Source organism: Zobellella endophytica, from assembly GCF_003012775.1.
GTDB classification, from domain to species: domain Bacteria; phylum Pseudomonadota; class Gammaproteobacteria; order Enterobacterales; family Aeromonadaceae; genus Oceanimonas; species Oceanimonas endophytica.
In genome coordinates, this window is the sequence record NZ_PXYG01000001.1 from 971,579 (window position 1) to 1,029,249 (window position 57,671).

47 protein-coding genes and 1 tRNA gene (2 of these 48 running past the window's edge) are annotated in these 57,671 nt (G+C 62.3%); 27 read left to right on the plus strand and 21 right to left on the minus strand.

What is annotated here, in order from left to right; translation table 11 throughout:
* The 5 genes from C7H85_RS19510 to C7H85_RS04440 all read left to right on the plus strand — a co-directional run.
* Positions 1-4,196 carry the 3' portion of a Calx-beta domain-containing protein gene (locus tag C7H85_RS19510; RefSeq protein ID WP_146140422.1) on the plus strand. Its footprint begins 1,609 nt before the window's first position, so 4,196 of the gene's 5,805 nt are visible here — the last part of the coding sequence; the start codon falls outside the window, past its left edge; the stop codon is at positions 4,194-4,196.
* Positions 4,197-4,420: 224 nt separating this feature from the next.
* Positions 4,421-6,586 carry a peptidase domain-containing ABC transporter gene (locus C7H85_RS04425; RefSeq protein ID WP_210433555.1) on the plus strand — a complete coding sequence of 722 codons (2,166 nt, stop codon included), beginning with the start codon at positions 4,421-4,423 and terminating at the stop codon, positions 6,584-6,586.
* Entirely contained in the window at positions 6,586-7,920 is a 1,335-nt protein-coding gene (locus C7H85_RS04430; RefSeq protein WP_106728454.1) for an HlyD family type I secretion periplasmic adaptor subunit, read from the plus strand. The genes C7H85_RS04425 and C7H85_RS04430 overlap by 1 nt, the downstream gene beginning before the upstream one ends.
* Before the next feature lie 197 nt (positions 7,921-8,117).
* The gene (locus C7H85_RS20040; RefSeq protein WP_158260063.1) at positions 8,118-10,790 is read left to right on the plus strand and encodes a nidogen-like domain-containing protein; all 2,673 of its coding nucleotides are present in this window, start codon (positions 8,118-8,120) and stop codon (positions 10,788-10,790) included.
* A 155-nt stretch (positions 10,791-10,945) separates the two neighbouring features.
* A complete protein-coding gene (locus C7H85_RS04440) occupies positions 10,946-12,958 on the plus strand; it encodes a capsular polysaccharide biosynthesis protein (protein ID WP_106728456.1) in 2,013 nt (670 codons plus the stop codon).
* A 24-nt stretch (positions 12,959-12,982) separates the two neighbouring features.
* Here the strand turns inward: C7H85_RS04440 and C7H85_RS04445 are convergent, their stop codons facing one another.
* Positions 12,983-14,710: an SLC13 family permease gene (locus tag C7H85_RS04445; RefSeq protein ID WP_106728457.1), complete on the minus strand. Its 1,728-nt coding sequence runs from the start codon at positions 14,708-14,710 to the stop codon at positions 12,983-12,985.
* Positions 14,711-15,717: 1,007 nt separating this feature from the next.
* Here C7H85_RS04445 and cysD point away from each other — a divergent pair.
* Together cysD and cysN are read left to right on the plus strand one after the other, a co-directional pair.
* The gene (gene cysD / locus C7H85_RS04450; protein ID WP_106728642.1) at positions 15,718-16,617 is read left to right on the plus strand and encodes a sulfate adenylyltransferase subunit CysD; all 900 of its coding nucleotides are present in this window, start codon (positions 15,718-15,720) and stop codon (positions 16,615-16,617) included.
* Complete coding sequence (cysN, locus tag C7H85_RS04455) at positions 16,617-18,524, plus strand: sulfate adenylyltransferase subunit CysN (protein WP_106728458.1); 1,908 nt, start codon at positions 16,617-16,619, stop codon at positions 18,522-18,524. The genes cysD and cysN overlap by 1 nt, the downstream gene beginning before the upstream one ends.
* Before the next feature lie 302 nt (positions 18,525-18,826).
* Here cysN and C7H85_RS04460 read toward each other — a convergent pair whose 3' ends face one another.
* The 5 genes from C7H85_RS04460 to prmB form a co-directional block, all read right to left on the minus strand.
* On the minus strand, positions 18,827-19,120 hold the full coding sequence (locus tag C7H85_RS04460; RefSeq protein ID WP_106728459.1) for a YfcL family protein: 294 nt from the start codon (positions 19,118-19,120) through the stop codon (positions 18,827-18,829).
* Positions 19,121-20,245 (minus strand): ATP-NAD kinase family protein, encoded by a 1,125-nt coding sequence (locus C7H85_RS04465; RefSeq protein WP_106728460.1) that lies wholly within the window; start codon positions 20,243-20,245, stop codon positions 19,121-19,123. It lies immediately after the preceding gene.
* Between the two features lie 9 nt (positions 20,246-20,254).
* Positions 20,255-20,785 carry an elongation factor P hydroxylase gene (locus C7H85_RS04470; RefSeq protein WP_106728461.1) on the minus strand — a complete coding sequence of 177 codons (531 nt, stop codon included), beginning with the start codon at positions 20,783-20,785 and terminating at the stop codon, positions 20,255-20,257.
* 168 nt (positions 20,786-20,953) lie between these two features.
* A complete protein-coding gene (gene aroC / locus C7H85_RS04475; RefSeq protein ID WP_106728462.1) occupies positions 20,954-22,036 on the minus strand; it encodes a chorismate synthase in 1,083 nt (360 codons plus the stop codon).
* 23 nt (positions 22,037-22,059) lie between these two features.
* The gene (gene prmB, locus C7H85_RS04480; RefSeq protein ID WP_106728463.1) at positions 22,060-22,980 is read right to left on the minus strand and encodes a 50S ribosomal protein L3 N(5)-glutamine methyltransferase; all 921 of its coding nucleotides are present in this window, start codon (positions 22,978-22,980) and stop codon (positions 22,060-22,062) included.
* A gap of 50 nt (positions 22,981-23,030) precedes the next feature.
* Between prmB and smrB the strand changes: the two genes are divergently transcribed.
* On the plus strand, positions 23,031-23,555 hold the full coding sequence (gene smrB, locus C7H85_RS04485; RefSeq protein WP_106728464.1) for an endonuclease SmrB: 525 nt from the start codon (positions 23,031-23,033) through the stop codon (positions 23,553-23,555).
* 80 nt (positions 23,556-23,635) lie between these two features.
* Here smrB and C7H85_RS04490 read toward each other — a convergent pair whose 3' ends face one another.
* The 4 genes from C7H85_RS04490 to C7H85_RS04505 all read right to left on the minus strand — a co-directional run bounded on the left by C7H85_RS04490 (position 23,636) and on the right by C7H85_RS04505 (position 25,241).
* A complete protein-coding gene (locus C7H85_RS04490; RefSeq protein ID WP_106728643.1) occupies positions 23,636-23,848 on the minus strand; it encodes a DUF1107 domain-containing protein in 213 nt (70 codons plus the stop codon).
* Positions 23,849-23,889: 41 nt separating this feature from the next.
* Positions 23,890-24,402 (minus strand): phosphohistidine phosphatase SixA, encoded by a 513-nt coding sequence (gene sixA / locus C7H85_RS04495; protein ID WP_106728465.1) that lies wholly within the window; start codon positions 24,400-24,402, stop codon positions 23,890-23,892.
* 430 nt (positions 24,403-24,832) lie between these two features.
* A complete protein-coding gene (locus tag C7H85_RS04500; protein ID WP_106728466.1) occupies positions 24,833-24,967 on the minus strand; it encodes a TIGR02808 family protein in 135 nt (44 codons plus the stop codon).
* A 73-nt stretch (positions 24,968-25,040) separates the two neighbouring features.
* Complete coding sequence (locus tag C7H85_RS04505; protein ID WP_106728467.1) at positions 25,041-25,241, minus strand: hypothetical protein; 201 nt, start codon at positions 25,239-25,241, stop codon at positions 25,041-25,043.
* Between the two features lie 182 nt (positions 25,242-25,423).
* Between C7H85_RS04505 and C7H85_RS04510 the strand changes: the two genes are divergently transcribed.
* Both C7H85_RS04510 and C7H85_RS04515 read left to right on the plus strand, forming a co-directional pair.
* Positions 25,424-26,410, plus strand: coding sequence for a YeiH family protein (locus tag C7H85_RS04510; protein ID WP_106728468.1), 987 nt, complete (start codon positions 25,424-25,426; stop codon positions 26,408-26,410).
* A gap of 40 nt (positions 26,411-26,450) precedes the next feature.
* Positions 26,451-26,876, plus strand: a complete 426-nt coding sequence (locus C7H85_RS04515; RefSeq protein WP_106728469.1) for a universal stress protein — start codon at positions 26,451-26,453, stop codon at positions 26,874-26,876.
* A gap of 9 nt (positions 26,877-26,885) precedes the next feature.
* Here C7H85_RS04515 and nfsA read toward each other — a convergent pair whose 3' ends face one another.
* Positions 26,886-27,611, minus strand: coding sequence for an oxygen-insensitive NADPH nitroreductase (gene nfsA / locus C7H85_RS04520; RefSeq protein WP_106728470.1), 726 nt, complete (start codon positions 27,609-27,611; stop codon positions 26,886-26,888).
* Positions 27,612-27,668: 57 nt separating this feature from the next.
* Here nfsA and C7H85_RS04525 point away from each other — a divergent pair, with 57 nt between their 5' ends.
* Positions 27,669-28,346: a DUF2982 domain-containing protein gene (locus C7H85_RS04525; protein ID WP_106728471.1), complete on the plus strand. Its 678-nt coding sequence runs from the start codon at positions 27,669-27,671 to the stop codon at positions 28,344-28,346.
* Positions 28,347-28,596: 250 nt separating this feature from the next.
* Entirely contained in the window at positions 28,597-29,529 is a 933-nt protein-coding gene (locus C7H85_RS04530; protein WP_106728472.1) for a LysR family transcriptional regulator, read from the plus strand.
* Between the two features lie 145 nt (positions 29,530-29,674).
* On the opposite strand, the gene C7H85_RS04535 is transcribed toward C7H85_RS04530, so the two are convergent.
* Positions 29,675-31,345 (minus strand): AMP-binding protein, encoded by a 1,671-nt coding sequence (locus C7H85_RS04535; protein WP_245879561.1) that lies wholly within the window; start codon positions 31,343-31,345, stop codon positions 29,675-29,677.
* A gap of 271 nt (positions 31,346-31,616) precedes the next feature.
* Between C7H85_RS04535 and C7H85_RS04540 the strand changes: the two genes are divergently transcribed.
* From C7H85_RS04540 to C7H85_RS04550, 3 genes are read left to right on the plus strand one after another with little or no spacing between them, the layout of a single operon-like run.
* Complete coding sequence (locus C7H85_RS04540; protein ID WP_106728473.1) at positions 31,617-32,774, plus strand: hypothetical protein; 1,158 nt, start codon at positions 31,617-31,619, stop codon at positions 32,772-32,774.
* On the plus strand, positions 32,771-34,189 hold the full coding sequence (locus tag C7H85_RS04545; RefSeq protein ID WP_106728474.1) for a cytochrome P450: 1,419 nt from the start codon (positions 32,771-32,773) through the stop codon (positions 34,187-34,189). The genes C7H85_RS04540 and C7H85_RS04545 overlap by 4 nt, the downstream gene beginning before the upstream one ends.
* Entirely contained in the window at positions 34,186-34,533 is a 348-nt protein-coding gene (locus C7H85_RS04550) for a hypothetical protein (protein WP_106728475.1), read from the plus strand. Before C7H85_RS04545 ends, C7H85_RS04550 begins: the two co-directional genes overlap by 4 nt.
* A 182-nt stretch (positions 34,534-34,715) precedes the next feature.
* Here C7H85_RS04550 and C7H85_RS04555 read toward each other — a convergent pair.
* Positions 34,716-34,803: transfer RNA gene (locus C7H85_RS04555), tRNA-Ser, on the minus strand.
* Positions 34,804-35,305: 502 nt separating this feature from the next.
* Between C7H85_RS04555 and rnt the strand changes: the two genes are divergently transcribed.
* On the plus strand, positions 35,306-35,980 hold the full coding sequence (gene rnt, locus C7H85_RS04560; RefSeq protein ID WP_106728476.1) for a ribonuclease T: 675 nt from the start codon (positions 35,306-35,308) through the stop codon (positions 35,978-35,980).
* A 167-nt stretch (positions 35,981-36,147) separates the two neighbouring features.
* On the opposite strand, the gene C7H85_RS04565 is transcribed toward rnt, so the two are convergent.
* The 3 genes from C7H85_RS04565 to modF form a co-directional block, all read right to left on the minus strand.
* Positions 36,148-38,244: a methyl-accepting chemotaxis protein gene (locus C7H85_RS04565; RefSeq protein WP_106728477.1), complete on the minus strand. Its 2,097-nt coding sequence runs from the start codon at positions 38,242-38,244 to the stop codon at positions 36,148-36,150.
* 173 nt (positions 38,245-38,417) lie between these two features.
* Positions 38,418-39,083: a cupin domain-containing protein gene (locus tag C7H85_RS04570; RefSeq protein WP_106728478.1), complete on the minus strand. Its 666-nt coding sequence runs from the start codon at positions 39,081-39,083 to the stop codon at positions 38,418-38,420.
* A gap of 57 nt (positions 39,084-39,140) precedes the next feature.
* The gene (modF, locus tag C7H85_RS04575; RefSeq protein ID WP_106728479.1) at positions 39,141-40,616 is read right to left on the minus strand and encodes a molybdate ABC transporter ATP-binding protein ModF; all 1,476 of its coding nucleotides are present in this window, start codon (positions 40,614-40,616) and stop codon (positions 39,141-39,143) included.
* A 178-nt stretch (positions 40,617-40,794) separates the two neighbouring features.
* Here modF and C7H85_RS04580 point away from each other — a divergent pair, with 178 nt between their 5' ends.
* Both C7H85_RS04580 and C7H85_RS04585 read left to right on the plus strand, forming a co-directional pair.
* Entirely contained in the window at positions 40,795-41,040 is a 246-nt protein-coding gene (locus C7H85_RS04580) for a TIGR02647 family protein (RefSeq protein ID WP_106728480.1), read from the plus strand.
* Positions 41,041-41,212: 172 nt separating this feature from the next.
* Positions 41,213-41,473, plus strand: a complete 261-nt coding sequence (locus C7H85_RS04585; RefSeq protein WP_106728481.1) for a hypothetical protein — start codon at positions 41,213-41,215, stop codon at positions 41,471-41,473.
* 50 nt (positions 41,474-41,523) lie between these two features.
* Here the strand turns inward: C7H85_RS04585 and C7H85_RS04590 are convergent, their stop codons facing one another.
* Entirely contained in the window at positions 41,524-42,129 is a 606-nt protein-coding gene (locus C7H85_RS04590) for a peroxiredoxin C (protein WP_106728482.1), read from the minus strand.
* Between the two features lie 238 nt (positions 42,130-42,367).
* Here C7H85_RS04590 and C7H85_RS04595 point away from each other — a divergent pair, with 238 nt between their 5' ends.
* Complete coding sequence (locus C7H85_RS04595) at positions 42,368-43,690, plus strand: Na+/H+ antiporter family protein (RefSeq protein ID WP_106728483.1); 1,323 nt, start codon at positions 42,368-42,370, stop codon at positions 43,688-43,690.
* A gap of 123 nt (positions 43,691-43,813) precedes the next feature.
* Complete coding sequence (gene focA / locus C7H85_RS04600; RefSeq protein ID WP_106728484.1) at positions 43,814-44,674, plus strand: formate transporter FocA; 861 nt, start codon at positions 43,814-43,816, stop codon at positions 44,672-44,674.
* Here focA and C7H85_RS04605 read toward each other — a convergent pair.
* The gene (locus C7H85_RS04605) at positions 44,671-45,573 is read right to left on the minus strand and encodes a LysR family transcriptional regulator (RefSeq protein WP_106728485.1); all 903 of its coding nucleotides are present in this window, start codon (positions 45,571-45,573) and stop codon (positions 44,671-44,673) included. The genes focA and C7H85_RS04605 overlap by 4 nt on opposite strands.
* Positions 45,574-45,751: 178 nt before the next feature.
* Between C7H85_RS04605 and aguB the strand changes: the two genes are divergently transcribed.
* Positions 45,752-46,642 carry an N-carbamoylputrescine amidase gene (gene aguB, locus C7H85_RS04610; protein WP_106728486.1) on the plus strand — a complete coding sequence of 297 codons (891 nt, stop codon included), beginning with the start codon at positions 45,752-45,754 and terminating at the stop codon, positions 46,640-46,642.
* Positions 46,642-47,712, plus strand: coding sequence for an agmatine deiminase (gene aguA / locus C7H85_RS04615; protein ID WP_106728487.1), 1,071 nt, complete (start codon positions 46,642-46,644; stop codon positions 47,710-47,712). The genes aguB and aguA overlap by 1 nt, the downstream gene beginning before the upstream one ends.
* Before the next feature lie 646 nt (positions 47,713-48,358).
* On the opposite strand, the gene solA is transcribed toward aguA, so the two are convergent.
* Positions 48,359-49,489, minus strand: coding sequence for an N-methyl-L-tryptophan oxidase (solA, locus tag C7H85_RS04620; RefSeq protein ID WP_106728488.1), 1,131 nt, complete (start codon positions 49,487-49,489; stop codon positions 48,359-48,361).
* Between the two features lie 88 nt (positions 49,490-49,577).
* Between solA and C7H85_RS04625 the strand changes: the two genes are divergently transcribed.
* Entirely contained in the window at positions 49,578-51,278 is a 1,701-nt protein-coding gene (locus C7H85_RS04625; RefSeq protein WP_106728489.1) for a histidine kinase, read from the plus strand.
* A 67-nt stretch (positions 51,279-51,345) separates the two neighbouring features.
* Here C7H85_RS04625 and C7H85_RS04630 read toward each other — a convergent pair whose 3' ends face one another.
* A complete protein-coding gene (locus tag C7H85_RS04630; protein WP_106728490.1) occupies positions 51,346-51,684 on the minus strand; it encodes a Grx4 family monothiol glutaredoxin in 339 nt (112 codons plus the stop codon).
* 303 nt (positions 51,685-51,987) lie between these two features.
* Between C7H85_RS04630 and sodB the strand changes: the two genes are divergently transcribed.
* The 4 genes from sodB to pyk all read left to right on the plus strand — a co-directional run bounded on the left by sodB (position 51,988) and on the right by pyk (position 56,849).
* Positions 51,988-52,569, plus strand: coding sequence for a superoxide dismutase [Fe] (gene sodB, locus C7H85_RS04635; RefSeq protein WP_106728491.1), 582 nt, complete (start codon positions 51,988-51,990; stop codon positions 52,567-52,569).
* 133 nt (positions 52,570-52,702) lie between these two features.
* Positions 52,703-54,016, plus strand: a complete 1,314-nt coding sequence (rimO, locus tag C7H85_RS04640; protein WP_106728492.1) for a 30S ribosomal protein S12 methylthiotransferase RimO — start codon at positions 52,703-52,705, stop codon at positions 54,014-54,016.
* Positions 54,017-54,272: 256 nt separating this feature from the next.
* Positions 54,273-55,124 carry a MurR/RpiR family transcriptional regulator gene (locus C7H85_RS04645; protein WP_106728493.1) on the plus strand — a complete coding sequence of 284 codons (852 nt, stop codon included), beginning with the start codon at positions 54,273-54,275 and terminating at the stop codon, positions 55,122-55,124.
* Between the two features lie 285 nt (positions 55,125-55,409).
* Entirely contained in the window at positions 55,410-56,849 is a 1,440-nt protein-coding gene (gene pyk, locus C7H85_RS04650) for a pyruvate kinase (RefSeq protein ID WP_106728494.1), read from the plus strand.
* A 73-nt stretch (positions 56,850-56,922) separates the two neighbouring features.
* Here pyk and C7H85_RS04655 read toward each other — a convergent pair whose 3' ends face one another.
* Positions 56,923-57,671: the end of an acyl-CoA dehydrogenase gene (locus tag C7H85_RS04655; RefSeq protein ID WP_106728495.1), read on the minus strand. 1,516 nt of this gene lie beyond the right edge of the window; 749 of the gene's 2,265 nt are visible here — the last part of the coding sequence; the start codon falls outside the window, past its right edge — the gene reads right to left on this strand; it ends in the stop codon at positions 56,923-56,925.

The following is a 57,671-nucleotide window of genomic DNA, read 5'->3' on the forward strand; positions in this document are numbered from 1 at the left end:
CCGGCCGCGCCAGCGCCACCCTGGTTTTCGGGCCGGGAGAGACCACCCAGACGTTCCGCATTCCCGTCACCAACGACACCGCCATTGAAGGTACGCTCGGCAACGAGCACTTTTTCCTGCGGCTGAGCAATCCCAGTGCCGGGGCCAGCCTGGCTCAGAACGTGTATGTCGCGACCCTGGTCGACAATGATTTCACGGTGTCGGACGTGAACGGCAATGGCCTGTTCGACCTGCCGGAAAGGGCCAGCCTGTCGGTGCGCGACGCGGTGGTGGATGAAAAGGCCGGCACCGCTACCTTCAATCTGGTGCTGGACAAGGCCACCAACGCTCCCTTTTCGGTGGCCTATACCCTGGGCGGCGGCAACGCCACCGCCGGCGCCGACTACATCACCGATGGCGACACCAGCCTGACCTTTGCGGCAGGGCAAATGGCCCAGCAGGTTACCGTGTCCATCGTGGATGACGGCCTCGCCGAAGGAGAGGAGCTGTTTTACCTGCGGCTTGGTAATCTCACCGGCCCCGCCGCCAACCAGGTCAGTATCGTCAATGGCGGTATCGGCACCGGCCTGATCGGCAAGAACGACGGGGTTTCGGTGCTCGATCCCATTATTTCCGCCCACGATATCGTGGTCAGCGAGCATGGCGGTTACGCGGAGTTTACCGTGCGGTTGAGCGCCCCGTCCCAGAATCTGGTCTCGACCTCGTTCAGTACCGCCTCCCTCACCGCCGGCAGTGCCGATGTGGGCGGCCGCAGCTCCGCCAACTTCTTGAGCTTTGCTCCCGGGGAAACCGTCAAGACCATCCATATCCCCGTTTTCGACGACACCACGGTGGAGCCGATAGAAAGCTTCCTGTTGCGCTTCCACAACCCGACCGGTGGCGCCCGCCTGGCGCAAACCAGCTATGTGGCCACCATCGCCAACGATGACTCCTTTGCCACCGACAGCAACGGTGACGGCCTGTTCAGCCCCCAGGAGCGGGCCCGGTTGTCGGTGATGGATACCGTGGTGGACGAAGGGGCCGGTACCGCCACCTTTACCCTGATGCTGGACAAGGCGACCACGGAGCCGTTTTCCGTCACCTACACCATCGGTGGCGGAACCGCCACCGCCGGCGCCGATTACAGGGCCGACGGCAACAATCGCCTGACCTTTGCGGCCGGTGACACCGTGCAACGGGTCACCGTGGCCATCGAAGACGACAACCTGGCCGAACCGGAGGAATACTTTAACCTGACCCTCGGAGCCCTGTCCGGCCCGGGGGCGGCCCAGGTGAATGTACGCGACCGGGTGGGCACCGTGGTTATCGGCCACAGCGATCGGCCAACCAACACCCTGCCGACCCTGACGGTGTCGGACGCCATCGCGGCGGAGCAGACCGGTTATATGGACTTCGTGGTGCAGCTGTCGGCCCCCTCCCCCAACCCGGTCAGTTTTTCTTACAGCACCCGCAGCGCCACCGCCCTGACCAGCGATTTTTCTTCCACTTCCGGCAGCCTTCTGCTCGCCCCCGGCGAGACCAGCCGCACCATCCGGATAGCGGTCACCGACGATATCGCCATAGAGAGCCTGACCGAAACCTTTACCCTGAGCCTCAGCTCGGTGGTGGGGGCCAACCTCGGCACCCTCGCCGCCAACGGCACCATAGTGGACAACGACGATCCGCAAAACTTCAATCTGCTGCTCTTCGGCCGGGGCGACGATGTCTACACCGTGACCAGTCCGCTGGATTTGGTGTTCGAACTGCCGGGCGGCGGCATCGATACCGTTAACAGCAGCATCGGCTATACCCTGCCGGACAACGTGGAGAACCTGAACCTGACCGGCTCCGCCCCGCTCAATGGCACGGGCAACATCCTGGCCAACCGGATCGGCGGCAACAACGCCGCCAACATACTAAATGGCGAGGCCGGCAACGATACCCTGCTGGGTAACGGCGGCAACGACCAGCTCAATGGCGGCCTGGGGGACGACCTGCTCAACGGTGGCCCGGGGGCCGATACCCTGCGCGGCGGCGTCGGCAACGACGCCTATGTCATCGATAACGTCAACGACAGTGTCGTTGAACTGCCCGGTGAGGGGACGGATGAAGTACGCAGCACGGTCAGCCACGCGCTGGCGGCGAATGTGGAAAACCTGGTGCTGCTCGGCAACGGCGCCCTCAACGGTACCGGGAACGGCCTGGCCAACCGCCTGACCGGCAACAACGCCGCCAACCGGCTCAACGGCAACGGTGGCAACGACCTGTTAATCGGCAATGGCGGCAACGATGTCCTCAATGGCGGGGCCGGTATCGATACCCTGCGCGGCGGAGCCGGCAACGATAGCTATGTGGTCGACCATACCAACGACAGCGTCATTGAACTGGCCGGCCAGGGCATCGATACCGTGCAGGCCAGGGCCAGCTATACCCTGGGGGCCAACGTCGAACGCCTGATCCTGACCGGGGCCGGCGCCTTCAACGGCACCGGCAACACCCTGCACAACCAACTGACCGGCAACAGTGCCGGCAACCGGCTCAATGGCGGTGCTGGCAATGACCTTCTGGTGGGCCTGGCCGGCAACGACACCCTCGATGGTGGCGCCGGTGCCGACACCCTGCGGGGTGGCCTCGGCAACGATAGCTATGTTGTCGACAACCAGAATGATCGCGTCATCGAACTCGGCGGTCAGGGGCTGGATGTGGTTCGCAGTACCATCAGCCACACCCTGGCCGCCAACGTGGAAAACCTGGTGTTGCTGGGCAATCAGGCCCTTAATGGCTCCGGCAATGGCCTGGCCAACCGCCTGACCGGCAACAGTGCCGCCAACCGGCTGGTGGGTGGGGCGGGCAACGACGTGCTGCTGGGCAACGGCGGCGACGACATCCTCGAAGGCGGACTGGGCAACGATCAGCTGAATGGCGGCCCCGGCGCCGACACCCTGCGCGGCGGAGGTGGCAACGACACTTATTTCATCAACCACATTAACGACAGGGCCATTGAACTGACCGGAGCAGGCAACGACACCGTACGCGCTACCCTGTCCCATGGCCTGGCGGCCAACATCGAGAACCTGGTCCTGATGGGCAACCAGGCCATCAATGGCACCGGCAATGCCCTGGGCAATCGCCTCACCGGCAATGGAGCCGCCAACCAGCTCAATGGCGGTAATGGCAACGACGTGCTGCTGGGCAACGGCGGCAACGACATCCTCAATGGGCAAGGCGGTGATGATACCCTCAATGGCGGCGCCGGTGCCGACACCATGCGGGGCGGGGCCGGCAACGACAGCTATTTTGTCAACCATCTCAACGACCGCGTGGTGGAGCTGGCCGGCCAGGGCAACGATACCGTGAATGCCGCTTTCAGCTATACCCTGGGTGCCAATGTCGAGCATCTGCGGCTCTCCGGTAATCGGGCAATCAACGGTACCGGTAACGTACAGAACAACCGCCTGACCGGCAATAACGCCGCCAACCGCCTCAACGGCGGCGGCGGCAACGACGAACTCTTCGGCATGGGGGGCAACGATGTGCTCAACGGCGGTGCCGGCGCCGATCTGATGCACGGTGGCGCCGGTAATGACAGCTACCAGGTGGACAATATCAATGATCGCGTCGTCGAACTGACCGGAGCCGGGCTGGATACGGTGCGTGCCACCGTCAATCATGTGCTGGCGGCCAATGTGGAGCACCTGGTGCAGCTTGGCGGACGGGCGATCAACGGCACCGGTAATGCCCTCAACAATCGCCTGACCGGCAACGACGCCGCCAACCAGCTCAACGGCGGCGGCGGTCACGATATTCTGCTCGGCAATGGCGGCAACGACCTGCTTATCGGCAACGTCGGCAACGATACCCTGATCGGCGGCGGCGGCCTCGATACCCTCACCGGGGGCACCGGCGCCGACAACTTCAAGTTTTTGACCGCCACCCAGGGCGCCGACAATATTACCGACTTCACCTCCGGCGTCGACAGAGTGCAGGTCGTCAGCCGTAACTTCGCCAACCTGGCGCCGGGCAGCCTGGCCGCCAATCGCCTGGTGGCGGATGGCTCCGCCCTGAGCAGTGGCGTTGCCGCCTTTATCTACAATACCCAAAGCGGCGTGCTCTCTTTCGACCGGGATGGCCTGGGTGGAGCCGCCGCCAGCCATGTGGCGACCCTGACGGGTCCCAAAACATTACTGGCCAGCGATATCCAGGTGGTTTCCGCATAACCGCCCATGCAAACCGGTGGAATAAAACGCCTTCTCCGCCGGTTCGCCTGGCCCCGACAATAAGCGACCTGCCTCACGGCTCCGTATGTGATAGGCAAGAGGCTATATTTTCTATTATTCTGTCATTCCAAATAAGTCGCCTGTTTGCATTACACGATCGTGGACGAGGCATGATGCCCTTCCTGATCGGCTGATAATAAAACTCTCACTAAAGTGGCAGCTACGTGACAACAAATAACCAAGAAGAAGCGCTGAACACCGGCCTGTTCTGCCTTGCAGCCCTGGCCCGGCACCATGGCATTCATGCCTCCGAAGAGCAGATCCGGCGCAGTCATCTGCCGACGTCGCCCTCGCCCCACGGCCTGGTGGATGACGTGCTGGCGGCGGCACGTTCCTTAACCTTGAAGGCCAAACGCATTTCTTCCGACATGGCGCAGTTGCTCACGCTGAGCGGGGTATTGCCGGCCATCGCCCGCCTTAAAAACGGCAATTTCGTGGTGATTGTCGGCACGAAGTCCACCGAGACGGTGCCCGCCCTGGCGGTGCTGGATCCCCTCGCCCAGCCGGCCAACACCGTATTCTGGCTTGAACAGCACGACTTCGAACAGTCCTGGTCCGGAGAGCTGTTATTGCTGAAACGAGAGTTCGGCCTGCTGGATGAGCGACAGCCCTTCGGCATCAAGTGGTTTTTGCCCGAGCTGTTTCGTCAGCGCACCTTTTTACGGGACGTGGCCATCGCCGCCCTGGTATTGCACATACTGGCGTTGTCCCTGCCCATTTTTACCCAGCTGGTGATCGACAAGGTGATTGTGCATCAGGCCTATTCCACCCTGTATGTCCTGACCGGGGGGGTGGTGCTGGCGCTGGTTTTTGAGGCGGTGTTTTCTTATTTGCGCCAATATTTTCTGCTGCATGCCACCAATAAAATAGACATTCGCCTGGCGCAAAAGACCTTTTCTCACCTGTTGCGTCTGCCCATCAGTTTCTTTGAGACCGGCACCGCCGGGGTCATTACCCGCCATATGCAGCAGACGGAGAAGATCCGACAGTTCCTCACCGGAAGGCTGTTTTTCACTATTCTTGACGCTTCCATCCTGCTTATTCTGCTGCCGTTGCTGTTTTTCTATTCAACCAAACTGGCGGTCGTGGTGCTTTGTTTTGCCCTGGCCATCGGGCTGGTGGTGTTTTCCCTGATCCCGGCCTTTCGCGCCCGGCTGCAGGCGCTGTATAACGCGGAAGCCGAACGCCAGGCCATGCTGGTCGAATCCATCCAGGGGATGCGCACGCTCAAGGCGCTGGCGGTAGAGCCGAAACGCCGACGTGAATGGGAAGACAAATCCGCCCAGGCCGTACAGATGCATTTTCGGGTGGGCAAGATTTCGATGACCGCCCATACCGCCATGTCCTTTCTCGAAAAACTGATGAGCGTCAGCATTATCGCCCTTGGCGCGCAGGCGGTGTTCGATCAGACGCTCACCGTGGGCGCCCTGATCGCCTTTCAGATGCTGGCCGGGCGCGTCGTGACGCCGCTGGTGCAGATTGTGTCACTGGTGCACGAATACCAGGAAACCGCGTTGTCGGTACGGATGCTGGGCGAGATCATGAACCGGCCCGAGGAAGGGATGCGCGAGTCGGGCGGGCTCGAGCCGGAGCTCAAAGGCCGCATCGACTTTGAAGACGTGACTTTCCGATATGTTCCCAATACACCGCCGGCAATAAACCGGATGAGTTTTACCCTGCCCGCAGGCAAGGTGGTGGGGATGGTCGGCCGCAGCGGCTCCGGCAAGTCTACCCTCACCCGGCTGCTGCAGGGTCTGTACCAGGCGCAGGAAGGGGTGGTACGGTTCGACGGCATCGATATCCGCGAGATAGATCTGGGCCACCTGCGCCGCAGCATCGGTGTGGTGCTGCAGGACAACTTCCTGTTCCGTGGCACGGTACGCGAGAATATTTCAATCACCAAGCCTTCCGCCACCTTTGAAGAAATCGTGGATGCCGCTAATGTCGCCGGGGCGGCGGAGTTTATTGAGCGACTGCCCCAGGGCTACGACACCCTGCTGGAAGAGAATGCCGCCAACCTGTCCGGCGGGCAGAGACAGCGGCTGGCCATCGCCCGGGCATTGCTGCCGCAACCCAGGATCATGATCTTCGATGAAGCCGCCAGCGCCCTGGATCCCGAGTCGGAAGCCATATTCCTGAACAACCTGAGCCGGATCACCGCCGGACGTACCGTTATTATCGTCTCTCACCGGCTGTCTACCCTGGTGGCGTCGGACGCCATCGTGGTGTTGAACCGGGGGCAGATTGTGGACGCGGGCCGGCATGACGAATTGCTGCACCGCTGTGATATTTATAACCGCCTGTGGCAACAACAGAATCGGCATTTGTGATGAAACAAGAAACTGACGAGACCAAAGCGTTACTGCGAGAGTTTTTGCCCAGGGCCCAGGCCATGGATCTGTTTGATCCCCCCAAGGGCAGCAAGGTGACCCTGTACGTGCTGCTGGCCATGTTGGTGACCGCCGTGTTGTGGGCCACCTTTGCCAACATCGACAAGCTGGTCACGGCACGGGGGCGGCTGATCACCCCCCAGTCCAACATGGTCGTGCAGCCAATGGAACCCGGCATTCTTAAAAGCATAGAGGTGCGCGTCGGTCAGGTCGTCAAGGCCGGGACCGTGCTGGCGACCCTGGATCCGACCTTTGCGGTGGCCGATGCGGCCCAGCTGGGGTTACGGGAACAAGGGCTGCTTTTCCAGCTGGAGCGGCTGGACGCCGAACTGGCCGGCCGGGAGCCGGAACTGTCGATGGAGGACGGCATCATGGCCGGGGTGCAGGCGGCGTTATATGAAGAGCGCAAGGCGGCATTCGCGGCCAGGCTGAACCAACTGGAGCAGACCATAGTACAGCTGACGGCATCGCTGACGACCAATGAACAGGATCAGCAAGTGCTCTCCAGCCGAATGGAATCGTTACGCCAGCTGGAGACGATGCATAGCGATCTGGCCACCCGGCAATTCGGCTCCCGCGCCTTGATCCTGGAAACGCGCGAGCGCCGCCTCGAAGTGGAGCGGGATTATCTGCTGGCCAAAAACCAGCGGGCCGAAATAGAGAGCCAGATTGCCGCCGCCGGGGCCGAACGGGAAGCCTTTATCAAATCATGGCGCCAGGACACCATGCAGATGATGTCCGATGCGCTGCAACAGCGCAGTGAAATCAGTGAACAGATAAGCAAGGCAAAACGACGTACCGATCTGGTCACGCTCACCACCCAGCAGGATGCGATTGTGCTGGACATTGGCGATATCTCTCCCGGCTCCGTGGTGCGTGAAGCCGAACCCTTGTTTGTGCTGGTGCCGCTGGATGCCGAGCTGGAAGCCGAAGTGGAAGTCGCCACCTCGGATATTGGCGACATTCTGGTGGGTGACAAGGTGCGGCTGAAGATCGATGCCTATCCGTTCCAGAAACACGGCACCCTGAATGGCGAGGTGACTCATGTCAGTGCGGACACCTTTACCCGCGAGAGCGGCATGGGCCCCAGTTATCATTATTTGACCCGCATCCGGTTGACGGACATCCGGCTGAGCGGCGCCGATGCCAGGGATGCCCATTTGCTGCCGGGCATGACCCTGTCCGGTGAAATCATTACCGGCAAGCGTTCCGTCCTGTCTTATTTCACTTATCCATTTATACGGGTATTGGACGAGTCACTGCGGGAACGATGAGAATATGACAATGGATAACAACAGCAAAAGATAAAACATGGCAACACGGCAGAAATCTGGGTATAAAAGATCCGAGTAAATACCTCACTCAACTCCTGAGAACGTAAAGCCTATGCTGAACAAACAGTTACGCACAGCCTTTGTTGTCGTTTTCTGGGCGTATATGGATATCTAAAGCACTCTCGGAGAGCATGACTATGCAGCTTATCAGTAACTTGGGTGGCGCATCCGGATTTGGTGAAAATTTCATCAATCGTAATGATGACGGCTCGGCCTCTAATATCGATATTACCCCGACATTCGGTGACGGCGGGCTGAATTTTTTTGGTACCAGTTACACCACTATTTCCATCAACAACAATGGCAACGTCACTTTCGGCAATTTCGGGCTTTCGTCCTTCACTCCCTGGGGGATGCAGGATGTAACCAGTTACCCGATGATAGCCGCTTTCTTTGCCGATGTTGATACCCGAGGGTTCAACACAAATGTCTTGGGGCCGGACGCCGTCGAAGCGACCCCTGGAGGTACGTCAACCGGATCCAACCTGGTCTGGTACCACCTGGATAACACTGACAACGGTTCTTTGACCATTACCTGGGATGACGTGGGCTACTACAGTCAGGCCACCGACAAGCTGAATGCCTTTCAGATGAGACTCACGGGTACTGGCAACGGCAATTTCAGCATCGAGTTTCGCTATGAGGACATCAACTGGACCACTGGAAGCGCTTCCGGGGGAACGGACGGGCTGGGAGGAACCATTGCCCGCGCCGGCTTTACCGCCGGTGACGGCGTCAACTATTTCGAACTGCCCCAGTCCGGCAATCAGGGTGCCATGCTGGATCTCGAAGACAGCCTCGGAAATACCGGCCAGAGTGGACGCTATGTGTTTTCCTCCGTGGGAGGCGGTGATACCGACGATATCGTGCGTGGCACCGCCGGTAACGATATCCTGAATGGCGGACTGGGCAACGACGTTCTTCGCGGACTCGCCGGCAATGATTTTCTGGACGGTGGTGCCGGCAACAACACCCTGTATGGCGGACTGGGCAACGATATCTTCTTTGTTCGTTCTACAGGAGATAGCGTTATCGAAAACCTGGGTGAAGGGACAGATACGGTCCAGACATCGGCCAGCTATACCTTGCCTAATCATGTAGAAAATTTGATCCTGACTGGCAACGACCATATTGATGCAACTGGTAACGGCCTGAACAACATGCTGGTGAGCAACCAGGGCGATAATGTGCTGGATGGAAGAGGTGGCAACGATACGGTATCGTATGAGAATTCCCGTTCCGCCGTATCCGTGTCACTGGCCGACAGTTTTCCCCAGTTCACCGGTGATGGTTTTGACACCCTGATTGCCATGGAAAACCTGCGGGGCTCCGTTTTCAACGATACCTTGACCGGCGACGCCGGCAATAACACCCTCAATGGATTGAGCGGAGCCGATACCATGGCCGGTGGCGCTGGTCACGATCTCTACATGCTCGATCATATCGACGATACGGTAATCGAACAGGTAGGTGAAGGTATCGATACCGTTCATGCGTTGCTCGGTTATTCTCTGGCCGAACATGTTGAAAACCTGGTACTGACCGGACAGGATGCCGTCGATGGCACGGGTAACGGACTCAACAATCGGCTTACCGGCAATGGCGCCGCCAACCGCCTCAATGGCGGTGCCGGCCGGGACACCCTGACCGGCAACGGTGGCAACGATGTGTTGCTGGGTGGCACGGGCAACGATACCCTCGTGGGAGGAGCCGGTAATGATACCCTCAACGGCGGAATGGGTGCCGATACCCTGCGTGGTGGCATCGGCAGAGACACCTATTGGGTCGATAACCCCAACGACAGGGTGGCTGAACTGGCCGGCCAGGGCATAGACCTGGTCCGTGCCACCATCACCCATACCCTTGCCAGCAACGTGGAAAATCTGGTACTGGCCGGCAACCGCGCCATCAACGGCAACGGCAACGCCCTGGCCAACCGCCTCACCGGCAATGGTGCCGCCAACCGTCTGGCGGGCGGTGCCGGCAATGATACCCTGGTTGGCAACAGCGGCAACGATGTGCTGCTGGGCGGTGCGGGCAACGATACCCTCGTGGGAGGAGCCGGCCAGGATACCCTCAACGGCGGAATGGGTGCCGATACCCTGCGTGGTGGTACCGGCAACGATGTCTATCAGGCCGATAATGTCAACGACCGGGTAGTCGAGTTGGCCGGCCAGGGCATAGACCTGGTCCGTGCCACCATCACCCACACCCTTGCCGGCAACGTGGAAAACCTGGTACTGGCCGGCAACCGCGCCATCAACGGCAACGGCAACGCCCTGGCCAACCGCCTCACCGGCAATGGCGCCGCCAACCGCCTTAATGGCGGCGCTGGAAACGACAACCTGACCGGCCTCGCCGGTAATGATGTGCTGCTGGGAGGAGCCGGTAGTGATGCCCTATCGGGAGGCCTAGGCCATGATTCGCTCAACGGCGGTGCGGGTAGCGATATGCTGGTCGGTGGTCTCGGCCGCGATATCCTCGCCGGCGGCCTGGGGGCGGACAGGTTCCGCTTTAGCCGGCCTGCCGAAGGTGATGATACCATCAGCGATTTCACCTCGGGGGTCGATACCATTCAGGTCGTGAGCCGCAACTTTGCCGGTATGGCGACGGGAAGGCTCGCTCCCTCCCGCCTGATAGCCGACGGAACCACAGCCGCCAGCGGGAACGCCGTCTTCCTGTATAACCAGGATTCAGGTGTATTGTCTTTCGACAGTGACGGCAACAGTGGTGCGGCCGCCGTGCACATTGCGACCCTCACCGGCCGGAAACAGCTGCTGGCTTCGGATATTCAGGTGATCAGCGGCTAGGTCACCTGGCATGGAGGGAGCCCAGACCGGACGTTCTGCCGGCTGGCGACCTCCTTCTCGGTCGATGGGAGCGCATCGCGCTCCCATCTCGAGGTGAGCTTGGTTTATGATTCAGGCATAATAGGCACCATTGCTCATTTTGTATTTAGCACCCTATGCTTTTAACCACATCCCGTGGTATCTGGCGGCAACGCCGGGCACTCGACCGCTTCCTTGCTCCCCTGACTCTCACCAGGCATGACAATGCCACACTCCACGCCGTGGTCGGCTGGGGCATGAAGCCCAATACCGAACAGGCTCGCCAACTCGCCGCAGCGAAAGGGCTCCCTTTCTGGCAGCTGGAAGACGGCTTTATCGGCTATATCGGACATCCGGCCCGGGGCGCAACCCGGCTTTCGTTGATCGTGGATGACGTCGGCATCTACTACGACGCCACCAAACCGAGCCAACTGGAACACTGGCTGTCGGACATCAGTTGGTGGAGCGAGGACTGGCACCACAGAGCCGCTGCGGTACGGGCAACACTGATCACCCAGGGCATCACGAAATACAACTGCTATGACGACACCCGGCTCCCTCCCGAGGTGGCCGCCAAGTTGGATATGAGCCGTTCCAGAGTACTGCTTGTCGATCAAACGAAGGGAGATCAGTCCGTCCGTCTCGGGCTGGCCGACGAGCGGAGCTTTACCGACATGATATCGGCCGCCAGGTCGGAAAACCCCGGCGCTCAGCTGCTGATACGAACCCACCCCGATGTCATGCTGGGCAAAAAACAGGGATATCTGACCGCGATGGCCGGAGATGATGTCGTCCTCCTCGCCGAATCCATGAATCCTTTCGCGATCATGCCGGCGGTAGACAAGGTATACACAGTCACCTCCCAGCTGGGATTCGAAGCCCTGCTCTGCGGTAAGCCGGTGGTCTGCTTCGGCGCTCCTTTTTATGCCGGTTGGGGGCTGACGGATGACAGGGTGAGGATAGCAAGGCGCGGCGAGCAAAGGACGCTCGAACAGCTCCTGGCGGCAGCCTACCTTCGTTATTGCCGCTATATCGACCCCGTCACGGAGCAACCCTGCACCCTGGAAGAGCTCATCGACCTGATACTGGTGCAACGCCCTCCCCAGCCGAAACTGGACAGCATCACCGCCGTTGGCTTCTCATTATGGAAACGGAGTTTTGTGCAGATTTTTGCACTGAGATATGCCGGAAACGTGACGTTCTCAAGCAGGCTCCCACCCTCATCCGCAGCGCTTGTCTGGGGAAGAAAGGGTAACGGAGCAACATGCGACGACCATGCGCTGTGGCGCATGGAAGACGGTTTTTTACGCTCGGTGGGGCTGGGCTCGGATCTGCGCCGGCCCGGCTCCCTGGTGATCGACAACAAGGGCATCTATTACGATCCCCGCACCCCCAGCGCCCTGGAAGACTACCTGGCCGGCCATGACTTCAGCGCACACGAGCTGGCGCTCGGTGAACGGCTGGTGACCCATTTCCGGGAGCAGGCGCTGACCAAATACAACGTGGGCCGCCAGGTGCCGCTTGCCTGGCGCCGGCAGGCCGGCCAACGCCCTGTCATCCTGGTGCCCGGCCAGGTGGACGACGACGCCTCCATTCTGCTGGGCAGCCCGTTCGTGAAAGGCAATGCCGCCCTGCTGCAGGCGGTGCGCGAAGCGCATCCCGATGCCTTTATCGTGTTCAAGCCCCATCCCGACGTGGTGAGCGGCAATCGCCAGGGCCAGGTGCCCGCCGACATCCTGGCCCGCTGTACGGACGCGGTGGAAACCGGCGCCGGCATCGTGGCCTGCCTGGACGAGTGCGATGCGGTACATACCCTCACCTCCCTCACCGGGCTGGAAGCGCTGATCCGCTGCAAGCCGGTCACGGTGTGGGGACAGCCCTTTTACGCCGGCTGGGGGCTGACCGAAGACCAGTACCCGGTCGCGCGCCGGGGCCGCGCCCTGCCCCTCGCCGCCCTGGTGTATGCCACCTACGCCTGGTATCCCACCTATGTGGATTACCCCACCGGGCTGTACAGCACCCCCCTGCGCATGGCCTGGCGACTGGCCCGGGAGCGGGAGTCCGCGCGGGAGCCGGCCGGTCCGGTACTGGGCTGGCTGCACCGGCGCGGACGCAAGCTGCGGTTCTTGTGGGAGGCCTTGAAGGGGTAAAACGGGCCGCGGTGCGGCCCGCCGTCAAAACGGAAATACCACGGGCACCAGTAGGATGACCCCGGCGGAGTACAGCAGGCTGACCGGCAGGCCGGTCTTCAGGTAGTCCACCATGCGGTAACGGCCGGGTGAGTACACCATCAGGTGGGTCTGGTAGCCGAAGGGCACCATGAAGCAGGCGCTGGCGCCGAAGGCCACCGCCATGATGAACGGCAGCGGCTCGGCGCCGAACGCCTGGGCGGTGGACAGGCCGATGGGAAACGCCAGGGCGGCGGCGGCATTGTTGGTCACCGTTTCGGTCAGGATCAGGGTGATCAGGTAGACCCCCACGAAGGCGCCGAACACGCCGTAACCGTCGAACAGCTGGCGCATGAAGTCGGCCACCAGCTGTGCCGCACCGGAGCCTTCCAGCGCCTTGGCCACGGTCAGGGCCGAGCCGATGATCAGCATCAGCTCGAACGGAAACCGCCGGCGCAGCTCGCTCACGGTCAGGATCCGGGTCAGCAGCAGCGCGGCCAGCAGCATCAGCAGCCCGTTCAGCAGGGGCACCAGCCCGAATGCCGCCAGGCCGATCACGGCGCCGAACCCGCTGAAGGCGAGCAGGCTCTGGCGGTTGCTGAGCTTGGGCCTGAGCAGGGTGCCGTTCAGCACATGGAAGTTGCGATCGATGTTGCGGTGCTGGGTAAAGTCGGCGCCCACCGCCAGCAGCAGGCTGTCGCCCACCTTCAGCGGTATCTGTCCCAGCTGGCCGGTGAGCCTTCTTTCCCCCCGGCGGATCCCCACCACCCCGGCGTTGAACATGGTGCGAAAGTCCACCTCCTGCAGGGTGCGCTTGGCCAGCTCCGACTCGTTGGAGATCACCACCTCCACCAGGTTGGAGGCCAGCAGGTTGTCCGCCTGGGCGCCGAATACCTGCACCCCGGCAAAACGCTGCAGTGCCTGTACCTTCTCCACTTCCCCGGTAAACACCAGCACGTCATCCTGCTGCAGCACCTCGTCCGGCGACACCGGGGTGATCAGCCGGCCCTGGCGCACAATTTCCAGCAGGAAGAGTCCGTCCAGGCTGCGCATGTTGTTGTCTTCGATGCTCTTGCCGATCAGCGGCGAGCCGACCATCACCTGGGCCTCGAGGAAGTAGGCCTGGGACACTTCCTTGTCCTGCACGTTGTTCTTCGGCAGCAGCCGGGCGCTCAGCAACAGCCCGAACAGGCACAGCAGCGCCACCGGCACCCCCACCAGTGCAAACTGGAACATGCCGAGCGGCGGCAGCCCCGCATCCACCACGAAGGAGTTCACCACCAGGTTGGTGGAGGTACCCACCAGGGTGGTGATGCCGCCAAGAATGGACGCATAGGACAGCGGGATCAGCAGGCGCGACGCAGGAATATAGCGCTGACGCGAAATCACCCCGAGCAGGGAGCCGACCACCGCCGTGTTGTTCAGAAACGCCGACAGGGTGGCGGTCACCCCCATCAGCCGCAGGCTGGCCAGGGTCTCCTTGCCCTTGAGCAAGACATCGGAAAAGCGGTCGAGCAGTGGCGAGCGCTCCAGCGCCAGCGACACCAGCATCAGCACCAGCAGGGTGATCAGGGCCGGGTTGGAATAGCTGGACAGCATGGCCTTTTCATCCACGATACCGCACAGCAGGTAACCCACCGACCAGCTGCTGAACAACACCGCCGGAGAAAAACGGCCGTGGATCAGCAACGCCAGCAATGCCCCTACAGAGAGTAATACCCACCAGGCTGTCATATATAACTACTCGCTATTTAAACAGTGCTGTTATTCTACTTATATATTTAATAAACTGACATCCATTGAGCGATGATTTTTCGATGAGCGGTCTGAGAGCCGCGTGGTAACTGGGTTTGGCAAAGAAAGAGAGTATTAAACATTTATCGCCACAAGCACTGAACGAACGCCGCCGCAAGGCGGTGCAGATGCGCCTGGACGGTGCCACCCTGGCCGAAACCGCGGCGACGACCGGGCTCAGCAACCCGACCATCATCGCCGCCTACAAGGCGTTCGTGGCCGGCGGCTGGCAGGCGATAGACGTGAAGCCCCGCGGCCGCCCCAAGGGCGAAGGCCGGGTGCTGACGGCCGCCCAGGAGCAACAGCTTTGCGCCGTGCTGTACCGGCGGTTGCCGGAGCAGGTGGCGCCGGCGTCCGCCCTGTGGCAGGGGGCCGTGGTCAATGACTGGGCCCGGCACCATACCGGGGTTTCCCTCACCGAGCGAACCCTGAGCCGTTATCTGGAACGCTGGCAACTGGATGCCGAGCCCGCCCGGGCCGGTTTCGAGCGCCACGCGACCCGCCTGCAGCAGCAGTGGCTCAGGCACGCCCTGCCGGACATCGAAGCGCAGGCGGAGCGGGACGGCGGCCTGGTGCTGTGGGCGGGGTTGCGCACCCTGCCCGCCCTCGACGACGCGCCGGAACGCTGCCAGTTGTTCGTGCACTCGCCCCGAGGCCGGCTACTGTGGTGGCTGAGTGCCAGGCCGGCCAAGGCCGACGACTTCATCGCGTTTTTCAGTCGTCTTACCCGAGAGTTTGACCGTAAAATCTACCTGATTTTACGGGGTTGCGATATCAGTTCGGTTGCTCCCATCACCCATTGGCTGGCCGGGCAGCAGAACAAACTGGTGGTGTTTCACCCGACGTCCAGGTTGCTGGCGGCGGGCACCCCCTTTACCAGCAAGACGGATCAGCGCACGCAGGTGCCGCGTCCGGCTCCTGTTTTACCTGAAACAACGAGGAACTCCATGAACCTTACTCACCTGCAACGGCTCGAAGCCGAGAGTATCCATATTATGCGGGAAGTAGTGGCCGAGGCCGAAAACCCGGTCATGCTCTACTCCATCGGTAAAGACAGCGCCGTGATGCTGCACCTGGCAATGAAGGCCTTCTATCCTTCTGTGCCGCCGTTCCCGCTGCTGCACGTGGATACCCGCTGGAAATTCCGCGAGATGTACAGCTTCCGCGACCAGATGGCGGAAAAACTGGGCATGGACCTGCTGGTGCATGTCAATCCCGAAGCCATCGAGAAGGACATCAACCCCTTCACCCACGGCTCCGCCATCCACACCGACATCACCAAGACCGAGGGCCTGAAGCAGGCGCTGGACAAGTACGGTTTCGATGCCGCCTTCGGCGGTGCCCGCCGCGACGAGGAAAAATCCCGGGCCAAGGAGCGTATCTTCTCCTTCCGCACCGCCCAGCATCGTTGGGATCCCAAGAGCCAGCGTCCCGAGCTGTGGAAACTGTACAACGCCCGCAAGCACAAGGGCGAGTCGATCCGGGTGTTCCCGCTGTCCAACTGGACCGAGCTCGACATCTGGCAATATATCCACCTCGAGAACATTCCCATCGTGCCGCTGTATTATTCCGCCGAGCGTCCGGTGGTGGAGCGCGACGGTACCCTGATCATGGTGGACGACGAGCGCATGCCGCTGAAAGAAGGCGAAGTGCCGATGATGAAGAAGGTGCGCTTCCGCACCCTGGGCTGCTACCCGCTCACCGGTGCCGTGGAGTCCGAGGCCGACACCCTGCCCGCCATCATCCAGGAAATGCTGCTCACCAAGACCTCCGAGCGTCAGGGCCGGATGATCGACCACGATTCCGCCGCTTCCATGGAAAAGAAAAAACAAGAGGGTTACTTCTAATGGCGCACCAATCCGACCTGATTGCCACCGATATCGAGCAATACCTGAAGCAGCATGAGCACAAGAGCCTGCTGCGCTTCATCACCTGCGGCAGCGTGGACGACGGCAAAAGCACCCTGATCGGCCGCCTGCTGTTCGAATCCAAGATGCTGTTCGAAGACCAGCTCGCCGCCATGGAAGCGGATTCCAAGAAATGGGGCACCCAGGGTGACGACATCGACTTCGCCCTGCTGGTGGACGGCCTGGCCGCCGAGCGCGAGCAGGGCATCACCATCGACGTGGCCTATCGCTTCTTCTCCACCGACAAGCGCAAGTTTATCGTGGCCGACACCCCCGGACACGAGCAGTACACCCGCAACATGGTGACCGGCGCCTCCACCGCCGACGCCGCCATCCTGATGGTCGACGCGCGCAAGGGTATCCTCACCCAGACCCGCCGCCACAGCTACCTGATGTCGCTGCTCGGTATCCGCCACATCGTCGTCGCCATCAACAAGATGGATCTGGTGGGCTATTCCGAGAAGACCTTCCGCTCCATCGTCGAGGACTACAGCAAGTTCGCCGAGCAACTGGGACTGAAACAGATCACCTATATCCCCATGTCGGCGTTCAAGGGTGACAACATCATCACCCACAGCGACAACATGCCCTGGTACCACGGCACCACCCTGATGGGCTACCTGGAAACCGTGGAAATCGACGACACCCGCATGCAGAAGCAGGCCTTCCGCCTGCCGGTGCAGTGGGTCAACCGCCCCAACCTGGACTTCCGTGGTTTCTCCGGCACCATCGCCAGCGGCGTGGTCAAGCCCGGCGACCGCATCCGGGTGCAGCCTTCCGGCAAGGAAAGCCACGTGGCCCGTATCGTGGTGCACGGCGGCGACCTGCCCCAGGGCGTGGCCGGCCAGTCGGTGACCCTGACCCTGACCGACGAAATCGATATCTCCCGCGGCGACGTCATCTCCACCGCCGAAGAGCCGGCGCAGACCGCCGACCAGTTCGAGACCACCCTGGTGTGGATGCACGAAGACGCCATGCTGCCGGGCCGGCCCTACCTGCTGAAGATCGGCACCAAGACGGTGACCGCCACCGTGACCGACATCAAGTACCAGGTCAACGTCAATACCCTGGAGCACACCGCCGCCAAGAAGCTGGAGCTGAATGCCATCGGCATCTGCAACATCAGCCTGGACCGGGGCATCGCCTTCGACGACTACCAGCACAACAAGGACACCGGCGGTTTCATCCTGATCGACCGGCTGACCAACAACACCGTCGCCGCCGGCATGCTGCACTTCTCCCTGCGTCGCAGCCAGAACATCCACATGCAGCACGTGGACGTGAACAAGGATGCCCGCGCCCTGACCAAGGGGCAGAAGCCGGCGGTACTGTGGTTCACCGGCCTGTCCGGTGCCGGCAAGTCGACCATCGCCAACCTGGTGGAGAAAAAGCTGCACGCCCAGGGCCGCCACACCTACCTGCTGGACGGCGACAACGTGCGCCACGGCCTGAACAAGGATCTGGGCTTTACCGATACCGACCGGGTGGAGAACATCCGCCGGGTAGCGGAAGTGTCCAGGCTGATGGTGGACGCGGGCCTTATCGTGCTCACCGCCTTTATCTCGCCGTTCCGCTCCGAGCGCCGCCTGGCGCGGGATCTGCTGGAAGACGGCGAGTTCATCGAGGTGTTCGTGGACACCCCGCTGGCGGTGGCCGAGGATCGTGACGTGAAGGGCCTGTACAAAAAGGCGCGCCGCGGCGAGCTGAAGAACTTCACCGGCATCGACTCCGCCTACGAGCAGCCGGAAGAGCCTGAAATTCGCCTGGATACCACCAGCCTCAGCGCCGAAGCCGCCGCCGACGAGGTGATCGAGATCCTCAAGCGCCGGGGCGTGATCCTGGACTAAGCCCCCAGGGGATCCGGTGCAACCGCTGCAGGGGGTCGAATTTATTCGACCCTCCTATCCCAAACCCGGTGCCGGGTGCGGGATTGGTCCATTGAAATGGACCCTACAAAGGACCCGACGGCAGACACGCCGCCTGCTGTAGGGGCGAATTTATTCGCCCTCCTATCCCAAACCCGGTGCCGGGTGCGGGATTGGTCCATTGAAATGGACCCTATGGCAGACCCGGCGTAAGCCGGCAAATAAATGCAAAAGGCCGGCGCCTTCACAGGCGCCGGCCTTTCTTTTTTTGTGCCTTGTCCCGCTTATTCGGCGGCAGCGGCCTGCTCCACCTTGTCCACCAGCTTGTGCCAGAATCCCAGCACCAGTTTTTGATCGTCGTCGTTCAGCTCACCGCTCAGGATGGCCTGGTTGAGGCTGGTTTTCACCCGGGCTTTCACGTCCCGGAGGTGGTTGCGCCCGGCGATTTCGCTCTGGGCCACCGCCAGGGTGATATGTCCGCGCAGGTAACCGCCGGCAAACAGCTGATCGTCACTGGCCTCGGCCACCTGACCGTCGATCTCCGCCAGCAGCAGCCGTTCAAATTCAAAAATATTCATTTATTCCGCCTCGTCTTCCGGGTTTGCCACCCGGACCAGAACTTCATCATGATAGCCAGTGATCACCCGCATCAGGCCGCCGAGTTCACGGTCCAGTCCAGGATCATTGGTGTCCACTCGCAGCGGGCGCCCATGGAGCGAATTCAGCTTTGCCTTGGTCGCCAGCAGCCAGATATTGTCGCGCCCCACGGCCTTGATCACCTCGGGGCTGAGCTGCTGATTGCCACGGCCAAAAATATGGCCCTGGCCCCCGATCAGGGTGATCACCAGCTTGCATTGCTTGTCCCTGATTTGGTCATACAGGCTCCTGGCGTCCAGATCCGAGACGACCAGCCGTTTCCGGTACACCAGATCCACGCCCAGCAGGGTGTTCTCCAGCCCGAGCCGCTCCATCACCGCCGCCACCGTGGTGCCCGAGCCCATGATATACCAGGTATCGTCGTCCATCCGCTCGATAATGTCGTCGGCGATGTCGGTGAGCACCAGCTCGGCGGACTCCTTGCCGGCCACCTTCACCGCCTGTACGTAGCTGAGCTCGCCGGGGATCAGCATTTCGCCGTAACGGCGGGCACGCACCCGGCCTTCGCGGAAGGCGGCCTCGTCGATGTCCATCACCTCGGCCGCCATCAGGCTGACCGGCTCGCCGCGCACCAGCCTGGCCAGCAGCCGGCCGGTGCCGGCGGGGGTGACCCCGTACACCCCGGAGTGGATCTTCACCCCGGCGGGGATGCCGAGCACGCAAAGGTGTTCCGGCACTTCGGCGCAGATGTCCCGGGCGGTACCGTCGCCGCCGGCAAACAGCAGCAGATCGATGCCCCGCTGCACCAGCAGCGGCACCGCCTGGTGGGTGTCCCCGGCGGTGGTCGGGTTGCCCGGCCGGTAGCAGATCTCGAACGGCAGCCCGAGGGTGCGGCATACCGTTTCACCCATGTCGCCGGCCACGGTATAGATGCGGACATGGTCCTTCAGCGCCACCAGCTCCGCCAGCGCCAGGCTGCTTCGCTGCAGGGCGCGCGGCTCGGCACCCAGGGCCCGGGCCTGCTCGGCCATGCCGTCGCTGCCTTTCAGCGCCACTGTGCCGCCCAGTCCCGCCAGCGGGTTGATAATCAGACCTATCTTGAACATTGCTGCCTCTCAGTTAACGCTGAAGTCCGCCGCCGTCAGCGGCACTCGCCGGTAATGTCGCTGCAAGGCCGCCATGAACACCCGGGCCCGGGGCGGGAATCCGTCCGCCAGGTAATGCAGCGCCTGCTCCCGCACCCGGGCCCTGAAGGCATGACGATCCGGCTCCGCGCTGCCATTCAGGTTGTCGCAACTGACATTGAAGGGAAAACCGCAGCTGAGCGACAACGCCCATTCGATGGCCTGGGGCTTGACCTCCACCGCCTCGAAGGCGCCCTGGGCCTCGGCGTCCCGGCCGTCCGGATGGTACCAGTAGCCATAGTCCAGCTGCCGGCGGCGCGCCTCCCCCGCCAGCAGCCAGTGGGCCACCTCATGCAGGGCGCTGGCGAAAAAACCATGAGCGAAAATAATGCGATGATACGCCACCTGGCCGTCGGCCGGCAGGTAGATGGGTTCATCGTCGCCCAGCTCGAGGCGGGTATTGTACGTGTCGGCGAAGCTCTGGTTAAACAGGGAAATCAGATCCCGGTAGCAAAATGACATAATAAAAGCGGCCCTCGATTCAGGGCCGCCATTTTACCCGGCTGAAGGGGGTACACAAGAGGCGTTCGTTGTAGGGGTTTAATGGAACCGTTCCGGCCTTTAGCATAGCCGTAAAGTCCATTTCAATGGACCGTTCCGACACCACGGCTTGGTCGACTGAAGTCGGCCCTACAGTTTGGGCGTGCTGGTGACGACCTCGGCGTTTTGCGCCCGGTTCAGCAGCAGGTGATCGAGCAGCACTATGGCCAGCATGGCTTCGGCGATGGGCACGGCACGGATGCCGACGCAGGGGTCGTGGCGGCCGCGGGTCACCATTTCGGTGGGGTTGCCGTGCACGTCGATGGTCTTGCCCGGCACCATGATGCTGGAGGTCGGCTTGAGCGCGATGCTGGCGACAATATCCTGGCCGCTGGAAATGCCACCCAATACCCCACCCGCATGATTGCTGGTAAAGCCCTCGGGGGTCAGCTCGTCCCGGTGCTCGGAGCCTTTCTGCTCCACCACCGCGAAACCGTCGCCGATCTCCACCCCCTTGACCGCGTTGATGCTCATCAGGGCATGGGCGATGTCGGCGTCCAGCCGATCGAACACCGGCTCGCCCAGGCCCACGGGCACGCCCCTGGCCACCACCTGGATCTTGGCGCCGATGGAGTTGCCCTCTTTTTTCAGCTCGCGCATGTAGTCGTCGAGTTGCTCCAGCTTGTCCGCATCGGCGAAGAAGAAGGGATTGGTCTCGATGATGCCCTGATCGAAGGCTTCCGCCTTGATCGGCCCGAGCTGGGTCAGGTGGGCGAAGATGGACACCCCGAAGCGGGCCAGCACCTTCTTGGCGATGGCCCCGGCCGCCACCCGCATGGCGGTTTCCCGCGCCGAGGACCGGCCGCCGCCGCGATAATCGCGAACACCGTATTTCTGGTGATAGGTATAATCCGCATGACCCGGCCGGAACAGGTCCTTGATGGCGGAGTAATCCTGGGAGCGCTGATCGGTGTTTTCGATCAGCAGGCCGATGGAGGTGCCGGTGGTCTTGCCTTCGAACACCCCGCTCAGGATTTTCACCTGGTCCGCTTCCCGCCGCTGGGTGGTAAAACGGGAGGTGCCGGGCTTGCGCCGGTCCAGATCCTGCTGCAAATCCTCCTCGCCGAGCTCCAGCCCGGGCGGCACGCCGTCCACCACCGCGCCCAATGCCGGGCCGTGGCTTTCACCGAAGGTAGATACACGAAAGAGGGTTCCGATACTGTTCCCTGCCATTGATTCGTTTCCTTTATGTGAGATTAAAACTGTTCCCGGAAGGGCAGCAGATCGCGCCGGCTGATCACGAAGACACCGTGGCCGCCATGTTCGAACTCGACCCAGGACAGGGGCAATTCGGGATAGGCGAACTCCAGGTGGATCTGGCTGTTGCCCACTTCCACCACCAGCACACCGTCGTCGGTGAGGAAGTCGCAGGCCTGGGCCAGCAGGCGGCGGGTGAAGTCCAGGCCGTCGCTGCCGGACGCCAGCGCCAGCTCCGGTTCGTGGCGGAACTCGTCGGGCAGATCGCTCATGTCCTCGTCGTCCACGTAGGGCGGATTGGCCACGATCAAATCATACCTGTCGCCCGCCGGCAGGGCCGAAAACAGGTCGGACTCGATGGGAATGACCTGCTGCTCCAGGCCGTGGTTCTGGATATTGATCTCCGCCACGTCCAGCGCTTCGCGGGAAATGTCGAGGGCATCCACCTCCGCCTCGGGGAAGGCGTGGGCCAGGGCGATGGCGATGCAGGCGGAGCCGGTGCACAGGTCCATGATGCGCCGGGGCTCGTGGGCCAGCCAGGGGGCGAAACGCTGCTCGATCAGCTCGGCGATGGGTGAACGGGGGATCAGCACCCGCTCGTCCACATAGAACTCGTAGCCGGCGAACCAGGCGGTTTGGGTGATATAGGGGGTGGGCACGCGCTGCTCGACCCGCAGCTTGAGCGCCTCCAGCAATTGCCGGCGCTCGGCCGGCAGCAGGCGGGCATCGCGCACCTGGGGCGGGCTGTCCTGCGGCAGGTGTAACAGAGGCAGGATCAGCTGTACCGCTTCATCCCAGGCATTGTCGGTGCCGTGGCCGTAAAACAGCCCGGCCTGCTGAAAACGGCTGACGGAAAACCGCAGCCAGTCGCCTATGGTGTGCAGCTCGGTGAGCGCCTCATCATGAAAAAGCGTGTCCAAAACCCCTCCGCCTCGATAAAATGGCTGTTTTTGAATAATCGGACGCAGACATGACCGCCACATCCCCCGCCAAGGACGATGAAAAAACGCTCTTTAAGGAGGCAGTGCGCGGTGTCCGCAAATTGAAGCAGGATACCATAAGTCCGCACCGGGCGCCGGTCAAGGTGAAAGCGCAACAACGCACGGAGCGCAAGGACAAGGCCGAAGCCCATCCATTTTCCGATATTTACGAGCCCTGGCTGGATCAGGTGGGGCCCACCCGCTACCGGCAGGAAGAGACCTCGGCCTATGAGCTGAAGAAGCTGCGCCGGGGAGACTATGTTCCCGACCTGTTCCTCGATCTGCATGGCCTGACCCAGGAGCAGGCCAAGGAAGAGTTGTCGGCGCTGCTGCTCGCGGCAAAACGCCAGCAGGTGAAGTGCGTGTCCATCATGCACGGGCACGGCAAGCATGTGCTGAAGCAGCGGTTGCCCATGTGGCTGGCCCAGCATCCCCAGGTGCTGGCCTTTCACCAGGCCACCCGCGCCTGGGGCGGCAATGCCGCCCTGCTGGTGCTGCTGAAGACTGCGTCCTGAAGCGAAGCCGCCGCCCTGAAACGCAAAAGGCCGGATGGGTATCCGGCCTCGACACTCCCGATTAACGGGTCAAGCGCACATCAGGCCACCGTTTGCGGTGCCTGCAACTGGCCGATCAGACGGTTGACTTCCTGTACCGTGCTGCGGTGGCGTTTATCGGCATGATCCGGCATGACCAGCATGCCTCTGGCGTACATAAAGGCCCCCCGGCCACGAATGTACAAGCGGCCGCTGAAAAAGGTTTTTACATACTTGGCGATCAACACAGGCTGATATTGCTTAAAAATACGCATGATACACCTCTGCTTCTTTTCTTTCTCTATGAGCATCCTGCTCATCCTAAAGACCTGCACAACTGGAAATGTTGTTCATAGTGGGGCCGGATATTGTGCGGCCCCTCAAGCCAATCGAACACGGCCCCCTGCGCCGCGTTCAAGGTTATCTTGGCAATACCCGAGGTTACAAAAATCGGTGCCATGGTGGCCGGGCAAAGGCTTTCGACCAGAAAGCCCACCAGCGGCATGTGGCTGACCACCAGCAGGTTGTCCTGCCGGTTCAGCTCGCCATAGGCCAACAGTAAACTGGCGGCGAGATCGGCATCGGCATTAGGTGTCAGCTCCTCACTGCACTCCACCTGCTCGCCGGCAATATGCCGGGAAACCTGTTGCCAGGTCTGCCTGGTTCGCAAATAGGGACTCACCAAAACCCTGTCAAACACCGCGACTTGATGAGCAAGCCATTGCGCCATTAAACAGGCTTCATCCCTTCCCTGTTCGGTCAAAGGCCGGAGCGCATCGCTGGATGCTTCCGGCGCCGCCTGGCCGTGGCGCATGATAAAGATATTCATCTCCACCTCACTTTCAGGCGAACCCCGCCCAGATAAACGGCGGGCATCATACCCCTGCTATTAGTTATGCTCAAGGATCCAGCTCACCCTTTGACCAGGTGGCGGACACTCTTTCTTATGTTCTTCTCTTAGCTATAACATATAGAACACAAGTCCACCGAAAATCATTCGGTTTTGCGAGCAGAACAGCACCAGGCTCCCTCCGGCGACAGACGGTGCAGAGTCTGCCCGGCGCAGATGACAGTTTGTTGACGGCGAGGCAAAAAAACTGGCCGGAAGGCCAGTCGAAAAGAGTACATACTAACGAGTGAACAGAAACCAGAATCTGAGATCACCCCGGTGATCATCAGGTTGTTGACGTGGCGCCAACGTGGTCAAGCTTACTGGCACCGCCTCCCGGCCGGCTTGATCTTAATCAACAAAGCCGCACTCAGCCCTTGTTCTTGTCCATCCACATCAACACCAGGCAAGTAAATACCGACACCCCGATGAAACCGATCAGAAAGATCAGCGGCATGGCGGTATAGCCCAACACGTTCCAGATTAATTTTTCCAGTGCACTCATGACATGCTCCAAACAGATCCCGATGGGGACAGCATAACAGACGCCTCGACGACAAGGCTTGCGCGAGATCAATTCAGGCCCTGAGCAGGCCGTATCTCACGCCCCGGGCGCATACCAGGGACCAGCGGCGGCGTGCCAGGAACAGCGGCAAGGCCACGGGGCCGAACAGACAACCGAGCATGGCCCAGCGGCGGGGCGGCAAGGCGCTCTGCAAGGCGGCGACATAAAACAGGGCACCGAACAGCGGCGCCATCAGCATCACGGTAAGGATCATCAACAGCCCTCCTCAATGGCGAAAGACTAGCACAGCGGGCATTCGCTGTCAGGAGGGTGCCCCGGTTCAGGGCTTCACCACCAATAATCAATAAAATTGATATTAAAACTAAATAACTTCAATTTTAATTATTCAATGTAACTCCCTACACTGCCTCCATATCACTCGGGGGAGGAATCTCAATGTCCGGTATCTTACGGGGCGTCGTCCTGGCGGCGCTGCTGGCAAGCGCCAGCATCGCCTTGTCACAACAACTGAGCTCGGGTGTCAGCCCGCTAATCTTCGCCATCCTGCTGGGACTGGTGCTGGGCAACGCCCTGCCCTTTCTCGCCGCCGGTCCGTGGCAGGCCGGCCTGGCGTTCTGCAAGCAGCGCCTGCTGCGCGTCGGGGTGGCCTGCTACGGCATCAACATCACCCTACAGCAGGTTGCCGAGGTCGGCAGCGGCGCCCTGTTGGTGGACGCGGTGATGCTGGTTTCCACCCTCTTCCTCGCCTACTGGCTGGGCCGCCGCTGGCTGGGGCTGGATGCCGCCACCAGCCTGCTGGTGGGCTCGGGTTCGGCCATCTGCGGCGCCGCCGCCGTCCTGGCCGCCGAGCCGGTGGTGCGGGCCCGGCCCCAGCAAACCACGGTGGCGGTGGGCACAGTGGTGCTGTTCGGCACCATCGCCATGTTCAGTTATCCATTGCTCTATCCGCTGCTCGGGCTGTCGCCCCAGGCCATGGGCATTTATACCGGCGCCACCGTGCATGAAGTGGCGCAGGTGGTTGCCGCCGGCTCCGCCATGGGTGATGATGTGGCCCAGACGGCGGTGATCACCAAGTTGACCCGGGTGATGATGCTGGCGCCGGTGTTGCTGGTGCTGGGCAGTTGGCTCAGCCGCCGGCATGGCGGCAGCGCGGTCCGAGCGCCCCTGCCCTGGTTTGCCTTCGGTTTTATCGCGGTGGTGGTGGCCAACTCCTTGTTGAGCCTGCCCTCGGGCTGGGTGGCGGACATACGGCAGTTCGATACCTGGGCCCTGACCATGGCCATGGCGGCCCTGGGGCTCGGTACCCAGTTCGGCAGTCTGAAGTCGGTGGGCTGGAAGCCGCTGGTGCTGGCGGCCATCCTGTTCTTGCATTTGTCGATCACCGGGTTGATAGTGACTCATATGGCAACAAATTGGTGGTGACCGGGCGGACAGCCGTCTCGCCGGTGCCAAGGAGCGAACCATGCCCTATAAAAACATTCTGGTTGCCCTGGAGCTGAATCAGCAGGAAAAATCCTTGCTCAAGCGCGCGGTCGAGCTGGCGGAGTGCTACCAGGCCGGCCTGCACATCGTGCACGTGGAGCCGGATCTGAGTGGCGTTTACGTGGGCAGCCTGAACATGGACCTGCGCAAACTCAAGATGAAACTACGGTTGGAGAGCGGCCATGAGATCATGCAGCTGCTCCGGGAAGAGCAGCACCAGATTGCCAGTATCTCGCTGCCAAGCGGCGACATCCGCCAGGCGGTGCGCCTGGCGGTGCAGGAAAAGCAAGCCGATCTGCTGATCTGCGGCCATCAGCTCGAGCATCATTTCCTCGGCCACTTTTTTTCCAACGCGGTAGGCTTTCTCGACATCAGCGATTGCGACCTGCTGGTGGTCAAGCTGTAGCCTGCCGGCTCAGCGCAGGCAGAATCCCTGCTCGTGCAGGAACGCCAGCATAAAGGGGCGCGCCTCCCTGGCCAGGGTATCGCCGATCTGTCCGGTCCAGCTCATGTCCTTGGTGCCGCCGGTCCGGGTCTGGTAATAGTGACGAACCCGGGCGTCATAGTCCGCCATCAGCGTTTCGTCCTGCCGCGCCGGGTAGCGATTTTCCCAGAACATCAGCGCGGCCGGCAGGCGTGGCTTGGGCTCGGGATCCTGCGCCGGATAGCCGAGGCACAGGCCAAACAGCGGTATCACTCCCCTGGGCAGCCCGAGCAAGGCTGCCAGTTCATGGGGGTGGTTGCGCACCGCGCCGATAAAGACCCCACCCAACCCCAGCGACTCCGCCGCCGTCAACGCATTCTGCCCCATCAGGGCGGTGTCGATGGCGCCGATCAGCAACTGCTCGGCGAAGCCGGTTTTTGCCTCGGGCACCCACTGCAGATGACGATGAAAATCGGCGCAAAACACCCAGAACTCGGCGGCCGCGGCCACGTAGGCCTGGTTACCGCACAGGGCCATAAGCGACTGGCGCAGCTCGGGGTCGGTCACCCGGATCACCGACGACGCCTGCAGGAAACTGGAGCTGGGCGCGGCCTGGGCCGACGCCATGATCGCCTCCAGCTGGGCACCGGTCAGCGGTTGTTCGGTAAATTTACGGATCGAGCGGTGGCCCCGCATCACCTCGATGGCGGTTGTCATTTTTACCCCTTGTAGTCGGTCTCTGTGTATCATCACCTTAATGGAATCGCACGCCGAATGGGAGCCCCGGTGCGGGAAACGCAACACATAGAGCCGATGTCGCGCCGCCATGGCCCGGCCCTGACCCTGGCGGGCGCGGTGGTGATGCTGGTGTTGCTGTTGGCGCAGTACCTGCTGGACGGGCGCGGTCAACTGGTGCTGGTGTTCCTGTTTCTGGCCGGGCTGGTGATGACGGTGCTCGGCATCCTCAAGCTGCGGGAGCCGCCCTACAGTTTTTCCCTCAGCGCCGACAACCTGCACTTTCACCACAAGATTGGGGGCTGGAGCCTGCACTGGAGCAATATAGTACGCATCGACCAGCCCCGGCTGCACTCGGGCCTGGATCTGGTGGAACTGCCCTACGTGGGCATCAAGATCCGCGATTACGACGAATTCCTGCCGCTGATGACCGCCCGGCTGGCGGTCCATCTGCTGACCGAACAGCGCCCGCTGCTGGCCATGGCCCTGCGTCACGGCACGGTCAGCCGCAGCCAGTTGCAGGACTGGCTGATCGAAGACAGCCACTATCGCTCCGCCGGCGGCCAGCATTACCAGGGCCTGACCGCCATGCTCGGTCACCGGATGAGCCATTTGCGCGAGCTCTACGGCTATGACCTGCTGGTGCACGAATCGAACCTGGACCGGGAAGCCCCGGAGTTCGTGACCCTGCTGCGCCATTATCTGCAACCGACCTGATACCGGTCCACTGAAGTGGGCCCTACAGGTGGACGCCGGGTTTGCGTAGGGTCCGTTTCAATGGACCTCCCGACCACGGCGCCGTGCCCGGTCGAATAAATTCGATCTGCGAGTAGACCCGACGGTGGTTTGACAAGGTGTTATCGGGTCGACGTCGGTCGACCAAAAACAGTGGATCTACGTGTCACCCTCGCATAGAGTCGCCCCATGATCCTATTACCCACGGCAACCACGGAACCTCGCCTGCCCCATGAAACACCTGGATGCGTTTTACCTGTTCGTCAAAGTCGTGCAACAGGGCGGCTTTTCCCATGCGGCCGCCCAGCTGGGCATGCCCACCGCCACCCTCAGCCGGCGAGTATCCGCGCTGGAACAGGCCCTCGGCTGCAAGCTGCTGAGCCGCACCACCCGCAAGCTGCAGCTGACCGAGGAAGGGCGGCGCTACTTCGAGCGGCTCAACCCTCTGCTGACCGAAATGGAGCAGGTCACCGGCGATATCCAGGGCCAGAGCCAACGCATGAGCGGTCTTATCAAGTTGGCCGCGCCCATCGCCATTTCCAACACCTTCCTGATCGACGGCATCACCGAGTTCTGCCTGCGCTATCCCGCCATCCGCATCGATCTGCTGCAGAGCAACGACTACACCAGCCTGCTGGACACGGATCTGGATGTGGTGTTCTTCAGCGGTGAACTACCCGACTCCAGCCTGCATGCACGCCGGCTGGGGGAGATCCTCTACGGCCTCTACGCCGCCCCCACCTACCTCCGGCAAAGGGGCATGCCGCAGTCGCCCGAAGAGCTGGATCAGCACCACATAGTGCAGTGCTGGCCCCACCGTAACTGGCAGCTGACCCACCAGGACGGCCGGCGCTTTCACCTCAAGCCGGTGGCCCGGCTGTCGGTCAATCAGATGCAGTCGGCGGTCAAGGCCGCCATCCAGGGACTCGGCATCGTCAATGTGCCCAGACATTACGTGGCCCATCACGTTGAAGCGGGCTTGTTGCGCCCGGTGCTGTCATCCTGGCTGGGAGGCAAGCGGCCCTTTCACATGGTGTATCACAGTCGGGAACTGGCGCCGGTACGGCTGAATACCTTTATCGAGTTTATCGACCGGCACATGCGCGAGCGGCTGGCGTCGACCTGGGTGAGAAACCGGCAGGAAAAAAACGAGGAAGAGGAATAAAAAAATGGGCAGCTTCCGTCTGCCCGATTCCACTAACAAAAGTTAAACTAAGTAAGCTGTGCAAAAAAAGGTAACACAGCCCTCCGAGGTTAATTAGCTGTTATTCTGTAAAACGAAATAAGTCATTATTCCATTTTTGCAATAATCAATTGATCCGGCGCAAATCCTGCTCCCACAGCACCACCTGCCCCTTGACCCAGCGCTGCTCGAGATCCGCATAACGCTGCTCGAGCAGGTGCCGCTTGATTTTCAGCGTGGGGGTCATGATGTCGTTTTCAACCGTCCAGGGGTCCTGCATCACCAGGATGCCCGCCAACCGCTGATGGCTTTCCAACCGCTGATTGACATGCCCCAGGGTGGTCGCCAGTTGCTCGGCCAGGGGCCCCTTGTACCGCTGATCCAGCCCTTCGGCCAGCTGCACCAGGGCCACCGGCTGCGCCTGGCCGCTGCCCACCACGCACACCTGCTCGATCTGCTCGTTTTCGATCAGCATGGCTTCAATAGGCACCGGCAGCACGTATTTTCCCTTGGCGGTTTTAAAAGCATCCTTCACCCGTCCGGTGATGGTCAGGTAGCCGTCCCCGTCCAGCTTGCCCTGGTCGCCGGTGTGCAGCCAGCCATCCTGCAGGGCCCGGGCCGTGGCCTCGTCATCCTGGTAGTAGCCCTGCATCATGCCGGCACAGCGGCACAATACCTCGCCCTGCTCCGAGACTCGGACCTCCACCCCCACCCCGGGTTTGCCCACCGAGCCCACCTTGTCGCTGCGATAGGGATAATTGAGGGTGGAATAGGCCAGGTTTTCGGTCATGCCCCAGGCTTCGGTGATCGGCATGTCGAGTCGCTCGTACCAGCGCAGCAGCGAGGGCGACACCGGCGCCGAGCCGCAGCCCAGGATACGGGCGGCGCTCAGCCCCAGGCCGGCCCGGACCTTCTTTTTGACCAGGCCGGAAACGAAGGGCAGCTTCAGCAGCAGGTTCAGTTTACGCTGGGGCAGCTTCTCCAGGATACGGCTGCGGAAGTTGGTCCACAGCCGGGGGACCGAAATAAACACCGTGGGCGAAATGGTTTTCACGTCCTCAATGAAGGTATCCAGGCTCTGGGCAAAACCCACCGGTACGCCGCCATAGAGGCTGGCCCCGAGGATGTAGACCCGCTCGGTGATATGGGACAGGGGCAGATAGGAGAACGCCCTGTCTTCGCTGTTCAGCCCGGTGGTTTCCAGGATGCCTCGGCAGGCGGCGGCATAGGCACCGAAGTTGATCATCACCCCCTTGGGATTGCCGGTGCTGCCCGAGGTGTACACCAGGCTCATCAGGCTGTCCTGCGCCGGCACCGGACGCTCGGCCATGGGCTCGTGGTTCAGCACCGCCTCCCAGTGATGGTGTGTTTCCATGCTGGAAGGATAGGGCATGGCGATGCGAATGATCTGTTCGGGGATCCCTGGCTCCTGTACCCCGGGCTCGTCCAGCTTGCCGGTAAAAATGGCCTTGGTCCCACTGTGCTCGAGCACATAGCGCACCGTCTCGGCGCCGGCGGTAGGATAGATCGGCACGCTGACGTAGCCGCCCATCTGCAGGGCAAAATCACAGATGAACCATTCGGCGCAGTTCTTGGACAGGATCGCGATCCGGTCGCCCGGTGCCATACCCAGCGCCCGCAGGCCGCTGACCAGCCGCGTCGACTGCTCCAGCACCCGGGCCCAGCTGTGGCTGTGCCAGTGGCCGTCCTTGGGCTGGCGCAGGTACACCTGCTCGGGCCTGTGCTCGGCCCAGTGGTACAGCATTTCCAGGGGTAACTTGGCGGTATCGGTGCTCATAAATGTCCTTATATCCGGGTGAGCCATTAACAACAGTATTACAAAGTTCGTCGAAAGCACCAGCCGGAAAATGGCTAGGTTATTGATGACATTCGCAAAATCTGCAACGGTGCGGCATATTCCGCCCGCCGCGAGCGATGCGCAAGCCCCGGCACGGCCGATGCCGGCAGCCGCACCGGCCCCGCTTTTTAGCACACCGGCTTCCTGTTAAAAAGCATCGCGATCCGGTAAAGTTGCCGCCATCGGCAAACAGCACAGAACGGGTTCTCCATTGACGGTCAGGCAACGTCAGGTTTTTTATCTTTCCGGCTTCGATCCCAGGGGCGCGGGCCATTACCATCGTCTGTACAAGACCCAGGCCGCCGGGCAGAAGGCCGTCAACGGGCTGGACATCAAGGTCTCCAGGCGGCAACGGCTGGGAGCGGATGCCCACCAGTGGTGGCTGGAGGCCGGCCATACCCGCAGCCGCTATACCTTTTTAAGCTGGGACGACATCATCCGGGCCCACTGGGCCAAGAGCTGGTGGGCAATACTGGGCGACCTGTTCTATTGCCTGTGGGCCTATTTCGCCAACGGCCTGATCTTCACCTTTGCCCGGGCCTCCTACAAACAGATGCTGGCCGGCCTCTATCCGTTCCTCTATATCACTGCCACCCTGGTGCTGGCCTGGCTCGCCGGCAGCGGGCTGTGCAGGCTGGTGCAGACCCTGCCGGTGCCGCCATCGCTCGCGACGGGGCTGGGGCTGACGGCAGGCACTCTCGCCGGGCTGCTGATCCTGGCGGCGGCCAAGCGGCTGGGCAACCGCTCGGCGGTGTTCTGGCTGCTGCGCATCTATGCGTTTTCGGCCAAGTGGGGCAAGGGCAGGCTGCCCGAGCTGGAGCCGCGCATGGCCGCCTTTGGCGAACGCATCCGGGCCGCCCTCGCCGACGAGCGCAACGACGAGGTCCTGGTGGTCGCCCACAGCGTCGGCACCATGCTGGTACTGCCGATCATCGCCCGGGTACTGGCACAGACCGACCGCCGGCTGCTGGCCAACCGCCGGCTGGTGCTGATCACTCTGGGCCAGTGCATTCCGCTGATCAGCTTCCAGCCCGGGGCCCGCGACTACCGCCGGGACCTGCAGCAGCTGGGACAGGACCCGGATCTGTTGTGGCTGGACTACACTGCCCCCACCGACGGCGCCTGTTTTCCACTGCTCGATCCCCTGTCCGCCAGCGGCCTCGAGGCCGCTCCCGACTGCGGACCCTACATTCTGTCGCCCCGTTTCTTTACCCTGTATCATGCCGACCGCTACAGGAAACTGCGCCGCGCCTGGTATACCATGCACTTTCTGTATCTGATGGCCACCGACAAACCCGGCCCCTACGACTATTTTGCCTTTACCGCCGGATCCAGCCCCATGGCATCCCGACTGGAGACTCCATCATGACCTGCCCCGTTTTTCCCACGCCGGCCAAGAGCAAGGCCTCGCTGTGGAAGGTGTTCTTCAAGAAACGCCGCTCCTGGCTGGATGCGCTCTATGCGCGCAGCTACCAGATGAAGATGGGTCAGTTCAGCCTGCCCGGGCTGGAGCTGTATATGGTCAACCAGCCGGATCTGGTGCGCCGGGTCATGGTCAGCGAGGTGGAGCAGTTTCCCAAGCATCAGATGCTGGGGGATATTCTCGAGCCGCTGCTCGGCGAGAGCATCTTCACCACCAACGGCGCCCAGTGGAAAAAACAGCGCGACATGCTGGATCCGGCCTTCAAGCATGCCCGCGTGCAGCAGGTGTTCGGGCTGATGCAGGACGCGGTGGGCGACATGGAAGCCCGGCTCGCCACCCAGGCGGCGCAGCCCTGGGTAGACATCGATCCGGAGATGACCTACGTCACCGCCGACATCATCTTCCGCACCATCATGTCGACCCGGCTGGAGCCGGAGCAGGCCAACCGCATCCTGGAGGCCTTCGTACGCTTCCAGGCCGCCTCCCCCAAGCTGGCCCTGCTCAAGATGTTCAAGATGCCAGGCTGGGTGCAGCGGGGTTTCAGCGAGCGCCGGCGGCTGCAGGACGCCAACGAGATCCGCAGCGCCATCGAGGACATAGTGCGCCCCCGCTACGCCCAGGCCGAAGCGGCCCGGGCCGGTTGTCCGCAGTCGGCGGCGGCCCTGGCCGGCCAGCAGGATATTTTGTCGTCGCTGCTGCAGGCCCGGGACGACACCTCGGGCCTGCCGTTTTCCTTCGCCGAAATAGTGGATCAGATCTCCATGCTGTTCCTGGCCGGCCATGAGACCTCCGCCAGCGCCCTGACCTGGTCGTTGTACCTGCTCGCCCTCTACCCGGACATCCAGGAAGAGGCCCACCGGGAAGTGGCCGGGGTGCTGGCGGAACGCGAGCTGAGCGTGGAAGCCATCAAGAAGATGGTGCTGGTGCGAGATACCTTCCGCGAGGCGCTGCGGCTCTATCCGCCGGTGGGTTTCCTGGCCCGGGAGTGCAGCCATGCCACCGAGATGCGCGACAAGAAAATGGCCAGGGGCGCCTCGGTGGTGATTTCTCCCTGGCTGATCCATCGCCACCAGGAATTCTGGGACAATCCGCACGGCTTCGATCCCTATCGTTTCACCCGGCGCGACCTGAAGGTACCGCTGCACAAGTCCTACCTGCCCTTCGGTACCGGCCCCCGGGTCTGTATCGGCGCCGCCTTCGCCCAGCAGGAGGCCAGCCTGATCCTGGCCAGCCTGCTGAAACACTACCGTTTTACCCTGGCGCCGGGCTTCGTGCCCGAGCCGGTGGGGCGGCTGACCATCCGCTCCGAAAACGGCATGAAACTGGTTCTTGTTCCACGAGTTGAAAGCAAAACGTCATGAAAGAGAGAATTGCCGGCTTTATTTTGATGTGCGCCGTGGTCCCCATGGCGGTACTGGGCTACCTGATCATCTGCTATGTGGGCTTCGTGGGCCGGGTGGAGCGGGGCCGCTCCGGAGTGCGGGCGCTGGATCACTTCGTGAACGCCGCCGTGTTCAACGGCTATGCCTGGGAATCGATTTCCTCCCACGCCTGGCGCGAGCGCGAGAACAAGCGCTGGGCCCGCTTCGTGGTGTGGGTGACCGACAAGTTCCAGCAGGATCACTGCCGCCGCGCCAACAAGCGGGAGCAGCCGATCGTCGATCTGGTGCTGCAGAAAGGCCTGCACAAGCAGACCATCAAGTAATGCTCCGGGCGGCCTCGCCGCCCTTCGGACAGGCCCCGATCAGGAGAAGACCGGTCGAGCGGTCTCTATCGGCTCAGGCAGCGCCCGTTGGTGTTGCCATCAGCCGGAACAGCGATCAGGGCACGGCTCCGGCGCACGGATACAAAAAAGCCCGCATTTCTGCGGGCTATTTTCTTGCTGTTTGGCGGTGAGGGAGGGATTCGAACCCTCGATACGTTGCCGTATACACACTTTCCAGGCGTGCTCCTTCAGCCACTCGGACACCTCACCAAATTTTTGGTTGTTTTTTCTATCGGTGTTACCTTCACCGGCTTTTCGTCTTCTAGTGACGGTCCTCGGGCTGACGCAGCACGCTGCGTGCTTATTGCCCCGGCTTCGCCTCCTGGCAGCCACTCGGACACCTCACCAAATTTTTGGTTGTTTTTTCTATCGGTGTTACCTTCACCGGCTTTTCGTCTTCTAGTGACGGTCCTCGGGCTGACACAGCACGCTGCGTGCTTATTGCCCCGGCTTCGCCTCCTGGCAGCCACTCGGACACCTCACCAGATTTTTGGTTGTTTTTTATCGGTGTCACCTTCACCGGCTGCGGTTCAGCGGGGCGTATAGTAGGCAAGACGGCGCGGCCGTGCAATCTTTTTCTTCCCGAAATCATCCGCTTGCGCAATATTTCGCCAACCGGTCGCGGGCGCCGCCCGCGACCGACATTGCAGGCGACGACCCGGGCCGGCTCTGGCATAATAAGCGCCCTGTTTTCGGGGATGTTAGGACAATAATGACGGCAACAACAGCATGTACTCAGCTTCACGAACGCTTCCGGGGCTACTTTCCGGTGGTGATCGACGTGGAAACCGGCGGCTTCAATGCCCAGACCGACGCCCTGCTGGAGATTGCCGCCATCACCCTGAAGATGGACAGGAACGGCTGGCTGTGCCCGGATCAGACCTATCACTTCCACGTGGCCCCTTTCGAGGGCGCCAACCTGGAGCCCGCCGCCCTGGCCTTTACCGGCATCGATCCCTACAGCGCCCTGCGCGGCGCGGTGAGCGAGCAGGAAGCGCTGGAGCAGATTTTCAAGGGCGTGCGCAAGGGCATCAAGGCCAACCAGTGCCAGCGGGCCATCGTGGTGGCCCACAATGCCTCGTTCGATCACGGTTTCGTCATGGCCGCCTCCGAGCGGGCCGGCATCAAGCGCAACCCCTTCCACCCCTTCGCCACCTTCGACACCGCCACCCTCGCCGGCCTGGCCCTGGGCCAGACGGTGCTGGCCAAGGCATGCAAGGCCGCCGGGCTGCCCTTCGACAACAAGGAGGCACACAGCGCCCTGTACGATACCCGCATGACCGCCGACCTGTTCTGCAGCATCGTCAACCGCTGGAAGGCGCTCGGCGGCTGGCCGCTGGCTCCGGTGGAAACACCCGGGTTCGACACGCCGGAAAGCGACGTCTGAGCCGGACCAGGAGCCTGTCTTCCCGGACAGCCCCATTTGCCGGCCCCGCGGTCTCGCTAGCGCATCATACTAGTTCAAAATTCAGACAGCCCCATTCTCCCTTGGTCGAGAGCGTGGTTGACTGCTGGCGAGAGGCGGGCGGGCCGCCCGCGCCCCCTTCGGTCACCTTATACCCGCCCGTACGGGTTGGTATCGGGTAACCCTGTGCCGACGGGAGAAACATCATTCTGGTTGCTTTTTAAACGGCTGGTGAGACTGGCCTCCTGCCGTGTTTCACCGTCCACCGCGCCCAGGGTAAAGGCCTTGAGCCGCCGGTCCAGCTCCACCACCATCTGCTCCATCATCTCACTGCCGCGCACCAGCTCGCCGGCGCACTGCTGGGTGTTGTCGTAGCCCTGTTTCATCACCACGATGTTGTGCTGAATGTCATCGGTCACGGTGCGCTGCTCTTCCGTGGCCGTGGCCACCTGCTCGGTCATGGCGTTGACCTGGGTGATTTCCTGCACGATGGCGGACAACTGGCTGCCCGCCTCCCGCGCTTCCTCTACACAGGCCAGGCTGCGGCTGCGCCCCTGCCCCATGGCGGTGACCGCCTGCTCGCTGCCCTGGCGCAAACGGGCCAGCATGTCTTCAATCTGGCCGGCGGTGACCTGAGTCTGCTGGGCCAGCGAACGCACCTCCTCCGCCACCACCGCGAAGCCCCGTCCCGACTCGCCGGCCCGGGCCGCCTCGATGGCGGCATTCAGCGCCAGCAGATTGGTCCGATCGGAAATCTGCTTGATCACCGTCAGGAAGTTGCTCACGTCCTGGCTGTAGCCAGCCACTTCCACCACCCGGGCCTCGCCGTGCTCCAGGGAACCGGCCACCTGCTCGATGGCGACAATGGTCTCGTCGACCTTGCGATCGCCCTCGGTGGCCCGCGCTATGGTGTGGTTGGCGGCGGAAAAGGTTTCCGAGGCGTGACGGGCGATCTCGGCCACGGTGGCGGACATTTCGGTGGCGGCGGACACCACCAGGTCAACCTGCCCCAGGCCCTCGTTCAGGTCCTGCTGGATCAGTTGCAAGGTGCCGCGGGTGTGCCCGCTGTGCGCCGTCAGGTGCTCACAGGTATCGCGCATCCGGCCGAGCAGGGTCGACAGCTGGCGCTGCATGCGATTGACCGCATCGGCCAGTTCGCCCAGCTCGTCCCGGCTCGCCACCCGCACCGGCTGGCTGAAGTCCTGCTGGTCGGCAACCCGCAAGATGCCCTGTTTCAGTGCCTCGAAGCCCCGGCGCAGGTCACGCAGTACCAGCCCACATACCACCAGGGTCAGCAAGGCCACCGCCAGGCTCAGTATCCCCGCCAGCGCAAAGCCGTTGCGGGCGGCCTGGTAGCCCTGCTCGCCGGTGGTGGCCAGGCTGGCGGCGAAACGGTCTTCCGCCTCCTTCACCGCATCCAGGTAGCGGCTGGCCAGGGTAAACCAGGCGGACGCCTCGCCGCTCAGGGTGCCGTTGCCGTGCTGCTGGTGGGCCTGCCGTATGGCGTCTTGTACCTCCCGCGCCACCGCCAGTTGCTGCAACTGCTCGAAGCGGGCGCGCCAGGGCGCCTCGGCCAGCACCATGAAACGTTCGGTATAGCTCTGGTATTGCGCCTCCAGGGCCGCAAAGCGACGGTACAGCTCCGGACTGAACCGACCGGCCACCCGGGCCGAACTCAGGCTGGCACGCAGCAGGCCAAGCCGATCCTTGGCCTGCAAAAAGGCGCTGTAGGCACTCAGCGAGGCCGCCTGCGGGGCGTCGGCCGCCAAGGGGACGGCACCGTCGATCACCGCCAGCAGGGAGGCGATGACGGCGCTGTAATCGTCCACCACCCGGGGCACGGTCAGTTGCCCGGCATCCACCTGTTGGCGCAGCCCGTTCAACCGTCCCAGGGCCTGTTGCAGTGTCGCCAGCCGGCCCGCCGCTTCACCGCCGAGCACCAGCCGGCGGCTGTTCTGCTCCAGTTGCTGCAGGGCCTGGTCGGTTCTGGCCCGCTGCTCGGTGAGGCGGGCGCCAAAGTCACCCCCGCTGTCGTTCACCGCGCTGGCGGACAGCCCCCGCTCGGCCTGCAGCTGGTGAGCCAGTTGGCCGGTCTGTGCCGCCAGCCGGGTGATAGGCATCATGTCCGCCGCATTGACCATGGTGCGATAGCTGGCCGCGGCGTAAAGGAAGGCAAACAGAAACAGCGCCAGCAAGGGCAAAAGCACCAGCAGGCCGAGTTTATGGGTGAGTTTGAGTGACGTCATGGGGATCTCTTGTACCGCTTGGGATGCCGAGTTTATCGGCAGCGGAGAGAGGAACTGAAGCCCTCTCCGCCATTACCCGGGCTCTATTTGATTTCAATCAAGAAGGGTGGCGAATGCACCGGCGAGGCGGTGCATTCTTGACGATGGAAAGGAGGGAAAGAAGTCGGGCCGGCTCAGGCCACCACCGGCGCCGGTTTCAGGTGACCGGTCCTGACCCACAGCCGGGTGCCCTGCCCCGCTTCCAGCTCGGGCACGGTCTCGGGGGGAAAGCGCAGCCAGCTGAAGGCCGGATAGGCGGTCGGCCCTTCGTTCAGTTGGCCATCCAGCACCAGGATCTCCAGGCCGTGTTTGTAGCAGCAGGGCGGAAAGCGGCCGCCGTCGGGAAAGTCCAGCACGCTGGTGCTCACCCCCGCGTGCCTGTGCAGCGGCAACCGCCGGTAACCGTGGTCACCGGTCAGCCACAGTCCCTGCTCCTGCGTCAGTTGCAGCGCCGAGCGGTCGCATTCGGCAAACTGATTGAGCTTGACGAAAATCAGGCAACCTTCACGGCTGAAGGAGGCGTGCCGGCTGTGGGGCGGGTGCCGCACGTAACTGCCGGCCGGATAGTCGCCGTTTTCGTCGGAGAAGGTGCCTTCCAGCACCCAGAACTCCTCCCCCAGCGGGTGCGGGTGTTCCGGGAAGCGGGCGTTCGGCTCGAAACGAACCAGGCTGGTGACATGGCCGCTTTCCGTCTGCTCCCGCTCCAGCGGGTAGCGCCATACCCCGGCGGCGGGCGATGCCTGCCAGCGGGAAGGGTCATAGGGAAGGGTCAGTCGTTGAGAAAAATCCATATTCAGCATCGGTTAATGTCCCGACAGACAAAGGGGATCCCATCGTCGCCCTGCCGTGGTTCGCGGTCAAGCCCCTTTGAGCGACTCGCTGCGATAAATATACCCGTCCGCGTCGGCCACGAAAGTGAGCCGGTGGCTGATACAGGCCGGGGCGTCCTCCTGGTGGTGGGACACGAACAGCAGTTGGGTGCCGCCTTCCGCCACCAGCAGGTCGATCCAGCGCTTGACCCAGTGCCGGTTGAAGGTATCCAGCCCCTGCAGCGGTTCGTCCAGGATCAGGATGGGCGGGTGCTTGACCATGGCCCGGGCGATCAGCAGCAACCGCTGCTGGCCGTAGGACAGGCTGCGAAACGGCTCGTTGGCCGCGTTCCGCAGCCCCAGCAGGCTCAGCCACTGTTCGGCCAGTGCCTGCTGGCGGTCACCGGGCTGCTGGTAGACCCCGATGGAGTCGAAGAAACCGGACAGGATCACCGAACGCGGGGTGGCCGTCACCCGGTAGTCCTGCTGCATGGTGGTGCTGACGTAGCCGATGTGCTGCTTGATGTCCCAGATACTCTCGCCGCTGCCCCGGCGGCGGCCGAACAGGGTGAGATCGTTGCTGTAGCCCTGGGGATGATCGCCGGTGACCAGACTCAGCAGGGTGGACTTGCCGGCCCCGTTGGGGCCGACTATCTGCCAGTGCTCGCCCGGATTCACCTGCCAGTTCAGGCCATCGAGGATACGCTGGCCGCCGTAGCCGACCCTGATGTCGCGCATGATGATGCGCGGGCCACAGTCGTCGAGGGCGCGCCGTTGCGCGTCCGGATCCGCCGGTGGCAGGGCCTGGGTGGCCTGCTCCATGGCCGTCAGGTGGGCCAGTTGCTGCAACTGGGCCGAGGCGGCCACCTGCTGTCGGTCGCCGGCGGCGATCAGCTCGCCCTCGGCCAGCATGCCGATGCGGTCGGAAAAGTCGGGGATTTCCTCGAAGCGGTTGAGGATCAGCACCAGGGTCTGGCCGGCGGCGACCAGCTCCTCGAGCAGTGCCGTCAGGCCCGCGTGGGCGTGGACGTCCAGGCCGTCGAAGGGTTCGTCCAGCACCAGCAGATCGGGCCGGCGCAGCAGGGCCCGGCACAGCAGCACCTTGCGAGTCTCGCCGGTGGACAGGTATTTGAAGCCCCGCTCCAGCAACCCGGTGAGGCCGAAGCTCCCGGCCAGGGCCGCCAGCCGGGACGCCTCGCCGCCCCCTTCCAGGATGATCTGACGGGCACTGTGGCCCTGATCTTCGTAGTCGAGCAGATCGCTTTCGTCCTCTTGCCGCTCCCGATCGGCCAGTTGCTGCAGCTGTTCGAACGACACCCACTCGATCCGGCCGAAGCGGTTGTCCGCCTCGCCTGCCACGCAACGGAGTTCGCCCGCCAGCGCCCTGGCCAGGGCTGTCTTGCCGCTGCCGTTGGCCCCGACAAAGGTCCAGCACTGGCCGGCATCCAGCTCGAGCCGGGGGATGGCCAGTTGGTGGCGTTCACTGATGACAAAGCGGGCATCCCTGATGCGGATGGAAGACATAACGACATTGATCCTTAACTGGTTATTCGGCAATTCCATCATCATCGGCAACCCGGGGCCCGGATGCAAGAGACAAAAATGGCACCATAAATCGCTATTTGTGAGCCAGCGCCCAGCCTGCCCGGCCTGAACAGGCTAACGTCTGTCCAGGCCATTACCCTTCAGGTGAGGAATACCTATGCGATATAACCAGGCATTGTTGGATGAATTGAACCTGTTACTGCATTTTGACCTCGATACCACCCAGCAGGGGATCAAGGTGCATCACGATGCGGACCCGGCCCTGATCGGCGCCGCCCAGCGCCTGTACGACAAGGGGCTGATCACGCTGCACGACGGTGGCTACCTGACCGATCTGGGACGGGAAGCCGCCGAGCACGCCCAGGGCATGCTCGGACTGCTGAAAGAAACCACCGCAGCCTGACCCTCCCTCGCCTCGCCGGGCAGCCCACCCTGCCCGTGCCGAGGCGACCTCCCCATCATCCCTCCCCGTTCTCCGCCAAAAAACTCGGGTTCAGTAGCCGATACTGCTGGATTTTCAACCAGAATTGGTTACTTTCTAAGGGCAGGACGATAACAATAAATGGAGACGGGATATGTCCATCACTCACTGTAGCCGCTGCGGGCGGCCTTTCTATGACTATCGCCGGCGTTGCCCGCACTGCCAGGCACTCAGGGAGGATCTGACCGACGCTCCCTATTACATCCGCCAGCCCATCTCGCTGTTGCTGGTAGCCATGGCGATCACCGGCCTGATGCTGTTGTGGAGCCTGTTTGACGACCGGCCGACCTATGCCTCGCCACCGGCGGAAGAGACGCCACGCACCCAGACCCGGGTGGCCCCGGGCGAGGAATAAAAAATGCCGGCGTTGTCGCCGGCATTGTCATGTTCAACCCAAGGCTGCGATTACAGACCTTCGGCGTTCTCGGACAGGTACTTGGCCACGCCGTCCGGAGACGCCTGCATGCCCTGTTTGCCTTTTTCCCACTGGGCCGGGCACACCTCGCCGTTGGTTTCGTGGAACTGCAGGGCGTCGACCATGCGCAGCATTTCGTCGATGTTGCGGCCCAGCGGCAGATCGTTGACCACCTGGTGGCGAACCACGCCGTTGGTGTCGATCAGGAAAGAACCGCGGAAGGCCACACCGGCTTCCGGATGCTCCACGTCGTAGGCTTTGCAGATTTCATGCTTGACGTCGGCCACCAGCGGGTATTTCACCTGGCCGATGCCGCCCTTGTCTACCGGGGTGTTGCGCCAGGCGTTGTGACTGAACTGGGAGTCGATGGACACACCGATCACTTCCACGCCACGGCTCTGGAACTCGGCGAAACGGTGGTCGAAGGCAATCAGTTCAGACGGGCACACGAAGGTGAAGTCCAGCGGGTAGAAAAACACCACGGCGGCTTTGCCTTTGGTGAACTCTTTCAGGTTGAAGTTATCAACGATTTCGCCATTACCCAGCACAGCAGCAGCAGTAAAGTCGGGGGCCGGGCGGCCTACCAATACGCTCATGTCTATCTCCTTGGTGTTTACAATAATGGGTTTCCAGGAAACCCCGCCGTTCGATTACACAGTATATGGGCGCCAACGTGCAAACCCAAGGGCAGCCGGGGGCAAAGCCATACCGGTTGGCCAAAGTTCACTCAAGTGTCATTTGACTCATTTGCAAAATAATCCTCGACATTCCGGTGTCAGTTTGCAAACTAGCGCGCTTTGTTCCGTTTATTGCCAAACTGTTTAAGGATACACCATGAATCCCGTTGTTATTGCCGTCTGCCTGATGCTGGGCCTGAGCCTGTTGCGCATCAACGTGGTGGTGGCCCTGACCCTGAGCGCCCTGGCGGGCGGCATGGTATCGGGCATGTCGCTGACCGAGGCGGTCAACACCTTTGCCGGCGGCCTGGGCGGCGGCGCCACCATTGCCCTGAGCTATGCCATGCTGGGGGCCTTCGCCGTCGCCATCGCCCGCTCCGGCATTACCGATCTGCTGGCCCGACGGGTGATCGGCGCCCTCGGCCAGGATGCCGGCCCCGGCCGTATACTGTGGGTCAAGGCGCTGCTGCTCGCCGCCATCCTGCTGGTGGCCATTTCCTCGCAGAACCTGATCCCGGTACACATCGCCTTTATCCCCATCCTGATCCCGCCGCTGCTGCACCTGATGGCCCGGCTCCGGCTCGACCGCCGTGCCGTGGCCTGTGTGCTGACCTTCGGCCTCACCGCCACCTACATGCTGCTGCCGGTGGGCTTCGGCGGCATCTTCCTCAACAACATCCTGCTGGCCAACCTGGTGGAAAACGGGGTGACGGCCGACAAGGCCATGCTGCCCACCGCCATGGCCATTCCCGTGGGCGGCATGCTGCTCGGCCTGCTGGTGGCGCTGTTCATCAGTTACCGCCGGCCCCGCGACTACGACGAAGGCAAGATAGTGGCGGTGGAGCCCGAGCATGTCCGCATCAACTATGCGCATGTGGCCATCGCCCTGGTGGCCATCGTCGTGGCTCTGGGCCTGCAGCTCTACAGCGATTCCATCATCCTCGGCGCCATGGCCGGTTTTATCATCTTTACCCTGGGCGGGGTGATCAAGTTCAGGGAAAGCCAGGACGCTTTTACCCAGGGGGTGAAGATGATGTCGCTGATCGGCTTTATCATGATTGCCGCCGCCGGTTTCGCCGCCGTGATCAAGGCCACCGACGGCGTGAGCTCGCTGGTGCAAACGGTAGACATGCTGATCGGGGATAACAAGTCCCTGGCCGCCCTGTTGATGCTGGTGGTGGGCCTGCTGATCACCATGGGCATCGGCTCGTCATTTTCCACCATTCCGATCATCGCGCCCATCTATGTGCCCCTGTGCATCGCGCTCGGCTTTTCGCCGCTGGCCACCGTGGCCATCATCGGCACCGCCGGAGCCCTGGGCGATGCGGGCTCGCCGGCCTCGGACTCGACCCTGGGCCCGACCTCCGGCCTCAATGCGGATGGCCAACACGACCATATCTGGGACTCGGTAGTACCCACCTTCCTGCATTACAACCTGCCGCTGATCGCCTTCGGCTGGCTGGCCGCCGTCATCCTCTGAACGAGGGACAGCTCACGCCCGGTGCCAGGGACGGCACCGCCTCGCCATCTCTGATCCATATCAATCTTCCCTGCCCCCATTTGGTTAGAATAAAACAACATTTTCAGCCCAATGGTCACCATGATGAAACCGTATAACCAACCGTTCGACGCCATTCTCCCTCCGGCCATGGCCGAAAAGGCCGAAGAAGTGGGGGTGTACAAGGCAACCAAGCATCCGTTGCAATCTTTCATTCTGGCGATCACCGCCGGGGTCTTTATCTCCATCGCCTTCGTGTTCTACATCACGGTGACCACCGGCGCCGGCGAGCTCCCCTGGGGCATGGCCCGTTTTGTCGGCGGTATTGCTTTCAGCCTGGGACTGATCCTGGTGGTGATCTGCGGCGGCGAGCTATTTACCTCCAGCGTGCTCACCACCGTCGCCCGGGCCAGCCGGCGCATCAGCTGGGTCCAATTGGGCCGCAACTGGGTCATCGTCTACCTGGGCAACCTCGGCGGCGCCCTGCTGTTCGTGCTGCTGATCTGGCTGGCCGGCCAGCATCTGGCGGCGGACGGCGGCTGGGGCGTCAACACCCTCAGGATCGCCCAGCACAAGCTGCACCACGGCTTCCTGCAGGCGGTGGCCTTAGGGATACTTTGCAACCTGATGGTGTGCCTGGCGGTATGGATGACCTTTTCCTGCCGCAGCAATACCGACAAAGTGCTGGTGATGCTGCTGCCGATCTCGATGTTCGTGGCCAGCGGCTTCGAGCACAGCATCGCCAACCTCTTTATCGTGCCCCTGGCCATCGCCATCCTGAACTTCGCCGGCCCCGAATTCTGGGCCCTGACTGGTGCCTTGTCCGCCGATTTCGCCGACCTGACCCTGGCCAACTTCCTGCTGCGCAACCTGCTGCCGGTCACCCTCGGCAATATCCTCGGCGGTGGCGTGCTGGTGGGACTGACCTACTGGCTGCTCTACCGCCGGGCCGGCGCCGCACATTAAACCAGCCCGCGGATCAGACCGCGCAGCCACTGCAGCGCCGGCTGGCGGCCATGCAGCGGATGCCAGACACAGTTGAGGTGGTAGGCGGGCATGCTGTCGGGCAGCCGCACCAGCTTCAGCGACCAGGCGTCGGCCAGCATCAGCGCCACCTTGTGGGGCAGCACCAGCAGGTGATCGGTCTGGCCGACGATGGCCGCCGCCGACATGTAGCTCTGGCTGTTGACCGAAATGCTCCTGGCCAGTCCCTGCCCCGCCAGCCAGCTATCGACGATGGACTCGCGGGTACCGAGCGGGGAGTGGAACACATGGGGCAGCCCGGTCAGCTCGCCGAGGCTGAGCCGTTCGCCGACGGTAGGATGCGCCCGGCTGACCACCCCGGCCAGGGGCTCGGTCAGCCAGGTTTCGGTACGCAGCAAGGCCGGCACCTTCATGTATTCATCGAAGCCCAGCACCAGATCCACCTCGCCGTTGGCCAGGGCCTGCTCGGGCAGGCGATCGCGCAGAATTTCAATCTCGATGCGCACCCCGGGCGCTTCTGTCTTCAGCCGGCGGATCAGCGGCGGCACCAGCACGCACTCCACGTAGTCGGTGGTACTGAGCACGAAGCGCCGGCCGGAGGTGGCGGGGTCGAAGCGATCTTCCCGCCCCAGTTCCTGTTCCAGCAGCCCCAGCGCCCGGCGCACCGTGTGCTGCAGCTCCTCGGCCCGCGCCGTGGGCACCATGCCGGTGGCGCTGCGCACCAGCAGCGGGTCTTCGAAAAACTGACGCAACCGGTTGAGGGCATGGCTCATCGCCGGCTGGCTGATAAAACACTGCTGTGCCGCCCGGGTGACGTTGCGCTGGGTCATGAGGGCATCGAAGGCGAGCAGCAGGTTGAGATCGAGCTGGTGCAATTTCATTTCATATTCACCAGAAGAATAAGGTGATTAATACTATTCATTTGATTGATGTTAATGCAAGGGTCACACTGAAGCCTGAAGATTCGGGTTGTTGACAAACAGCTGGCTTGGTTGCCGGTCAAAGGGCCGCACAGTCCCCAACAACCCAGTGACAATTCACTTGTATGAGGAGTTCACCATGGCAATGGTTACCGTGGCCGCCACCCAGATGGCCTGCAGCTGGAACAAAGAAGAGAACATCGCCCGCGCCGAACAGCTGGTGCGCCAGGCCGCCGGCCAGGGCGCCCAGATCATCCTGATCCAAGAGCTGTTTGAAACTCCCTACTTCTGTATCGACCAGAGCCCAGAGCACTTCGCCCTGGCCCAGGAGGTGGACCACAGCCCGCTGATCCGCCACTTCCAGGCCCTGGCCAAGGAGCTGGAAGTGGTGCTGCCGATCAGCTTCTTCGAGCGCGCCGGCTACGCCCACTACAACTCCCTGGTGGTGATCGACGCCGACGGCAGCCTGCTGGACCTGTATCGCAAGACCCATATCCCCAACGGCCCGGCCTACCAGGAAAAGCAGTTCTTCACCCCCGGCGACACCGGCTTCAAGGTGTGGCAGACCCGCTACGCCAAGATCGGCGTGGGCATCTGCTGGGATCAGTGGTTCCCGGAAACCGCCCGCAGTCTGGCGCTGATGGGCGCCGAGCTCATTTTCTTCCCCACCGCCATCGGCTCCGAGCCCGCCTACCCGGAGATCGACAGCCAGCCCCATTGGACCCGCACCCAGCAGGGCCACGCCGCCGCCAACCTGGTGCCGGTGATCGCTTCCAACCGCATCGGCACCGAGCAGAGCAAGCACATCGACGGCCTGGAGATGACCTTCTACGGCTCCTCCTTTATCGCCGATCAGTTCGGCGAGCTGGTGCAGCAGGCGGACAAGACCTCCGAGTGCGTGCTGGTGCACCGCTTCGACCTGGAGGAGATCGCCAGGACCCGCATCAGCTGGGGCCTGTTCCGCGACCGCCGCCCGGCCATGTACCAGGCGCTGCTGACCTCCGACGGCACGACCCCGGGAGGCCGCTGATGGAACCGCTGAACGGCTTTCACATGCCCGCCGAGTGGGCGCCCCAGCAGGCGGTGTGGATGATCTGGCCGCACCGGCCGGACAACTGGCGCGACCAGGCCGCCCCGGCCCAGGCCACCTTCGCCCGGGTGGCCGAGGCTATCGCCGCCGCCACCCCCGTCTATATGGCGGTGCCGGCGAAGGAGATGGACAAGGCCCGGACGGTGATGCCGCCCCAGGTTACGCTGGTGACCATCGACAGCGACGACGCCTGGGCCCGGGACACGGGTCCCACTGTGGTGGTGAATGGCAAGGGCGGGGCCGTCGGCATCGACTGGCGCTTCAACGCCTGGGGTGGCCATGAGGGCGGCCTCTACCATCCCTGGGATCAGGATCAGGCTATGGCCCGGGCCATGCTGGCGGTGCACGGGCTGCCGGCGGTGGCAAGTCCGCTGGTGCTCGAAGGCGGCTCCATCCACGTGGACGGCGAAGGCACTCTGCTCACCACCACCGAGTGCCTGCTGAACCCCAACCGCAACCCCCACCTGAGCCAGGCGGACATAGAGCAGCACCTGAGGGAAACCCTGGGCGTCAGCCACTTTATCTGGCTGCCGGAAGGGGTCTATATGGACGAGACCGACGGCCATATCGACAACATGGCCTGTTTCGCCCGCCCCGGCGAGGTGCTGCTGCACTGGTGCGAGGATGAAAGCGATCCCCAGTACGCCCGCAGCCGGGCGGCGCTGGCGGTGCTGGAGCAGGCGGTGGACGCCAGGGGCCGCAAGCTCAAGGTGTGGAAGCTGCCCCAGCCCGGCCCGCTTTATGTGGCCGAGGAGGAAGCCGCCGGGGTCGAAAGCGGCGCCGCCGTGCCCCGGCTGGCCGGCGAACGGCTGGCGGGCTCCTACGTGAACTTTTTGATCAGCAACCGGCGGCTGGTGTTCCCGCTGCTGGACCAGCGCACCGACGGCGAAGCCCGACGGCTGCTGGAGACCATCTTCCCGGAGCTGGATGTGGTCGGCGTGCCGGCGCGGGAGATCCTGCTCGGCGGCGGCAATATCCACTGCATCACCCAGCAGATCCCGGCGGTGTAAAGCCCGGGGATTGGTCGATACGGTCGGGGCGCAGGCGGGCCGCCTGCGCTCCACCAGTCAGGTGCCAATCTGCAAACGTCGTTTGCCGCCGACGAAAGTGGCAGGGATAGCACACGCCTGACAGTTTGATTTTTAAACTATATAGCGCTCTAGGGCACCATATAGTTTAAAACTTAGGCAACGCCTTTCCCCTATGTCGGAGGCTTCGATGGCTTCTTACGAGGTGTAGTCTGTCGGCCAAAGGGCACTACTCCTCCGGCACGCCGTGGGACCTGGTACTCACCATTTCGGCCTGCTGCGAACATTCACTGGATGTTCGGTCAGGCCGAAATGGTTCGTCACGGCGAGCAAGCTCGCCCCATGGGGGCTCCGCCGCGCCCTCCCTGGCGCGGAGGGCAGGCGGAGCAGTCCCCTTGTCCTCCCTATATCACCGCAGCTGCCTGCTGGCACCACCCTCAGACGGCGTCAGAGCTTGAAAGAGGTAACAGGCCGACCGTCACCTGCCAGGGATGGCAGGTGACGGTCGGCGGAGGTGGCCCTGTTGACTCTTATCTACGTTGCAACAGACAACAAATAGCCGATTGGTCAATTTTTAAACTGATCGGTACTCTAGGCTATGGTCGGTCGAATAAATTCGGCAGGGCCCTTACCCGAACCGGGCCAGGCGGAAGGGTGCCAGATCGAAGCCGGGCTCGCCGTCCAGCATCCAGTGGGCGAACAGCTCGCCCAGCACGCCGGCGAACTTGAAGCCGTGGCCCGAGCAGGCGCTGGCGAAAAACACCTGACCATGCTCGGGATGCCGGTCCAGGATAAAGTGCTCGTCCGGGGTGCGGATATAGTGGCAGACTTTGCCCTCGATAAAGCTACCGACTTGCGGCAGGTAGGTCCGCACAAAGGTATCCAGCTCTTCCCTGTCTTCCCTGTAAGCACCAAAGGGGGCAAGGGGCTCGCCCGGGGCCAAGGGCTGGCCGCCGTCGTGCCGGCCAAGCTTGAGACCGGCGCCGTCCAGTGTCGGAAAGCCGTAATAGATGGCCTCGGCCAGCACGGCGGAAAAACCGGGGAACACATCGGGTCCGTAACGGCCGGGATCGGCCTCGTACCAGGCGAAGGTCTTGCGCACCCGTTGCAGCGGCAGCACCAGGCCCAGCTGCGCCAGCAGCGGCGCCACCCGCTGGCCGGCACTGACCAGCATCTTGGCCGCCGTGAGCCGGCTGCCGTCGTTCAGCTCGGCCACCACCCCGCCGGCCTGGGCGCGCAACCCGGTCACGGCGCGCCCGCCCAGCAACAGGGCGCCCTGCCGTTGCCCCAGCTCACGCCAGGCGGTCAGCGCCCGCTCGCAGTAGAGCACCCCGGCCTCGGGCTCAAAGCGGCTGGCGAAATCGGCGGGCAGCCGCCAGCCCGGCCAATGCGCCATGGCCTGCGAGGCCCGCCGTTGCTCGAGCGGCAGCCGGTATTCGGCGGCGCTGCGCACCACCTGCGCCAGGAAGGGACTGTCGGCCACTCCCAGGTTGACCACACCGCAGGGCTCGACCAATCGCTCGCCGCTCAGCCGCTCAAGCTCGTCCCACAACACCCTCGCCCGCAGCAACAGCGGTATGTAGGCCGCCCCCTCGCCATAGGCGGTGCGGGTCAGCCGGGTGCTGCCGTGGTGGGAGCCCAGGGTGTGCGGCGGCTCGCCTTCATCCAGCAGCACGACCCGCGCGCCCCGGCGGGCCAGATAAAAACCGGCCGCCATGCCGACCGAGCCGGCCCCGATAATCAGTACATCTGCATCCATGGTGGTCCTTGTGTGTTTGCGCCGGCGCATGGCGGCCGGGTCGGATTCTTTGTAAGCTTGCGACAAATCAAGCCGAGAACATTATGCCATGTCGTCGATCCCCTTATCCCGCTCTTTGCTGACCCGCATCACCCTGCTGATGCTGACCCTGGTGCTGCTGGCCCTGATCGGCCTGGCCGCCTCGGCCTGGCTGTCCGAAAAAACCGAAGGCCGGGCCTTCGTGATCAACAAGGCCGGCTCGCTCAGGATGCAGAGCTACCGCCTGCTCAGCCGGGTGCCGCTGCAAGACGGCGGCGACCTGCAGATGCTGGAGCAGGATCTGCGCGACCCGGTGCTGATGCGCATTCTGCAGGACGACGGTCTCGGCGGGCAGCATCAGCAGCTCTGGCAGCAGTGGCAACCGCTCAAGGCCGGCCTGCAGGCAGCCACCAGCAGCCGGCAGCTCGGCGACGAAGTCGCCGGCTTTGTCGCCGCCATCGACCGCCTGGTGGCCCAGCTCGAGCAGAATACCGAGGCCAGCCTGCAACGCCAGAGCTGGCTGCAGTTCATGGTGATGCTGGCCATGCTGCTGATCCTGGGAGTGGCGGTGGTCTACCTGCACCGGCGCCTGATCACCCCCCTGCGCCGCCTGCTGCTGGTGGCCCGCGCCGTGGGTAACGGGGATTTCGCCTGCCGCAGCGGCATCGGCGGCGACGATGAAATGGCGGTGCTGGCTGGCACCATCGACACCATGAACCGCCAGCTGTCCGAGCTGTACGGCCACCTGGAGCAGAAGGTGGAGCAGCAGACCCGGGCCCTGGTGCGCTCCAACCAGACCCTGACCACCCTCTATGATACCCAGCGGGAGCTGCAGGGCGTAGAGCCCCTGTATCGGCGCCTGCCGGCATTGCTCGGCCGACTCGAGCAACTGACCCCGCTGCGCCAGATCTGCATTCACCTGTACGAAGAGGGCGATGACAGTCCCTTCGAGGAACTGACCGCTTGCTCGGACCGCCCGGGCCCGCGCGAGGCACCCAATTACCGCTGCCCGCTGCAGGACAACCGCGGTCACTACGGCCAGGTGTTGGCCTACTGCCCGCCGGCCAGCCCCCTGGACGACGAGCAGCAACAACTGCTGACCAGCATTTTCGATCAGATCACCACCGCCCTGGCGCTGGAGCGCCGACAGCATCAGCACCAGCAACTGCAACTGATGGAAGAAAGGGCGACCATCGCCCGCGAGCTGCACGACTCCCTGGCCCAGGCGTTGACCTACCTCAAGCTGCAGGTCAGCTATGTGCGGCTGCAGTTGCCCGACCCCAGCCCGGAAGTGGCCACCGGGCTGGACGAAATGCGCGAAGGGCTGAACAATGCCTATCGCCAGCTGCGCGAACTGCTCACCACCTTCCGTCTCAAGCTGGACAAGCCGGGCCTGTATGCCGCGCTCAGTGACACCGTGGCCGAGTTCAGCCGCCGGCTCGGTTTTGCTATCGAGTTCGAGTATCAGCTGTCGCCCCACCGGCTCGGCCCCAACCAGACCATTCATCTGGTGCAGATCACCCGGGAGGCGCTGCACAACGTGATCAAGCACGCCCACGCCAGCGAAGTCGGGGTCAGGGTATGGCAACAGGGCGAGTACATTTACCTGTCGGTGGCGGATAACGGCACCGGGGTGGGCGCCATTGACCATACCGAACAGCACTACGGGGTCAACATCATGCAGGACAGGGCAAGCAGCCTGGGCGGGCAACTCAGGGTGGTGCCGGGAGCCAGGGGCGGCACCCTGCTGGAGGTGTGTTTCAGACCTTGAGGTGTGAGCTCGGTTGAATTCGACCCTACGGGAGCCGTAGGATCGAATTCATTCGGCCGCGGCGGGTTTACGCCTGCTCGGACTTGGGATGCTTGGCCGCGGTGTCCTTGATCAGGCTTTGCAGTTCGCCCTGCTGGAACATCTCGATGATGATGTCGCAGCCGCCGACAAGCTCCCCTTCCACCCACAGCTGGGGAAAGGTCGGCCAGTTGGCGTACTTGGGCAGCTCGGCGCGGATATCGGGGTTTTGCAGGATGTCCACATAGGCGAAGGGCTCGCCGCAGTTCATCAGCGCCTGGGAGGCCTGGGCGGAAAAGCCGCAGCTGGGGAACTTGGGTGAACCTTTCATGTACAGCAGGATGGGGTTTTCGCTGATCTGGGTTTTGATTTTTTCAATGGTGTCCATAACCACCTCGGACGGCGTTGTTGTTAAAAGAGTCTATTCTACTTTATCCCTCTGCGGCCACAAGAGCGAGGGCGCATAAATTGGTATCTGCAAAGCAATAAAAGCCCCTCGGTACACAGGGTCATTATCCCCTTACAAAAGCTGTTGTTGTTTCGCCATCCGGCAAACTGTTACAATCCTTTCAGCAATTTAGCGGTTTACGGCTATGCTCAGAGCTAAGCCGTTCCCGCCATGGAAAGAAAACAACAAGCAGCAATGTCTCGGCCAGCCCCGGCTGGCGCAATCAAAATGGAGAACATAACAATGGCATTTGAACTTCCCGCACTGCCTTACGCCAAAAATGCTCTGGAACCCCATATCTCCCAGGAAACCCTGGAATACCACTACGGCAAGCACCACAACACCTATGTGGTCAACCTGAACAACCTGGTTCCCGGCACCGAGTTCGAAGGCAAATCCCTGGAAGACATCATCAAGACCTCTTCCGGCGGCATCTTCAACAACGCTGCCCAAGTGTGGAACCATACCTTCTACTGGCACTGCCTGTCCCCCAACGGTGGCGGCGAGCCGACCGGCGCCCTGGCCGATGCCATCAAGGCCGCCTTCGGCTCCTTCGATGCCTTCAAGGAAGAGTTCACCAAGTCCTGTGTAACCAACTTCGGTTCCGGCTGGACCTGGCTGGTGAAGAAGGCCGACGGCTCCGTGGGCATCGCCAACACCTCCAACGCCGGCTGCCCGCTGACCGACGGCGTAGCCCCGCTGCTGACCTGTGACGTCTGGGAGCACGCCTACTACATCGACTACCGCAACGTGCGTCCCGACTACGTGAAAGCCTTCTGGGCCCTGGTCAACTGGGACTTCGTGGCAGAAAACTTCGCCAAGTAAGTTTTGGCCAGTCAAAAACACCCCGGCCTTCCGGGGTGTTTTTGTTGCTGGCTCTTTTTTAATCAGCCGACTTGGGTGTAAAATGCGCCCTCTTTTATTTCTGCCCCTTTAAAGTGAGTTAAGCCAAGTGAGTATGTCTGTTCCCCGTATCGGCTTCGTGTCCCTCGGTTGCCCGAAAAACCTGGTCGACTCCGAGCGTATTCTGACCCAATTGCGTATCGAAGGTTATGATGTGGTGCCTTCATACGATGATGCCGATCTGGTGATCGTCAATACTTGCGGCTTTATCGACAGCGCCGTGCAGGAATCCCTGGAAGCGGTAGGCGAAGCCCTGAGCGAAAACGGCAAGGTCATCGTCACCGGCTGCCTGGGCGCCAAGGAAGACCAAATTCGCGAAGTGCACCCCAAGGTGCTGGAAATCACCGGCCCCCACTCCTACGAGCAGGTGCTGAACCATGTGCATAAATACGTGCCGCGCCCGCAGTACAACCCCTTCGTCAGCCTGGTGCCCGAGCAGGGCGTCAAGCTCACCCCCAAGCATTTCGCCTACCTGAAGATCTCCGAAGGCTGCAACCACAAGTGCACCTTCTGCATCATCCCCTCCATGCGCGGCGATCTGGACAGCCGCCCCATCGGCGAGGTGCTGAGCGAAGCCCGTCGCCTGGTGGACGCCGGGGTGAAGGAGCTGCTGGTGATCTCCCAGGATACTTCCGCCTACGGGGTGGACGTCAGGCACAAGACCGGCTTCGCCGATGGCATGCCGGTCAAGACCCACATCCAGGCCCTGTGCGAAGAGCTCGGCAAGATGGGGGTTTGGGTGCGACTGCACTATGTGTACCCCTACCCACACGTGGACGATCTGATCCCGCTGATGCGCGACGGCAAGATACTGCCCTACCTGGACATTCCGCTGCAGCACGCCAGCCCCCGTATCCTCAAGCTGATGAAACGCCCGGGCGCGGTAGAGCGCACCCTGGAGCGCATTCGCAGCTGGCGCGAAATCTGCCCCGAGATCACCATCCGCTCCACCTTTATCGTCGGCTTCCCCGGCGAAACCGAGGAAGACTTCCAACTGCTGCTCGACTTTATCGGGCAGGCCGAGCTGGATCGGGTCGGCTGCTTCACCTACAGCCCGGTGGAAGGCGCCCGCGCCAACGAGCTGGCGGATCCGGTGCCGGAAGAGGTCAAGCAGGAGCGCTTCGAACGCTTTATGGCGCTGCAGCAGGAGATCTCCACCCGCAAGCTGGCGCAGAAGGTGGGCAGGGTCATTGACGTGCTGATCGACGAGGTGGACGAAGAAGGAGCCATCGGCCGCTCCAGCGCCGACGCCCCGGAGATCGACGGCCTGGTCTACCTCAACGGAGAGACCGGCCTCGAGCCCGGTGAGCTGGTGAAGGTCACCGTCACCCACTCCGACGAATACGATCTCTGGGGCGAGCTGCTCTAGGCTCTGACTGTTCCGACAAAAAGCCCCGCCCGCGGGGCTTTTTTACATCTTCAGAGAATGGTCCGTTCATTTCATTTGTTATTAAGCAACACCATTATTGGCTTTTTTTCCGCCTTGCGAGTAATTTTTTTAGAGTTCAGTCATACTTTGGTATGGGGACACTCTTAACGCAATCGATTGTCCTGTATAGTGTATCCACTTTTGTTACGCAGCCCAGGGTTGTTCCTGGCCCGTCCCATCGAGCCCGGTAGTCCAGATGAATACTTTAGAAAAAATTACAAAAAATATAGATAGTTTCAGCAAGTCTGAAAGGAAAGTGGCGGAAGTGATCCTGGCATCACCGCAAACCGCCATCCACTCCAGCATCGCCGCCCTGGCCAAGCTGGCGGACGTGAGCGAGCCGACCGTCAACCGTTTCTGCCGCCGGCTCGACACCAAGGGTTTCCCCGACTTCAAGCTGCACCTGGCCCAGAGCCTGGCCAACGGCACCCCCTATGTAAACCGCCATGTGGAAGAAGACGACGGCCCCGAGTCCTATACCGCCAAGATCTTCGAGTCCAGCATGGCCTGCCTGGATTCGGCCCGGCACAGCCTGGACCCGCAGGCGGTCAACCGCTGCGTGGATATCCTGACCCAGGCCAAGAAGCTGTCCTTCTTCGGCCTCGGCGCCTCTTCCGCCGTGGCCCACGACGCCATGAACAAATTCTTCCGCTTCAACGTGCCGGTGTTGTGTTTCGACGACGTGGTGATGATGCGCATGAGCTGCATCGCCAGCTCCGAGGGCGACGTGGTGGTGCTGATTTCCCACACCGGCCGCACCAAGGCGCTGGTGGAAATCGCCCAGCTCGCCCGCCAGAACGACGCCATCGTCATCGGCCTCACCGCCAAGGACTCGCCCCTGGCCCGGGAGTGCACCATGGTGCTGTCGATGGACGTGCCGGAAGACACCGACGTCTACCTGCCGATGGCCTCCCGCCTGGCCCAGATGGTGCTAATCGACGTGCTGTCTACCGGCTTTATCCTGCGTCGTGGCACCAAGTTTCGGGAAAACCTGAAGAAAGTTAAGGAAGGGATAAAAAATTCACGATTTGATAACCCTCACCTTTGATTTTGATCAAATGGCCGGCAAATACCGGCCATTTTTGTGACCGCGTCTACACTTTGCCCCCGGCTTCGGTTATTATCGGTAACAATTTACAAAACCAAGGATGCAGCATCAGACCGTGAGCACGCCAGCAACCTCCCTCCATGAGCCCAAAAGCGCTCAGAAAATGGCCCCTCGACTCCTGTCTGCAGACATCCGTTGTTCATCCCCTATTCGCAGCCCACACGGCTTAAAAAGCAAACCCTATCTCCCCTATCTATCCTTTAAAAGTCTCAATTGGAGTCTCCTATGTTAAGACGTACCAAGATTGTCACCACCCTGGGTCCGGCCACCGATCGCGATAACAACCTGGAAGGGATTATCGCCGCCGGCGCCAACGTGGTGCGGATGAACTTTTCCCACGGTACCCCGGAAGATCACATGACCCGCGCCAACCAGGTGCGGGAGATTGCCAAGAAACTGGGCAAGCACGTGGCCATCCTCGGTGACCTGCAGGGACCCAAGATCCGCGTCTCCACCTTCAAGGACGGCAAGATCCACCTTAATATCGGCGACAAGTTCGTGCTGGATGCGGATCTGCCGAAAGGCGCCGGTGACCAGCAGCAGGTCGGCATCGACTATAAAGAGCTGCCGCGCGACGTGAAGGACGGCGATATCCTGCTGCTCGACGACGGTCGAGTTCAGCTGCGGGTCGAGGGCGTGGAAGGCAACAAGGTATTGACCGAAGTTACCGTGGCCGGTCCCCTGTCCAACAACAAGGGCATCAACAAGAAAGGCGGTGGCCTGTCCGCCCCGGCGCTGACCGAGAAAGACAAGGAAGACATCAAGACCGCCGCCAAGATCGGCGTCGACTACCTGGCCGTGTCCTTCCCGCGTACCGGTGAAGACATGCGCATCGCCCGCGAACTGGCCCGTGCCGCCGGCAGCAATGCCAAGCTGGTGGCCAAGGTGGAGCGCGCCGAAGCAGTGGCCACCGATGCCGCGATGGAAGACGTGATCCTGGCCTCCGACGTGGTGATGGTAGCCCGGGGCGACCTGGGTGTGGAAATCGGCGATCCCGAGCTGGTGGGCGTGCAGAAGAAGCTGATCCGCACCTCCCGCCGCCTGAACCGGGTGGTGATCACCGCCACCCAGATGATGGAGTCGATGATCACCGCGCCCCTGCCCACCCGGGCCGAGGTGATGGACGTGGCCAACGCCGTGCTCGACGGCACCGATGCGGTGATGCTCTCTGCCGAAACCGCAGCTGGCCAATTCCCGATTGAAACCGTGAAGGCGATGGCGGAAGTCTGCCTGGGCGCCGAGAAGCATCCCAGCGTCAATGTGTCCAACCACCGCATGAACTTCACCTTCACCTCGGTAGAAGAAACCGTGTCCATGTCCACCATGTACGCGGCCAACCACCTGCAGGGCGTGAAGGCGATCGTCGCCCTGACCCAGTCCGGTACCACCCCGCTGCTGATGTCCCGCATCAGTTCCGGCCTGCCGATCTTTTCGCTGTCGCGGGAAGCCAAGACCCTGGCCTGGACCAACCTGTATCGTGGCGTGACCCCGGTCTACTTCAAGCCTGACGACAGCCTGAGCACCGCCGAAATCTGCCGCGAGGCGCTGAAGGTGCTCAAGCAGAGCGGTTACGTCAATACCGGCGATCTGGTCCTGCTCACCCACGGCGACATGATGGAAGTGGTCGGCAGCACCAATACCTGCAAGATCCTGACCGTGGAATAAGCGGCGGAAGCTGGAAGAAATATAAAAAGGCCGGGCATTTGCCCGGCCTTTTCTGTTAATGACTGCCGGCGGCTCAGGCCGCGTCAGACTTTTTTGGCATTTCCCGGCTCAGTACCCCGGAAGCGAAACTGTCCACGGCGATAGCCTCGCGGCGCAGCTCTTCGGCCCGGGCCAGTCGCTGTGCCTCGGTGTCACTGATGATGCCCAGCTGCTTCGCCTGGGCCAGCATGGTGGCAATATCCTGCTTGCGCGGCAGCTTGCCGGCTTTCTGCGCCTCCAGCAACTTCTGCTCGATCCCCTGCACCGACACCATAGCCAGGAAGGCCGCCTCCACTTCACCCAGGCCCGGCTCGCTTTCCTTGGGCACATAGCACAGCTGGGTCAGGCGATCGCGCACCCCACCCGGGGTCATCAGCCGCTTGCAAATGGCCTGGGCGTGCTGATCCAGGGGCTTGTGGTAGCGGTTACCCAGCGGGAAGATCAGCACCTTCAGCGCCACCGCTACGGCACGGTTGGGGAAGTTCTGGAAGAAGCCGTCCAGGGCCTCGCCGATCAGATGCAGGTTGCGGCCCACCGCGTAGTGCACGAAGGGCAGTTCCTCGGCGAGGCGGCCGTTGTCTTCAAAGAACTTCAGGGTGGCAGAGGCCAGGTACAGGTGGCTCAGCACATCCCCCAGACGGGCCGAAATCATCTCCTTGCGCTTGAGGTCACCGCCCATGATCAGCATCGACATGTCGGCGCACAGGGCCAGGGCCTTGCTCATGCGAGTCAGTTGCCGGTAGTAGCGAGCGGTGGCGCCGGATACCGGGGCGCCGTTGAAGC

What these genes read in the sequence shown, in the direction of transcription:
- C7H85_RS04430 (WP_106728454.1), top strand. Translation starts at nt 6,586, where the DNA reads ATGAAACAAGAAACTGACGAGACCAAAGCGTTACTGCGAGAGTTTTTG.
- C7H85_RS20040 (WP_158260063.1), top strand. Translation starts at nt 8,118, where the DNA reads ATGCAGCTTATCAGTAACTTGGGTGGCGCATCCGGATTTGGTGAAAAT.
- C7H85_RS04440 (WP_106728456.1), top strand. Translation starts at nt 10,946, where the DNA reads ATGCTTTTAACCACATCCCGTGGTATCTGGCGGCAACGCCGGGCACTC.
- C7H85_RS04445 (WP_106728457.1), bottom strand. Translation starts at nt 14,710, where the DNA reads ATGACAGCCTGGTGGGTATTACTCTCTGTAGGGGCATTGCTGGCGTTG.
- cysD (WP_106728642.1), top strand. Translation starts at nt 15,718, where the DNA reads ATGAACCTTACTCACCTGCAACGGCTCGAAGCCGAGAGTATCCATATT.
- cysN (WP_106728458.1), top strand. Translation starts at nt 16,617, where the DNA reads ATGGCGCACCAATCCGACCTGATTGCCACCGATATCGAGCAATACCTG.
- C7H85_RS04460 (WP_106728459.1), bottom strand. Translation starts at nt 19,120, where the DNA reads ATGAATATTTTTGAATTTGAACGGCTGCTGCTGGCGGAGATCGACGGT.
- C7H85_RS04465 (WP_106728460.1), bottom strand. Translation starts at nt 20,245, where the DNA reads ATGTTCAAGATAGGTCTGATTATCAACCCGCTGGCGGGACTGGGCGGC.
- C7H85_RS04470 (WP_106728461.1), bottom strand. Translation starts at nt 20,785, where the DNA reads ATGTCATTTTGCTACCGGGATCTGATTTCCCTGTTTAACCAGAGCTTC.
- aroC (WP_106728462.1), bottom strand. Translation starts at nt 22,036, where the DNA reads ATGGCAGGGAACAGTATCGGAACCCTCTTTCGTGTATCTACCTTCGGT.
- smrB (WP_106728464.1), top strand. Translation starts at nt 23,031, where the DNA reads ATGACCGCCACATCCCCCGCCAAGGACGATGAAAAAACGCTCTTTAAG.
- C7H85_RS04490 (WP_106728643.1), bottom strand. Translation starts at nt 23,848, where the DNA reads ATGCGTATTTTTAAGCAATATCAGCCTGTGTTGATCGCCAAGTATGTA.
- sixA (WP_106728465.1), bottom strand. Translation starts at nt 24,402, where the DNA reads ATGAATATCTTTATCATGCGCCACGGCCAGGCGGCGCCGGAAGCATCC.
- C7H85_RS04500 (WP_106728466.1), bottom strand. Translation starts at nt 24,967, where the DNA reads ATGAGTGCACTGGAAAAATTAATCTGGAACGTGTTGGGCTATACCGCC.
- C7H85_RS04505 (WP_106728467.1), bottom strand. Translation starts at nt 25,241, where the DNA reads ATGATCCTTACCGTGATGCTGATGGCGCCGCTGTTCGGTGCCCTGTTT.
- C7H85_RS04510 (WP_106728468.1), top strand. Translation starts at nt 25,424, where the DNA reads ATGTCCGGTATCTTACGGGGCGTCGTCCTGGCGGCGCTGCTGGCAAGC.
- C7H85_RS04515 (WP_106728469.1), top strand. Translation starts at nt 26,451, where the DNA reads ATGCCCTATAAAAACATTCTGGTTGCCCTGGAGCTGAATCAGCAGGAA.
- nfsA (WP_106728470.1), bottom strand. Translation starts at nt 27,611, where the DNA reads ATGACAACCGCCATCGAGGTGATGCGGGGCCACCGCTCGATCCGTAAA.
- C7H85_RS04525 (WP_106728471.1), top strand. Translation starts at nt 27,669, where the DNA reads ATGGGAGCCCCGGTGCGGGAAACGCAACACATAGAGCCGATGTCGCGC.
- C7H85_RS04530 (WP_106728472.1), top strand. Translation starts at nt 28,597, where the DNA reads ATGAAACACCTGGATGCGTTTTACCTGTTCGTCAAAGTCGTGCAACAG.
- C7H85_RS04535 (WP_245879561.1), bottom strand. Translation starts at nt 31,345, where the DNA reads ATGAGCACCGATACCGCCAAGTTACCCCTGGAAATGCTGTACCACTGG.
- C7H85_RS04545 (WP_106728474.1), top strand. Translation starts at nt 32,771, where the DNA reads ATGACCTGCCCCGTTTTTCCCACGCCGGCCAAGAGCAAGGCCTCGCTG.
- C7H85_RS04550 (WP_106728475.1), top strand. Translation starts at nt 34,186, where the DNA reads ATGAAAGAGAGAATTGCCGGCTTTATTTTGATGTGCGCCGTGGTCCCC.
- rnt (WP_106728476.1), top strand. Translation starts at nt 35,306, where the DNA reads ATGACGGCAACAACAGCATGTACTCAGCTTCACGAACGCTTCCGGGGC.
- C7H85_RS04565 (WP_106728477.1), bottom strand. Translation starts at nt 38,244, where the DNA reads ATGACGTCACTCAAACTCACCCATAAACTCGGCCTGCTGGTGCTTTTG.
- C7H85_RS04570 (WP_106728478.1), bottom strand. Translation starts at nt 39,083, where the DNA reads ATGCTGAATATGGATTTTTCTCAACGACTGACCCTTCCCTATGACCCT.
- modF (WP_106728479.1), bottom strand. Translation starts at nt 40,616, where the DNA reads ATGTCTTCCATCCGCATCAGGGATGCCCGCTTTGTCATCAGTGAACGC.
- C7H85_RS04580 (WP_106728480.1), top strand. Translation starts at nt 40,795, where the DNA reads ATGCGATATAACCAGGCATTGTTGGATGAATTGAACCTGTTACTGCAT.
- C7H85_RS04585 (WP_106728481.1), top strand. Translation starts at nt 41,213, where the DNA reads ATGTCCATCACTCACTGTAGCCGCTGCGGGCGGCCTTTCTATGACTAT.
- C7H85_RS04590 (WP_106728482.1), bottom strand. Translation starts at nt 42,129, where the DNA reads ATGAGCGTATTGGTAGGCCGCCCGGCCCCCGACTTTACTGCTGCTGCT.
- C7H85_RS04595 (WP_106728483.1), top strand. Translation starts at nt 42,368, where the DNA reads ATGAATCCCGTTGTTATTGCCGTCTGCCTGATGCTGGGCCTGAGCCTG.
- focA (WP_106728484.1), top strand. Translation starts at nt 43,814, where the DNA reads ATGAAACCGTATAACCAACCGTTCGACGCCATTCTCCCTCCGGCCATG.
- C7H85_RS04605 (WP_106728485.1), bottom strand. Translation starts at nt 45,573, where the DNA reads ATGAAATTGCACCAGCTCGATCTCAACCTGCTGCTCGCCTTCGATGCC.
- aguB (WP_106728486.1), top strand. Translation starts at nt 45,752, where the DNA reads ATGGCAATGGTTACCGTGGCCGCCACCCAGATGGCCTGCAGCTGGAAC.
- aguA (WP_106728487.1), top strand. Translation starts at nt 46,642, where the DNA reads ATGGAACCGCTGAACGGCTTTCACATGCCCGCCGAGTGGGCGCCCCAG.
- solA (WP_106728488.1), bottom strand. Translation starts at nt 49,489, where the DNA reads ATGGATGCAGATGTACTGATTATCGGGGCCGGCTCGGTCGGCATGGCG.
- C7H85_RS04625 (WP_106728489.1), top strand. Translation starts at nt 49,578, where the DNA reads ATGTCGTCGATCCCCTTATCCCGCTCTTTGCTGACCCGCATCACCCTG.
- C7H85_RS04630 (WP_106728490.1), bottom strand. Translation starts at nt 51,684, where the DNA reads ATGGACACCATTGAAAAAATCAAAACCCAGATCAGCGAAAACCCCATC.
- sodB (WP_106728491.1), top strand. Translation starts at nt 51,988, where the DNA reads ATGGCATTTGAACTTCCCGCACTGCCTTACGCCAAAAATGCTCTGGAA.
- rimO (WP_106728492.1), top strand. Translation starts at nt 52,703, where the DNA reads ATGTCTGTTCCCCGTATCGGCTTCGTGTCCCTCGGTTGCCCGAAAAAC.
- C7H85_RS04645 (WP_106728493.1), top strand. Translation starts at nt 54,273, where the DNA reads ATGAATACTTTAGAAAAAATTACAAAAAATATAGATAGTTTCAGCAAG.
- pyk (WP_106728494.1), top strand. Translation starts at nt 55,410, where the DNA reads ATGTTAAGACGTACCAAGATTGTCACCACCCTGGGTCCGGCCACCGAT.